This is a genomic window from Pseudoalteromonas sp. OANN1 (assembly GCF_024124685.1).
Classification (GTDB): domain Bacteria; phylum Pseudomonadota; class Gammaproteobacteria; order Enterobacterales; family Alteromonadaceae; genus Pseudoalteromonas; species Pseudoalteromonas piscicida.
Window position 1 is genome coordinate 1 of record NZ_JAMXSE010000029.1, and the last position, 57,671, is coordinate 57,671.

General features: G+C 42.8%; 41 protein-coding genes and 1 pseudogene. 18 read left to right on the forward strand and 24 right to left on the reverse strand.

Going from position 1 to position 57,671, the window contains the following annotated elements; translation table 11 throughout:
• Positions 1 to 213: 213 nt before the first annotated feature.
• Complete coding sequence (locus NH462_RS19775) at positions 214 to 1,587, reverse strand: hypothetical protein (RefSeq protein ID WP_253107424.1); 1,374 nt, start codon at positions 1,585 to 1,587, stop codon at positions 214 to 216.
• A 69-nt stretch (positions 1,588 to 1,656) separates the two neighbouring features.
• Entirely contained in the window at positions 1,657 to 2,331 is a 675-nt protein-coding gene (locus tag NH462_RS19780) for a hypothetical protein (protein WP_253107426.1), read from the reverse strand.
• Between the two features lie 320 nt (positions 2,332 to 2,651).
• On the opposite strand from NH462_RS19780, the pseudogene NH462_RS23080 reads away from it, so the two are divergent.
• A pseudogene (locus NH462_RS23080) lies at positions 2,652 to 2,844 on the forward strand (phage integrase N-terminal SAM-like domain-containing protein); the annotation flags it as partial.
• A 154-nt stretch (positions 2,845 to 2,998) separates the two neighbouring features.
• On the opposite strand, the gene NH462_RS19790 reads toward NH462_RS23080, so the two are convergent.
• From NH462_RS19790 to tmk, 12 genes are all read right to left on the reverse strand, one after another.
• Complete coding sequence (locus tag NH462_RS19790; protein WP_017217477.1) at positions 2,999 to 3,256, reverse strand: hypothetical protein; 258 nt, start codon at positions 3,254 to 3,256, stop codon at positions 2,999 to 3,001.
• Positions 3,237 to 4,181 carry an ornithine cyclodeaminase family protein gene (locus tag NH462_RS19795; protein ID WP_253107428.1) on the reverse strand — a complete coding sequence of 315 codons (945 nt, stop codon included), beginning with the start codon at positions 4,179 to 4,181 and terminating at the stop codon, positions 3,237 to 3,239. The genes NH462_RS19790 and NH462_RS19795 overlap by 20 nt, the downstream gene beginning before the upstream one ends.
• Before the next feature lie 9 nt (positions 4,182 to 4,190).
• Positions 4,191 to 5,279: a Xaa-Pro peptidase family protein gene (locus tag NH462_RS19800; protein WP_253107430.1), complete on the reverse strand. Its 1,089-nt coding sequence runs from the start codon at positions 5,277 to 5,279 to the stop codon at positions 4,191 to 4,193.
• The gene (locus NH462_RS19805; RefSeq protein ID WP_253107438.1) at positions 5,276 to 6,274 is read right to left on the reverse strand and encodes a proline racemase family protein; all 999 of its coding nucleotides are present in this window, start codon (positions 6,272 to 6,274) and stop codon (positions 5,276 to 5,278) included. Before NH462_RS19805 ends, NH462_RS19800 begins: the two co-directional genes overlap by 4 nt.
• 95 nt (positions 6,275 to 6,369) lie before the next feature.
• Positions 6,370 to 9,354 carry a TonB-dependent receptor gene (locus NH462_RS19810; RefSeq protein WP_253107440.1) on the reverse strand — a complete coding sequence of 995 codons (2,985 nt, stop codon included), beginning with the start codon at positions 9,352 to 9,354 and terminating at the stop codon, positions 6,370 to 6,372.
• 316 nt (positions 9,355 to 9,670) lie between these two features.
• Positions 9,671 to 10,180 carry a YgjV family protein gene (locus NH462_RS19815; protein WP_253107442.1) on the reverse strand — a complete coding sequence of 170 codons (510 nt, stop codon included), beginning with the start codon at positions 10,178 to 10,180 and terminating at the stop codon, positions 9,671 to 9,673.
• Positions 10,181 to 10,238: 58 nt separating this feature from the next.
• The gene (locus tag NH462_RS19820; RefSeq protein WP_253107444.1) at positions 10,239 to 13,931 is read right to left on the reverse strand and encodes an ATP-binding protein; all 3,693 of its coding nucleotides are present in this window, start codon (positions 13,929 to 13,931) and stop codon (positions 10,239 to 10,241) included.
• A gap of 152 nt (positions 13,932 to 14,083) precedes the next feature.
• Complete coding sequence (locus tag NH462_RS19825) at positions 14,084 to 15,922, reverse strand: alkaline phosphatase D family protein (RefSeq protein WP_253107447.1); 1,839 nt, start codon at positions 15,920 to 15,922, stop codon at positions 14,084 to 14,086.
• Complete coding sequence (locus tag NH462_RS19830; RefSeq protein ID WP_253107456.1) at positions 15,906 to 16,700, reverse strand: YchF/TatD family DNA exonuclease; 795 nt, start codon at positions 16,698 to 16,700, stop codon at positions 15,906 to 15,908. The genes NH462_RS19825 and NH462_RS19830 overlap by 17 nt, the downstream gene beginning before the upstream one ends.
• A 7-nt stretch (positions 16,701 to 16,707) precedes the next feature.
• Positions 16,708 to 17,031: a PilZ domain-containing protein gene (locus NH462_RS19835; protein WP_017217485.1), complete on the reverse strand. Its 324-nt coding sequence runs from the start codon at positions 17,029 to 17,031 to the stop codon at positions 16,708 to 16,710.
• Positions 17,032 to 17,042: 11 nt separating this feature from the next.
• On the reverse strand, positions 17,043 to 17,951 hold the full coding sequence (gene holB, locus NH462_RS19840) for a DNA polymerase III subunit delta' (protein ID WP_253107458.1): 909 nt from the start codon (positions 17,949 to 17,951) through the stop codon (positions 17,043 to 17,045).
• Positions 17,944 to 18,597, reverse strand: coding sequence for a dTMP kinase (gene tmk, locus NH462_RS19845; protein ID WP_253107460.1), 654 nt, complete (start codon positions 18,595 to 18,597; stop codon positions 17,944 to 17,946). Before tmk ends, holB begins: the two co-directional genes overlap by 8 nt.
• A gap of 237 nt (positions 18,598 to 18,834) precedes the next feature.
• Here tmk and NH462_RS19850 point away from each other — a divergent pair, with 237 nt between their 5' ends.
• From NH462_RS19850 to NH462_RS19860, 3 genes are all read left to right on the forward strand, one after another.
• On the forward strand, positions 18,835 to 20,022 hold the full coding sequence (locus NH462_RS19850) for an extracellular solute-binding protein (protein ID WP_253107462.1): 1,188 nt from the start codon (positions 18,835 to 18,837) through the stop codon (positions 20,020 to 20,022).
• Positions 19,997 to 22,147: an ATP-binding protein gene (locus tag NH462_RS19855; protein WP_253107464.1), complete on the forward strand. Its 2,151-nt coding sequence runs from the start codon at positions 19,997 to 19,999 to the stop codon at positions 22,145 to 22,147. Before NH462_RS19850 ends, NH462_RS19855 begins: the two co-directional genes overlap by 26 nt.
• Before the next feature lie 244 nt (positions 22,148 to 22,391).
• Entirely contained in the window at positions 22,392 to 22,835 is a 444-nt protein-coding gene (locus NH462_RS19860) for a hypothetical protein (protein WP_253107466.1), read from the forward strand.
• Positions 22,836 to 23,075: 240 nt separating this feature from the next.
• Here the strand turns inward: NH462_RS19860 and NH462_RS19865 are convergent, their stop codons facing one another.
• A complete protein-coding gene (locus NH462_RS19865; RefSeq protein WP_010372530.1) occupies positions 23,076 to 23,504 on the reverse strand; it encodes an organic hydroperoxide resistance protein in 429 nt (142 codons plus the stop codon).
• Between the two features lie 188 nt (positions 23,505 to 23,692).
• Between NH462_RS19865 and NH462_RS19870 the strand changes: the two genes are divergently transcribed.
• Entirely contained in the window at positions 23,693 to 24,124 is a 432-nt protein-coding gene (locus tag NH462_RS19870; protein WP_253107477.1) for a MarR family transcriptional regulator, read from the forward strand.
• A 19-nt stretch (positions 24,125 to 24,143) separates the two neighbouring features.
• Here NH462_RS19870 and NH462_RS19875 read toward each other — a convergent pair whose 3' ends face one another.
• Entirely contained in the window at positions 24,144 to 25,034 is an 891-nt protein-coding gene (locus NH462_RS19875; RefSeq protein WP_253107479.1) for a LysR family transcriptional regulator, read from the reverse strand.
• A gap of 107 nt (positions 25,035 to 25,141) precedes the next feature.
• Here NH462_RS19875 and NH462_RS19880 point away from each other — a divergent pair, with 107 nt between their 5' ends.
• Both NH462_RS19880 and sbcB read left to right on the forward strand, forming a co-directional pair.
• Positions 25,142 to 26,344 (forward strand): MFS transporter, encoded by a 1,203-nt coding sequence (locus NH462_RS19880; RefSeq protein WP_253107487.1) that lies wholly within the window; start codon positions 25,142 to 25,144, stop codon positions 26,342 to 26,344.
• A gap of 305 nt (positions 26,345 to 26,649) precedes the next feature.
• The gene (sbcB, locus tag NH462_RS19885) at positions 26,650 to 28,119 is read left to right on the forward strand and encodes an exodeoxyribonuclease I (protein ID WP_253107489.1); all 1,470 of its coding nucleotides are present in this window, start codon (positions 26,650 to 26,652) and stop codon (positions 28,117 to 28,119) included.
• Positions 28,120 to 28,324: 205 nt separating this feature from the next.
• On the opposite strand, the gene NH462_RS19890 is transcribed toward sbcB, so the two are convergent.
• The 4 genes from NH462_RS19890 to NH462_RS19905 form a co-directional block, all read right to left on the reverse strand.
• Entirely contained in the window at positions 28,325 to 29,554 is a 1,230-nt protein-coding gene (locus tag NH462_RS19890) for a lipoprotein-releasing ABC transporter permease subunit (RefSeq protein WP_010372518.1), read from the reverse strand.
• The gene (gene lolD, locus NH462_RS19895; protein WP_253107492.1) at positions 29,547 to 30,236 is read right to left on the reverse strand and encodes a lipoprotein-releasing ABC transporter ATP-binding protein LolD; all 690 of its coding nucleotides are present in this window, start codon (positions 30,234 to 30,236) and stop codon (positions 29,547 to 29,549) included. The genes NH462_RS19890 and lolD overlap by 8 nt, the downstream gene beginning before the upstream one ends.
• Entirely contained in the window at positions 30,229 to 31,428 is a 1,200-nt protein-coding gene (locus NH462_RS19900; protein WP_253107497.1) for a lipoprotein-releasing ABC transporter permease subunit, read from the reverse strand. Before NH462_RS19900 ends, lolD begins: the two co-directional genes overlap by 8 nt.
• 158 nt (positions 31,429 to 31,586) lie before the next feature.
• Positions 31,587 to 32,066 carry an Lrp/AsnC family transcriptional regulator gene (locus NH462_RS19905; RefSeq protein ID WP_253107500.1) on the reverse strand — a complete coding sequence of 160 codons (480 nt, stop codon included), beginning with the start codon at positions 32,064 to 32,066 and terminating at the stop codon, positions 31,587 to 31,589.
• 114 nt (positions 32,067 to 32,180) lie between these two features.
• On the opposite strand from NH462_RS19905, the gene NH462_RS19910 reads away from it, so the two are divergent.
• Complete coding sequence (locus NH462_RS19910) at positions 32,181 to 33,098, forward strand: DMT family transporter (RefSeq protein WP_253107502.1); 918 nt, start codon at positions 32,181 to 32,183, stop codon at positions 33,096 to 33,098.
• 292 nt (positions 33,099 to 33,390) lie between these two features.
• Here the strand turns inward: NH462_RS19910 and NH462_RS19915 are convergent, their stop codons facing one another.
• Positions 33,391 to 33,705, reverse strand: coding sequence for a hypothetical protein (locus NH462_RS19915; protein ID WP_253107503.1), 315 nt, complete (start codon positions 33,703 to 33,705; stop codon positions 33,391 to 33,393).
• Between the two features lie 730 nt (positions 33,706 to 34,435).
• Between NH462_RS19915 and dapE the strand changes: the two genes are divergently transcribed.
• The 8 genes from dapE to NH462_RS19955 all read left to right on the forward strand — a co-directional run bounded on the left by dapE (position 34,436) and on the right by NH462_RS19955 (position 52,239).
• Positions 34,436 to 35,740 (forward strand): succinyl-diaminopimelate desuccinylase, encoded by a 1,305-nt coding sequence (gene dapE, locus NH462_RS19920; RefSeq protein ID WP_253107504.1) that lies wholly within the window; start codon positions 34,436 to 34,438, stop codon positions 35,738 to 35,740.
• A 34-nt stretch (positions 35,741 to 35,774) separates the two neighbouring features.
• Positions 35,775 to 45,116 (forward strand): hybrid non-ribosomal peptide synthetase/type I polyketide synthase, encoded by a 9,342-nt coding sequence (locus NH462_RS19925; protein ID WP_253107507.1) that lies wholly within the window; start codon positions 35,775 to 35,777, stop codon positions 45,114 to 45,116.
• Between the two features lie 56 nt (positions 45,117 to 45,172).
• The gene (locus NH462_RS19930) at positions 45,173 to 46,828 is read left to right on the forward strand and encodes an NAD(P)/FAD-dependent oxidoreductase (RefSeq protein WP_253107508.1); all 1,656 of its coding nucleotides are present in this window, start codon (positions 45,173 to 45,175) and stop codon (positions 46,826 to 46,828) included.
• Between the two features lie 24 nt (positions 46,829 to 46,852).
• Positions 46,853 to 47,389 carry a flavodoxin FldB gene (gene fldB / locus NH462_RS19935; RefSeq protein WP_010372491.1) on the forward strand — a complete coding sequence of 179 codons (537 nt, stop codon included), beginning with the start codon at positions 46,853 to 46,855 and terminating at the stop codon, positions 47,387 to 47,389.
• 70 nt (positions 47,390 to 47,459) lie between these two features.
• Entirely contained in the window at positions 47,460 to 49,124 is a 1,665-nt protein-coding gene (locus NH462_RS19940; RefSeq protein WP_253107509.1) for an NAD(P)/FAD-dependent oxidoreductase, read from the forward strand.
• On the forward strand, positions 49,117 to 50,073 hold the full coding sequence (locus NH462_RS19945) for a sterol desaturase family protein (protein ID WP_253107510.1): 957 nt from the start codon (positions 49,117 to 49,119) through the stop codon (positions 50,071 to 50,073). The genes NH462_RS19940 and NH462_RS19945 overlap by 8 nt, the downstream gene beginning before the upstream one ends.
• A 4-nt stretch (positions 50,074 to 50,077) precedes the next feature.
• Positions 50,078 to 51,451 carry an MATE family efflux transporter gene (locus NH462_RS19950; protein ID WP_253107511.1) on the forward strand — a complete coding sequence of 458 codons (1,374 nt, stop codon included), beginning with the start codon at positions 50,078 to 50,080 and terminating at the stop codon, positions 51,449 to 51,451.
• On the forward strand, positions 51,448 to 52,239 hold the full coding sequence (locus tag NH462_RS19955) for a thioesterase domain-containing protein (RefSeq protein WP_017217507.1): 792 nt from the start codon (positions 51,448 to 51,450) through the stop codon (positions 52,237 to 52,239). The genes NH462_RS19950 and NH462_RS19955 overlap by 4 nt, the downstream gene beginning before the upstream one ends.
• Here NH462_RS19955 and NH462_RS19960 read toward each other — a convergent pair.
• A complete protein-coding gene (locus NH462_RS19960) occupies positions 52,234 to 53,538 on the reverse strand; it encodes a hemolysin family protein (RefSeq protein WP_010372478.1) in 1,305 nt (434 codons plus the stop codon). The genes NH462_RS19955 and NH462_RS19960 overlap by 6 nt on opposite strands.
• A gap of 160 nt (positions 53,539 to 53,698) precedes the next feature.
• Between NH462_RS19960 and NH462_RS19965 the strand changes: the two genes are divergently transcribed.
• Together NH462_RS19965 and NH462_RS19970 are read left to right on the forward strand one after the other, a co-directional pair.
• Positions 53,699 to 54,307: a hypothetical protein gene (locus NH462_RS19965; RefSeq protein ID WP_253107513.1), complete on the forward strand. Its 609-nt coding sequence runs from the start codon at positions 53,699 to 53,701 to the stop codon at positions 54,305 to 54,307.
• A gap of 100 nt (positions 54,308 to 54,407) precedes the next feature.
• Positions 54,408 to 54,962 carry a hypothetical protein gene (locus tag NH462_RS19970; RefSeq protein ID WP_010372471.1) on the forward strand — a complete coding sequence of 185 codons (555 nt, stop codon included), beginning with the start codon at positions 54,408 to 54,410 and terminating at the stop codon, positions 54,960 to 54,962.
• A gap of 178 nt (positions 54,963 to 55,140) precedes the next feature.
• Here the strand turns inward: NH462_RS19970 and NH462_RS19975 are convergent, their stop codons facing one another.
• Both NH462_RS19975 and msrA read right to left on the reverse strand, forming a co-directional pair.
• Positions 55,141 to 56,097, reverse strand: a complete 957-nt coding sequence (locus NH462_RS19975) for an MBL fold metallo-hydrolase (protein WP_010372467.1) — start codon at positions 56,095 to 56,097, stop codon at positions 55,141 to 55,143.
• Positions 56,098 to 56,358: 261 nt separating this feature from the next.
• Positions 56,359 to 57,612: a peptide-methionine (S)-S-oxide reductase MsrA gene (gene msrA / locus NH462_RS19980; protein WP_253107535.1), complete on the reverse strand. Its 1,254-nt coding sequence runs from the start codon at positions 57,610 to 57,612 to the stop codon at positions 56,359 to 56,361.
• Positions 57,613 to 57,671: the final 59 nt, after the last annotated feature.

Genomic DNA, 57,671 nt, shown 5'->3' on the forward strand with positions numbered 1-57,671 from the left:
TAACAGATTACCGTGGGTGAATAATATCTATTAGATCACAGTAACCAACTCGATTCAAGGTTAAGAAACAGTCAATCCAAAACCAAGAATCCAGTACCTGAAAAGAGTAATTCTACAGCCTCAACGCTTGCCTAACAGGCGTAAAATAGCAGGCAAAAATCAGCGACGAAGGAGCGCAAGCCTGCTGATTTGCGTCCTTGGTTTAGGCACTTGTTATACCTCGCCGTTTTCTTCTTCGACCTTTTCTTCGACTTCTTCTTCAATTTTATCCACGGGTAAATTTGTAAATATTGAAAAATCAAAATCATCATCAAGTATTACTTTTGCGGCTTTCAAAATTTTCAAAGATTCTGTTCTCGCTTTATTTCGCCAGTAACACTGATTATTCCTATTCGTTCCATCTAAAAGTATTTTAAATTCTTCTTTATCGTACTTGTCGAGATTAGGAGCTATGTCTCGCTCAAAATATAAGTCAGCTCGTTCAAAATCAGCACTGTTGATGAAACATGCAATACCAAACCCTCTATAATCTTTTTCTAAACCAAACTCTTTACTAACCTCTTGTAATTTGGCTAGGTGTTTTTGATTTAGGAAATGACCATTATCGCCATATTTTTTATAATAATTATCTGAAATCCACTTAGTAAGAGCCTTTAAGTGTTCCTCTGGAGTTTCGTACATAAAAAAAGCTACGCCAAAGTATGATAAGTTTTTGAGGAGAACAGGTTTAATTAGCTCTTTGGCAGAGTCATCTAACGCGAGGTATAAATCTCGTTCTAAAGACATGAACTCTACCAACGCTTTAATTGTTTCCTGCTCCTCCGAGATACTCGAGTAATACTTGGTTTCATGTTTTACTGCTTCAATTATTGAGTTTCGCTCTTTATCGAAAATTAGCTTCAATGCTCTTAAGTTAATTTCCCTATTTTCTTTAGGCTTCTCATCTTCAGACTTGAAACAAAATTTCCAAAGTCCTCTGAAAATCTTTACTTTCACATCATTAGTAAGTGAGTTTAGGTATTTTGCATTGAGATATTTGGCAAATGCCACATCACTAGGAAACAGGTCTTTTATTTTCTCTAAGTCTACCAAAATGGTGGCCAGTATTTTTTGGGTTAAAAATGGCGGTTTGCTTAATACCGTCTCAATACTGTTACGAATATCACTTCTCACCATCTCCTCAGTAGGCTCAAATAATGTGTCTTCATCACTTATTACAGGGTGGGCTGACAAATGACGATGATCTTGAATCATCATTATTTTATGGTTTGAAGCAGTATCTAATAATTGAGTTCTTTCAAAAACTAACTTAATGAGCTCTTTTTCCCATTTTGGCGAGTAAGGATCAGCTTGTTGTAATTTTTCTATTTCTAAAAGAATCTTTTCTGCACTTGAATCTGAGTAGAGGTCTCTTAGCTCTTGTAACTTGAAAATAATATCGCAAACAACAACAGACCAAAGCATTACTGTAGCTGAACGATAACAGCCTGACGCATATGATTTATATACTTCATCAAAGTACTTTCTTGTTCTTCTGTCATAGATCTTGCTTTTTTGAGCATCTAAAGAGAACACCCTAACGTCCATATAATCTCCCAGAGGTATAACGCCGCTAGCAGAGGCGCGAGCTTGCGAGCGTCCTGCTGCCTGTTTTTGTTAGGCCATTTCAGCCATGTACTTTTCGGTGAGTATATTGTTGCTAACCCAACCACAAGATAGTTTTATTAAGACCTTAAGATCACTAATATCTTTGTTCTCCCACTTCCTTACGTAGTGGGTCTCGTCATTGCCAAGCCAAGCAGCCCGCTTGGCGCATGCTTTCAAATTTGTATCATCTACAAACTTATCAATTACCACGCCCAAAAATGATGATTTTATCGAATCCGTTTCATCAGGGTTCTTATGGATACAGTAGTCCTTGATTAAAAACTCTAAAGCCTTTCGGTAACCGACACCTGCAATTTCGTCTAATCCTGACGATTCAGCCGAGTTTGCTTGAGAATATATAGCCTCAAAGGATGGGGAAATATCTTTTACCTCTTGCTGTATTTCTGGAGGCCGAAAATTTAACGGTACAGATTTCTGAAACTTGAAATCTTTGACCATTTTATCGCCTTGTACAGTAGTTCGCTGGTATATCCCGATAAATAACCTTGAGCAATCATGGAGCGTACATTTAAACGCGACATCTATATATGTGCCTCGCGCATATTGATCACCACTTAACGTAGCGTTAACGAAACGAGGAGATACTGCATGATGACAATGTGGGCAGGTATCTGCATATTTATCTATTGGCAGACTTCCCATATCTGTAGTTATACTTGGCATGAGCTCTCCTTTGTGGCCTAACATTTTATTCGTGCGCATGCGCGTTTACCTCATTGGACCAGTGAAAACGCGCGCAGTTAACTATCAGTATGTAAAGAACTTATCAGCATTCTGCTAAATATACCATCTGGAAAAATGCGCATGCGCGTTTCCCAAACCTATTATCTCAAATCGCAGATAAATAACCTTTTGATAAACAATAATATTTTTAATTTATTCATGCGTAAACGCGCAAAAATTTTTTTCATTATTTCCCTTGATATCCGAGAATCTCAAATAACACTGTATACATATACAGCACCATAAAATAAGGAGTTATCATGAGTCTAAAAAGCCCATTTCTGAAAGGTCTTCAGGAGGAAATGCGTATGCGTGGTTACAGCATTAGAACAGAAAAAAACCTACCTATATTGGATTAAGGCATTCATTAACTTTCACCTCAAGCGTCACCCTGAAACAATGGGAACGGAAGAGGTTACACAATTTTTAACCTTCCTTGCCAACCAACGAAATTGGACAGAAACATGTTAGTACCGCAGCCCGCACCTGACCAATAGCTGAAATGTCAGAATTTATAGCGTTCTATATTTGTACTCTGTCAGGTCAAAAATTAGCGCTTATTCACTTAATTGTGTTCAATTGTGTTCACTTACTTGAATAAGTCACTTTACTCACTTGGATGATAATGGCGAATACCATTGTCATCCACCATGACGTAACAGCTATCGTGGTTTTGAAACGCTTTGTAAAACACCTCGTCATATAGGAGCTTTTCACTTTTCGTTTCGCCACCAACTCCTTGATAACTAACCAACATATGACATTCGTGACAAATAAGCGGATTCACCAAGCGCTTATCAGCAGCTTTGACTACTGCGGTTACTTCATACACTTTACCGTGCTCTTTATTTTTGAACCAAGTCATACACTAATTTCGCTCCAATTAAATCACTCAGTGCTGTTCCTACAGACTTAAACAAAGTAATTTCATTCTCGTTACTTCGACCTAGGTTATTTTTAGTCATTTCGCTAAGCTCTGCAACCACCTTATCTGGGCTAAATTTACCTTCACTGATCGGTAACAACAATTCGCCCGCCTCGTTCAATACATTGGCGCGACTATCTACAAAAACGCGACTCTTAGTTACCGTTGTGGTATCAATTTCTCGACAATCTTTATGGTGATTGCCAATGCAATCTATATGCGTACCATCGCTCAACCACTCTCCATTGAACAAAGGCGTATGACTGCCTGTTGCACAGCTGATCACATCTGCTGAAGCAATAACAGACGCGGTTGCCTCCTGATACAATGAAAATTCCACTCCCTGATGCTGCGAGGACAATAGATCCAGCAAAAGGCGTCCTTTTTCAGAATTACGTGCAACTATTGAAATTTTACTATAATTTCTAACACTTAAATGCGCATTAATCATGTAACTAGCTAAATTACCTGAGCCAAAGAAAACCAAATGTTTGGCATGCTTAGGTGCTAAATACTCCGCGGCTAACGCTGACACAGCAGAGGTTCTCCACAACGTTACTTCGGTGCCGTCCACAAGCGCGAGCGGCTCACCGAACTGCCTAGAAAACAGCATGATTTTTGAGTAAAGGCTGGCTTTATCGTGCTGGTTGTTATCAGGGAAATAGGTAAACGCCTTTACGCCAATCACATCGGCATTCCAAGCAGGTAAAACAGCAAAAGCGTCATGATTGCTGTGACTATTATCTAGCTCAAAAACTTGCCGTGTTGGTGTACCTGCTGGTTGCGCAAAACCCTGTTTAAGCGCCTGAATTAAGCTTGGGTAGTTGAGGCTATCCGCGACTTCTTGGCGAGTAATAATTTGCATCATCATTCCTTAGTTCGTAAGCTGAAATACTTGTGGTGCGTGGGTTAAGCATTCAAAACCATTTTCAGTCACCAGTACATCTTCTTCCAAGCGCACACCACCATAATTTGGAATGTAAATACCCGGCTCTATGGTTATGATATTGCCAGCTTCTAATTGGTGATCGACCCCAGGTTTAATAAACGGCTGCTCGTGTAGAAATAGCCCCACCCCGTGGCCAAGTCCCTCACCTGCGTATTGTGAAAAGTCACTATGACTCAACACATCGTGTGATGCGTTATTTAAATCTATGCAGTTAACGCCTGCTTTTATTAGCGCCAACGCAGCTCGCTGCGCATGTTGGACCGTGTCATAAATGGATTGTTGTTGCTTCGTCGGCTCCCCTAACACGTAACTTCGCGTCATATCAGAGCGATAGCCGCTTATCACCGCACCAAAGTCGATAAGTACTAAATCGCCTAGGTTAAGTTTTGTCTGTCCTGGGTTTCCATGCGGTAAGGAAGAACGTGCACCAAATAATAGGATTGTGTCAAAAGAGAGTCCTTCGGAGCCTAGCTTTTGCATCTGATACTCAAGCTCAATTGCCGCTTCTCGCTCAGTGATCCCTACTTTTAACAAAGGCAGTGTATGGGCAAGCGCCGAGTCAGCTATCTCGGCGGCGCGTTTAATACAGTTAATTTCATCACTATCTTTAACTTGTCTTAGTGATTCCACCCAAAGCGGCGCGGCAATAAGTGTGGTATTTTTTGCACTGATGTTTAATGAGACATAATCTGCGTGACTAATTTGATGCGCTTCAAATGCAAGCTGTCGCGGCCCATCCAATAATCTAAAAATACAATCAGGTAGCGTTTCTTTATCACGATTTCTTAAAATGACTTCGACTCCCACCGCTTCATTGCTAGCACGCTCAAAGTAACGATAATCAGTAATGAGTCGGTGTCGCCCATTTGAAGACATCAACAATGTTGCTGCATGACCGGTGAAGCCAGTTAAATATACAATATTCTCGTAGCCATAAATAATGATAGCGTCACTTTGGTGTTGTTGTAATTTATTGACTAAGCGTTGCTGTCTGGCTGCGTAATCTACATTCATCGTAGTAAAAATCCTCTTACTAATGGATCGTGGTCGTCTAAAATAAATTGGTGTCGGCCTGTAATATAGGCCGTGCCCGAAACTATTGGGATCAACGATTTACTGTCATCACTAAGTTGATAACAAACATCTAAGCCCAAGCCTAATATACCTTCAATAAAGATACGTTGGTTTGCGGCGAGCTCATCTCTGGCGGCAAGAATTGCAGCTCTACCACTGACCCCTGTCCCTGTTGGACTGCGATCTAATTCGCCATCGGCAAAAATGCACACATGCTTACTGTGAGCAGAGTCCGATTTTTGAGAATTGGAATAAAAAATCACACCATATAAAAATGCGAGGCGCGCATCGTCATACACTAAGCTAATCTGTGTTGCAATTTCTTGTTTAAGCGTTAAACCTAACTGCTGAATGTAAGCTGCATTTTCTGACGTAAGAGCTAAATCGATTTTATCAGCGTCAATATAGGCATAAAACGCACCACCAAATGCGATATCCACTGAGATTAAACCAAATTCAGATGTCTTCACTTGCTTATCAAGTGTCACCACCTCTGCTGGTACATTAGCAAATTCAGCTTGGCCGTCTCTTAGCCATGCAGTAATTAGCCCTGCAGGCGTATCTATCAACAACTGTTTCTTTGCGGGATTGTGCTGTAAAAATAGTGTAGCTAAAGCAATAATCGCATGACCACACATTGTTGAGTATCCTTCATTATGAAGAAATAACACGCCAAAATCGCTTTCTGGTAACTGCTTTTCAACGATAAGCGCACCATACATATCAGCATGACCCCTAGGCTCATACATCAGCGCGGTGCGATAGTGATCAAGATTTTCTACGCAGTACTGCCGTTTATCTAAAATAGTGTTGCCTTGAGGTTCAGGGAAACCATCGACAATCACCCGCAAAGGCTCTCCGGCGGTATGCATGTCAACCGTCTCTATTACTCTCGTGTGGCTCAGTATCTGTTCCAAATCTATTGTGAACGTCATCATACTCTCCGTTATGTGAAATAAGCCAAACACTTGGCTTGGCTTAAACCAAGAACTAGGTGCATAGCACCCAGTCTTGGCTATCACCAGGGAAACTAGAATGTAAACCTTGCAACCAACGACGCGTAACGCTCAGTTTGTCGTAACGTTGTAATGCCGTAGTCAGGGTTAACGATTAAGCCATTTGCACCATCTAAAGATCGCTGTTCATTGATCCCAAGCGCTTTATCACTGTTTAGTAAATTATAAATGGTGCCCTTGAGTAACAAGTCATGTCCCATGATATCGGTAGAGTAACTGAGTGATAAGTCTACCGTGGTTGCCCAAGGAAGATTATCAACGCTGCCGCGAGGAGCTGGATTGCCGTTTTCGTCATAATGCGAAACATGGCCGTAATATTTACTCACGCAAGCATCCCAAGGGTTACCAGGCGCACAGCTATCTACACCGACAGGGTGTTTTGAGAAATAGTTAGTCGGGCGACCTGATGACGTTCTTGCAACCAGCCCCAGAGTTAACTCATCTGTGATATCGTAAGAACCTGATACTTTTATTGAATGGCGATGGTCGTTCGGCAAATTACCATAGCCGTGATCCATCAGATCCGCGTAATCATAGGAAGTTGTCCAACCTGGATCGGCCTGATCGTTATCGGTTTTCACTAAACCTTCTGTATTACCATAGCTATGTGACCAAGTATAAGAAGAATTAATCCGTAACTTGTCGGTAATATTGCCTTCTAAGGTAAATTCAAGTGCCAGATATTTACGCACTGCTTGTTGCAGGGCAAGCTCTTCTGCACTAAGTGTCACTTCATCGACTTGGCCATCGCCATCAAAGTCATAACTCATGGTGATCGCTTCACCCGGGTTATTTAGCACATAGTAAGAACCCTGACCGACATTGTCTTGGATACCGAGTTCGGCCAATTTCTTCGCAAGCACTGGGCCTACATCTGTATCTTCAACACTGCGTCCAAGATCTCGATAAATCGCCCTAACTCCAAATGCCATATCGTCAAAAACGGTGGTCTGATACCCTAAGGTTAATTCATCAGAATACATCGGCTTAAGGGTGGACGAAGCTATCAAACCGGGCTCTGTAATTCCGCGTTGGCGCCAGCGTCTATCTCGAAGCATTTCCCCTCGACTTGGTGAACCATCACTCAATAAAACAGGATAACCATCACTGTCTACTTGATCTAGGTCGAAATACTCAAACCACTCTACTGAAGCCGAGCCTTGAGTGATGTTCATGTTGGCAGACACAGGTTGAAAGTATCGTCCGTAAGTAAAGAAAACTTTGGATTCGCCATCACCATTTAGGTCATAAATCGCTTGAAATCTAGGCGCAAGTTGGTTATCCATATCAACAAATGCTCTGCCGTCGGTAACGGTGTTTTCAAACTGACTATAACGCAGGCCCAGATTTAACACGAGTTGGTCGGTGACTTGCCAAGAATCATTCACGTAGAAAGCAAGCGAGTTAACCTCAGAGTCAACCGTCCGAGTCCTCACTCGGCGTTCAATATAATCTTGACCAAGTGCAGCACCGGAAATACTCCCTTCACCAGCGGTTTTAATTGTCCACCAACCTTCAGCATCACCAAGACCATTTTGACCTTCAAAATAATCTACTGTCACTTTGGTATAATCGACACCGAACAGAATGGAGTGGTAGTCCAAATCGATATTAAAATCTATTCTCGCTTGGTCACGGATAAATTCTTGCTCAGAAACACCGCTTGCCGTGTGGCTTGATAACGTTACCGTCCCTTCTCTTTCATCCCAAACTCCCGGTACGGTCGATGCGACAATGTTTTCTACATTTTCTGTGACTCGGCCAACTACCGCAGACACCGAGAAGAAGTCAGAAAAGTAGCCATTATAGTTGATGCTGTAAACCTTACCGCCATCTTCACCTGGAGCCGCTACACCTTGTTTATCACCAATCGCATCGCTTTCCCAATCATAGGCATAGGTTTGTCTCGTCCATTCTCTTTTGTTATTCATGGCTGAAAAACCGATTGAGTGGTCTTCATTGATGAACCAATCTAGTTTTGCAAACCAGCGGTCTTCATCTCGGCTTCTGTCATTGAAGGTCGTTTGTCCAGCCCAGCGATTAACCTCTCGTCGAGGCGCATACAGGCCATAGTAAAATAAGCTGTCTTCAATGAGTGCGCCACTCGCCCAGATTTGCAGTTCTTTGAACGAGTCATAATCTTGCTCAGTATTTATATTGATGGTGCCGTTATCTAAATAATTAGAGTCGTGATAACTATGGCTTGATGAAGGATCGACCCTCAATTCTGCGCCGAGGTTAAACTCGTTATCACCAGATTTAGAAATTGCATTAACGATCCCCCCTAGTGCACCACCAAATTCAGGGCTAATTCCCCCCGTTTTAATTTGGGTTTGCGAAATAGCTTCCCAAGGCAAGCGAATTGAGCCTAAACCCGTTTGAATACTCGTGACATTTAGGCCATTAAAGTAATAGCCATTTTCTGCTGACGAAGAACCGCCAAAGCTTGATGCACCACGAAACGAACTACCACCAGGTTCAGCGGTACCCGGTGCGAGTAACGCGATACTTTCAAAGCCGGTGTTTACTGGCATAACTTTAAGCTCTGCGTCTGTAAAGGTTACGCCAGCCGTTGACGAGGCCATATCAACACGTCGGATAGCCGTACCAGTGACCGCTATCCGCTCAATATCCTGTCCTTGTTGTAATAGTTGAGCGTCTAAAATCAGCGCCTGTCCAATATTAAGCTCAACATCCTCTTCAATAACGGTTTCAAATCCTGCTTTATTAATTGACACGCTGTAACGACCAACAGGCAGATTACGTAAAATGTATTCGCCCATGCCATTAGTTTGTACAGCAAACTTCAGCCCCTTAGTTTTATGTGTAAAGGTCAATTGAGCCTGCGATAACTCAAGACCTTGACCATTAACAATGCTCCCTTTCACAGTACTATTGCCATCTGCAGCAAATGCAGTAGTAGTCCCCAATGCTAAAGCAAGTGCTGATGCTGTGAGTGATTTACACAGTGTTTGCGCTGTTTTTTTGTTATTACGCATATTGTTGTCCTTTTGTTCCCATTGATTTGAGTGTTTTTTTGGTAACGAACAAACAATACACAATAGATATATTGTATACAATATTATTTATGCAATTATTACACAAATAGATATTAACATTATGATTTATATAAAGATTATTTATTATTTTTTTATTTCAGCGCGTTTTCGATACCACTTGTACTCAATGCGAATGGTTTGAAAAGTAGGTAGAGCCTCATCTAACCCAATGAATTATTTTATATATTTCTAATTTTATTAGTGTCTATACCAGTAAAATTGGATCCACTTCAACTCGGCTGCTAGCCAGAGCGTTTTACTCAGCCTTCAACTTACTCGTTTTACGTTTCATATAAATTCGCCCTAGCCCAATCAAATTACTCACCAAAAAAGTACTTTCTAGCACAATCGCCATGGGTGAGCCGACATAGCAATTATGTATCAGCCAGCACACTGTACCTAACATCATCACACACCGAAATGCCACCTGCTCGCGAATAAATGCGCCAAATGTCAATAAGACACTACCAAAAGCAGCATAAAGTTCGTAACTTGCATTTAAATGTACTAAAGGTGGCACTGTATTGAGTAGTAGAAACCCGATAAGCAAGCGCTTTGACTGTGACTTGATAAACACCAGATATCTGAGGCTCGCAACCGCCATAAGCAAAGCACCAGCCATAGCATCAAGTAGATAGAAGTGAATTGCAGTAAGTGCAGTCGACAAGCTTAGTGCCAATAACACCTGCTGGCGTTTCATAAATTGAAATGAGGCGAGATCGAGTAAAACAGCAACGGTAACCAAAACTTGAGATAATAAGAACATGACAAACTCCTAAAAGAAGCATTGTCACAGGCCGTTAGCTTGCAGTAATTCACCTAAGTTAATTTTCAGCCATTATTTTCTTGAAAGGTACTTTTATTGTAATTTCGACACCTTGTAATTTCGCCGTTTTACAGCGGATCTCCCCTTTTAAAAGTTGCGTTACCAAATTATAAACAATATGCATGCCTAATCCGCATCCGCCTTGATTACGTTTTGTGGTTACAAATGGCTCAAACAAGGTCTTTTGCATTGCTTCGTCCATGCCGACACCATTGTCGCGGTATACAATAGTCCAGTGGCTATCTGTCGCCTCAACTAACACGCTGACTGTGCCAGAGGCACTCCCCTCAAAGCCATGGATAACGGAATTGTTAAATAGGTTTGCCATTATTTGATAAACCGCGCCTGGATAGGTGGAAAGATTTACACCAGCATTCCCATCTATAGACAAATATACTTCTTTATTTTTAGCCAATGGTTTGAGTGAATCGAATACATCATTGATATATTCAAGCAGGTTAATATCACGCTCCGTCTCACTGGATTGATCGACTGCGACTTGCTTAAAGTTACTAATAAGGCTTTCTGCTCTTTGCAGATTGCGACTGATCAGCAGATAGCCTTCTTGCTGTGCATCGATGGAGGTGACCAAATCTTTTTGCTTAAGAGTTTTATTCTCAAGCTTTTCTACCAGCTCAGATAAACAGTCTTCATTATGCGAAAGTGCGGTGATAGCTATACCTAACGGGGTGTTGATTTCATGCGCAACACCCGCAACCACAACACCCAAAGAAGCCATTTTTTCACTTTCAATCAAGTCTTCTTGCGTTTGCTTTAACTCAAACATTGCTTGCTCAAGTTTCTGATTCTTTTTATATAGCTCATCGGTGCGCATCGCGACTTTTATCTCAAGTTGCTCGTTTAACGACTGCAAGGCTTGTTGATGTGCTTTCAAATCAGCAATATCTTTCAGTGCCCCCGCTATCCGCGTTGCTCTACCATTGTCATCTCGGGCCACCACCTTTCCTCTATCTAATACCCAGATCCACTCTCCTTGTTGATCTTTGACTCGAATAGACAGTTCATACACGTCTTCTCGTCCGTCGACACAGGATTGCAGACGCTCCTCAAGTAACACACAATCCTTTGGGTGTACAAACTGGTCAAGCTCATTGAGAATAAGTTTATCTTGGAGTTCACTAAAGTCGATCCTTGGATTCACGCTGTAGCGATAAATTTTACCCGACTCAACATGCCAGTCCCAAAGTTCGTCACCACTCGCCCACAACGACAACTCCAACCGCTCTTGTAGCGCAGACATTTTCTGATTATCCCGCACTACTTGTTGATAGCGCCGCTGTCTCGCTCGAACAAATGCAGCGATGATCAGCACAATGACTAAGGTGTAAAGGGTTTTCGAGTAGGCATTCCACCAAATTGGCGCGGCGATATAAATACTAAATTCATGAACGGGCGACTGCATATTAAAGCGATTTACGGTATAGGTTTCTACTCGATAGGTGCCGGGCTCAAGCTGGAGTAAGTTTATTTGCCGCGCTCCATTTGCAAGTTTTAACCATTTGTCGCTTAATCCTTTAATACGGTAATAAAAGTTCAGCTTCTCAGAACCAAAATCCAAGCTTGAATATTGTAGCGATATAATATTTTGGTCATAACGTAGCCGCAATGAACCCGCAAGCTCCGGTGCGACCGTGAGGATCCCATCGAGACTTGGCTTTAATGGCTCGCCTAGTAATTCGATTGTGGAGACCAAAATAGGTCGCGCGGTATTTGAAATTGATACATTCTGAGGAAAAAATTGATTAAAGCCTTTGGCTCCGCCCATAAAAATTCGGCCATCAGGGGCTTTCCACGCGGCATTGTAGTTAAACTCATGTGCCTGTACTCCATCAATGGGTAAAAAGTTATCAATGGCAAAATCCATTACATTGACGCGCGACAGCCCACCACTGGTGCCAAGCCACATGTATTCGTAGTCATCGTAAACCAGACCCCACACGGCTTGGTTTCCTAGTCCCTCTTGCTCACCAATAGTACGGACAACTTTCATTTGTTTATCAACTAAACTAATACCCGCTTCACTTGCAACCCAGATACGTTGCCATGGATCTTCATCTATCATAAAGACCAAATTCGACTTTAAGCCATCCTGTGTGGTGAGGTTATGAAGCTGACCTTTGTTAAACCTAAACAACCCCTCACCAATAGAACCAAACCATAGGTCCTGTCCGACCACTTTAAACGACGACACGTGTGAAGGCGCATCTGAACGATTTTCAAAAAACTGCACTAAGGTTTTCGACTCTTCGTCGTACCTCATAAGACCTAGCGTCCTTGAACTCACTAAGATCTGAGATTGATACTCAATGACATCATTAAAACTGAGTTCTGGGCCATTATCAGAGTCTGGCATCAAATGGCTGTATTCTCCTTGTGTTAAAGCGTATCTAACAACGCCATCTCCCCTTGTTGTTACCCACAAGGTGTCATCATAAATCTTTACTTGGGTGATAAAGCTTCCTTTGATTGCAGATAAACTCGGGAAAATTCGATGCGCTTCGATAAAGCTCGATTTTTGATAAATATATAAACCGGATGACGTACCTATCCAAAAACGCTCACTACTGTCTAATGCGAAATTCCTAACATCTGGATGTCCCAAAGGCGCGTGCGGAAAGTTTTGTTCACCAACATGGCCAAACGACTCGCTTAGTTGACTAAAAAAGTGCAGCCCTTGTGATTCCGTGCCAATCCACAAATCACCATTTCTATCTCGTTGAACACTCAGAACATTGTTGTCTTGTAGTCCGTCATATTGCTCTGCACGACGATACCAATGACGTTTGGTATTACCTTGCAGGTCTAAAATAAACACACCTGTATTGGAAGCGACGAGTATTTCATTCGCTCTGACTTTAATTTGATGAATGCTGAGGTTTACTTTCGCGCTGACCGACTTTTGCCATTGCACTTTATTGAACTGAGTGTCGAAACTAATGATTTTATCATCCGCGTCAACAACGAATATCCGTCCGTGGGAAAGCGACAGTGTTTTAAACTCACCTTCCAACAGAATATTGGCTCCGACTTTGTCTTTAGGCTGACTAACTAGGCCATCTGCGTTGAGGTAAACAAATGCATCCCTTGTTTCTTGGACTTCACGAACAAATTTACCGGTTAAATAGAGCTTTTCAGGCGTTAAAGTTTGATAGTTAACCCGGTAAGCGTCGCCTTCTTCTGTTGATACAGTGACTGATTCACCATAACAGGCCACTTTTTTCACTCTATCTGAGCTAACCGCCTCATTCTGCGCCGCTAAGATAGAGCGAAAGGTCCCCGCTTCAGTATCGTAAATGCTAAGCCCTGTACTTGTTCCAACCCAGATATATTTACCACTGTGGCATAGTGAGGTAATAAAGCCACCAGAGAGATGATGTTTGGAGTTCTGTTTTACTTCAAATTGAACAAAATCATGACCATCAAAACGATTTAGGCCTGACTGTGTGCCAACCCAAATGTACCCGAGTTGATCTTGCGTAATGGCAGTTATCGTGACCTGACTGAGGCCAGAATTATAGTCATAGCGTCGCATAACCTGCGCCGTATCGCTAAATTCGGGAAAACTGGCAGCACAAGGAAAGCTCGGTAATAACAATAGCGGCACCACACAAAACCATTTCAGTGTGCTGTATGGTACAACGAACAAATACATGCGCTTGAGTAGAGTCATATAGTCGAGATGTTAGCCCGCGTTATATTAACTATAGCAAAAGCGAAAAAGAGCATGTGTTTTTTGATGGGTTTAGCGCATCATGCAAGCATACATGCGCTACCGAGCTAAGCTACAAATAGCTAAAAACGGTGTATTCAGCCTTCGAGGATTTATAACTCAAAATGACTGTGGATCCCCGTGCCGTGTAGTAGCTCATACTTTTCTAGCAAGCCGTTTTCAAGCGTTACTAAGCTAATCGCAGAGTCTGACACCAAATAGCCATGTTTTTTTAGTGAAGAAGGATGCTTACTTACAGATAGCTGCCAACGTTTCGTAAAGAGATTCAGAGGACTATATTTGGCATACAAAATCGTGTCCATCTTATCTAAAATATTGATAAGCGGCTTTGGAAATTCATTTTTTATTCCTGATGCAGTTAACTGCCAAATGCGGTTATCATGACGACCAAAACGTGCCTGAACCGAAAAGCAAAATGAATAATGTACATCGCCGGAGAGTATAATTGTTTCTTTTGGTGTATCTGGACGCTTAAAAATTTCAATGAGCTTTTTCGCAGCCCCTTCATGTGCCATCCAATTTTCCACATCCACCATCAGTGGCTCACCACAGGTGTTAAATACAGCTTGTATGGTTTCGATTGCCTTTACCCCAAATACTGGCGCTGGGCTTACCATCAATACTGCACTGTGGTCGATAAGTGTGTCTTGCAGCTCCATCAACATTTCCCAGTCGAGTAAACCACTTGGTTCATTGAAATCCTGTTCATTACGCCAGCGATGTGTGCGAGTATCTAGCACCACCACTTTTGGAAACGTATCTAAACAATAGTGCCAGTGTGTGAATCGACGAACTAGTTTGTCAAACGCCGAAAAGTGCCATTCGTTGTCAATCAGGCTTGAATTAAAACCTGATGTCAGCGCCCCGCTATACTCAAACGCGTCATTGCCAATGCCTTGAAACAGCCAATAGCTAATGATGCCATTACTGATTATACGGCGACTCACTTTATGGTTTGCAATTGCCTGTTCCCATTTAGCCGTCAAGTTCCAATCATCGGTCACATCATGATCATCAAACATCATCAGAACGGGCACGTTCGCACACAACCGCTCAGCGCTAGGCAACGTTTCAACAAAGCCTTTGAGGGCGTCAAGTTCGGACTCAAATATTCGCCTAACTTTGTCGTTGCCACCATCATAATGAAGCGCATCAAAGTTAACCAACTGCCAAGCAAGATGAGAGAAGTTTAACAGGTAACAGGCGACAAACTCTTCGAAGAAAATTAGGTGATTAAAGGCCTTAACACTAGAAAAGTGCGGTTCATCCTTTCGAAACCAGTAGCCCGGTGAAAACTTTGAGCGCTCCTGCCATGGCGTCTTCGGTAGATATAAGTGACGATGGTAAAGCTGGGCTTGTTGATCAGCAGGTAAGTGCATTGGCAATTTGGTTTCTTTAAACAAACCTAGCCTTGCTATAAGTTGATGAATAGCCAACAACATGGCGCCGGCAACATCATCTGCATAGATCTGATCGCCAGAAAAAATACACAAGTCAGCACCTAACTCACCAAGCTCGCGCTGCTGCTCCTGCCACTGATCCGCAGTATGTAGACTGTCTTTAGCGTGATGATGCGGGTTACGGCATGAGCCATGTAATATTTGATTCAGTTTAGCAGGTATCGCAAAGCTAAGCTCTTCTCCGTAACGCAGGTAATCTGGCTTATACGCAGCGCCGTTAATGAGCACTTGATACTCAAGCAGCTGCGCTGTTGGCAGTGCCTCCTCGCTACATATCATCAAAAAATGCAAAAAGCAGGCTGCACCGAGCTGAAATGTCTCAACCTCACATCGACTTTGATGGGCCAATAGCGAAGCCGAGATGTCCACGGTTTCACAAGTAACAATCTGAATACAAATTTTATTCTGCTCAGCTCGGCGAACCAGCGGGCCCATCAACACCTGAGGTAGCTGATTAAGTTGTGCTACCATCTTGGCGTTTCACCAAATTAAATAAAGAGTAAAAGTTATTCGTGGTTTGCTCTGCAAGCGCTTTGTAGCTCACTCCTTTTAAGTCAGCAATATAATATGCAACGTCTTGTACATACGCAGGCTGGTTAGTTTTGCCACGATGCGGTACAGGCGCAAGATAAGGTGAGTCGGTTTCAATCAGCAATCGGTCCATAGGGATTTGCTTAACGACTTCTTGAAGCGCGGTCGCATTTTTAAACGTCACAATACCTGAGATTGAAATGTAAAAACCAAGGTCTAGTGCCTGCTTTGCCATCGGCCAATCTTCAGTAAAACAGTGCAGCACGCCACCGCAATTTTGCGCATTGTGGGCACGCATGATGTCTATCGTGTCCGCTTTTGCATCGCGAGTATGAATGATCAGTGGTTTTTGTAGCTGATTAGCCACATCTATGTGTCCAGCAAAGCTTTCTTGCTGTACCTGATGCGTATCTTTTGAATAATAATAATCTAATCCAGTTTCACCAATAGCAACGACTTTATCATTACTCGCCAGTTGTATTAGCCTTTCAACATCCAATTTATCTTTTTGATCCAGTGGATGTACCCCACAAGATGCAGAAACATCATCAAAATGGGCTATTTTTTCTAACATGGATGGAAATTGGTCTAGCGTCACGCTAACGCATAAAAAGTGTTCTACTTGTTTTTGTCTCGCGTTGCTGAGTACTTCTTCAAGGCTTAGGCCTAACTTTTCAAAATCGAGTCTATCTAAATGACAGTGAGAGTCTACAATCATACTGGCTCTACATGGTGTAAGTTGGTTTATCTGAATGCAAAGTTGCACCCAAAAGCTTATTTATTTTATCGTTAAGAGCTGGCGCGTCAACAAACGCAACGCCAACCCCAGGTGGATTAGAATTTTGCGCGCCTTGCGGTGTTAACCAAGCAACGACCACGTCAACTTCGTCCGCTTCTAAGGCGTCAGGCAAGGTAACTCTGAGCTTTAATTCTTGCCCCATATCAAAATGGGCGTTGGACTTGATAAATATGCCACCGGATTTCAGAAATGGCATATAACAACGATATAGCTCATCTAAATCTTCAAAATCCGCAAGTAACTCTTGCATGCACCACCTCTTTATAGCTGTTTTTGTAAGGCAAAAAGTAAATTAGAAATGCTAAGGTTTTGATTTAACCCTAACACATTTTTCTGTTCGTACATAAACCGATGTACTAAGCTCACTAAGTCTTGATACTGGGTAAAACTCAAACCACTCCCTTGTGTCATCACCCCTTTTAGACGGTTGAGCAAAAAACGGGCGAATACATCGCCCATTGCGCTGTGCTTTAATAAAATCTTTTCAACCGTTTGCGCACTCTCTACTGTTAATTGATTCGCCGCGTGATAAAGCGCAGTCACATCATCAAGTGCACCTTCATGTTGCCACGCTTCGATAATAAATGGCTGTAGAGAAAATTCATCAAACCAAGGGAAATCACAAGCGACATTTTTAGCAGCCAGCCACTGCGCAGCCTCTGCTTGATTGGGCGAGTGAATCGACACTTTATTACAACGGCTCAAAATAGTGGCTGGTAATTTACTGTCATCATCGCTGGTAACGACCAAATAACGATTAGCATTTGGCTCTTCAAGTGTTTTTAACAGCGCATTAGCGGCTGAATGGGTCATCAAATGCGCGTGTTCAATCAACGCGACTTTATTGCCACCTTGCTGCGCTGAATGGTTCAAGAAATGCGTAATCTCTCGAATTTCGTCCACCCCGATTGATTTTCCCTCAGGTACTACACTCAGTCTATCTGGGTGATTACCAGCTAAATTCAAGTTACACGGCTTACATTGCCCACAGGCAGTGAGATTTTGTGGATGTGAGCATAAAAGTGCATCTGCCAAGTGCGCCGCAAGCAGAGACTTTCCTACGCCTTTTTTACCCGATAACAACTGAGCATGGTGCAAACGACCATTTTGCTGTGCCCGAGCAAGATAACTCAAAGCGCCGCTGTGCCAACTTGGAAGCAAATTATTCATTGCCATCCACTGTAAGGTGTTTGGCTATCAAGCTATCAAGCAGTTCAATACTTTGCTCAAGTACTTGTGCTTTAGTTTGACTGGCATCAATCACAGTAAATCGTTCAGGGTCATTCTTCGCTTGAACGAGATAACCCTCACGTGCGCGCTGCAAAAATTGTTGCTTTTCATCCTCGAGTCTATCTAGCCCCTCACCTCGCGATTTGACTCGCTTTAAGCCCTCTTCAGGGTCCAAGTCCAAAATCAAATTCATGTCTGGACGAAAACCGCCGAGCGCAAGCTGATTAATGGTCGTGATGGTGGCAAGATCTAGCCCTCTTGCATAATGTTGAAAACTAAATGTTGCAGCGTCAAATCGATCGGAAATAACTACTTTGCCTTGCTCAAGTGCTGGAATAATTTTTTCACGAACGTGCTGAGCACGCGCGGCCCCAAACAACATAAGCTCCGTCATGTCTGCCATTTCGGGGGTTGAGGGATCTAGAATGATTTCTCTGATCTTCTCTGAGATCTCTGTTCCACCGGGTTCACGAGTCATCACAACTTCAATACCGCGTTGTTTTAAATGCGCTTCCAATCCGGCAATAACCGTCGTTTTTCCAGCGCCATTGCTGCCATCGCAGACCAGCATAAACCCTTTTTTCATAGCAAGGACGTACTCATCATTCTTATTTAGCTATTATTTTATCGTGTTTTCGTGAATTATTCACGACTGAAATAGAATTGAGTTGTCTAGTAAATTGAATTTGTCATTCTGAAAAGAATTTAAAACAGAAAAATTTGGTCTACAATAACAAGCACATCCGATTAGTTTTATGTAAGAAATGCCTAATGCCGAGCAACATTAACATGCCTTTTAGGCCCGTAAAGGAAGCGTATTGATATGTTGGGTAAAATGCTTTGCTTGGTGTTCATGTTACTTCTTCTGGTTTATAGCCCAGTCAATGCACGCGCAAGTGAACCGCCAGAGATAGATGTCGCGGTAGGACTTGAAAACTTTGATTTTCAGCCATTATTTGAAGAGTTCACTGAAAAAACGGGTATTAAAGTTAACATTCTTGCCTTTAACAACAATCAGTTGAAAAGTGAGTTATTGTTGTATGCAGATGCCCTGCAGTTACCAGATGCCGTGATTATTCCCAGCGATTATATGGGATTGACTGAACTGCAATTTTCTCAGGTGCCAAAGTCTTGGTTAAGCAAAAAGCTCACACAAAAAGTCATCGAGAACAGTAAGGTCAATGGTGAGCTTAAGGGCGTACCAATTATGTACGGTAACCATCTTGTACTCTACTTTAACCGTGCACTTGCGCCACACCCTATTACCGACTTACAAACCTACGCACAGCAAGCGGTAGCAGACAAACCTACGCTCGGCTGGAATTTTTATGAAATGTATTGGTTTGTGACCTTTGCAAACGCCCTTCAGCCTAATCTCATTCAGGCCGGCGCGCCACAGCTTGACACCAAAGCGATGCGCCTCGCAATTTCCAATTATCAATCACTACTCAACAGCGGGATCATAGACGCTGACTGTGTATACCAATGCTTAATGAATCGCTTTAAGACCGGCAAGCTTGATTATTTTGTGAATGGAATTTGGGCATATCGTCAACTTAAAGACAAGCTTAAAGACGACCTAGCCATCGCGCCTTTACCAAGGTGGGGTAATCATCAGCTGATGTCTCTAGCATCGTCTCATGTACTGGCTTTTCCTGCCAATGGCATAGAATCGAAAAAAGGTCCGCATTTAAAGCAGCTTGTTGACTTTATGCAAAGCCAGAAGGTACAAGATAAACTATGGGATGAGCTCAATGCGCTGCCAGCAAACGGCGATAGCTTAGCTGAACTTACAAAACGCGGCGACAAAGCACTGTCTCAACTGATTGCCTCTTTGCAAGAAACCTATCCACAACCGAATGAACCTATTATGGCCTATATTTGGGAAGCCATGTTAAAGGGACTAACACGCTATCTAGGTGGTGTGTATAGTGTCGAAGAAACGACGCAATATATGCAATTTATCGTCACAAAGTCGGGACAGAATGAAAGCAAATCGCAGCATCGTTGATGAAATAAAAAGAAAAATTACGGCATTATTCTCTCTCTTCCTCGTTGTACTGGTTGCGATGGTTGGCTTTTCCCTGATGCAACAAAAAGCAACCTTAGAGCAAGAAGACGTTAAACGCACTGGCGCAAGCCTTATCAGCGATTTTAAAGCGCAAGTCAATGAGCTTATCTATCAAGTTGCACCATTAAGTGAAGACCATATTTTATCTACCTTACCGAGTGATTTACTGTTTACTCAATACGCGGTTAAGGCGCTAACTAACTTAGTCGACAATACCGACATGGTAAAATCTGCGTTTATCAACGATGGCTCCGTCTTTACCGTAGAGGGATATCCGTTTGACACCCTACGTTGGGACAATTCGGTATTTAGCGAGCATGCTCACAAGGTCCTCTCGCAACAGCGGCGCACTTTAAAAATCGACAAACTTGTTGTCCCCGTTGAAAGCATTGAAAAAAAACCGTCTGATCAGGCCAAGTTGTTTCTCGCCATTCCCCTTAGACAAAAATTATCATCGTTAATGCGTCCCTATAAATATACAGGTGTACTTTTCCTCGAAGTCGATCTTGAACCATTTTTAGATTCCAATCAGGGAAAAGGTTCTATCTGGCTCACCAGTCGAGACCTTGTGCTTGAGGGAACACATTACTCAAATGCTACTGAAGGTGTGTACCGCAGCCCTATTTATTCACTAAAAGACGATTTTGTAGAACTTGATTTACAGCTACAACGAGAAGCCGAAGTATACAGTAACGACATTTTACGCGCGGTGTTATACATAGTGCTTATTGGGTTGATGCTAGTGGTATTACTCACTTGGTATTTACGCCGATTAGCAAAACGGTTGACCAATCCGATGCAAGCACTTGAACGCCATTGTGAACGACTGAAACGAGGACATTACGTTTCTGCGAAAAGCGAATTTGAATTTAGAGAATTAAGAACACTTCAAGTGACCCTTAACCAACTTGCGAAACAAATCAAAGAGCAGATTAGCTCTCTTGAAAGTGAAAAAGTGAAAGCACAGAGTTCAGAGCGAGCAAAAAGTCACTTTTTGGCGAACATGAGCCATGAATTAAGAACGCCACTTAACGGTATTTATGGTGTATTTCAGTTAATGAAGCACCATAGAAATGCAGCAGACTCCAAAGAACTCATTGCACAAGGCATGACATCCACAGAAACATTACTTAGCTTACTCAATGATTTACTTGATTTCTCTAAAATTGAAGCTGGTGAATTAAAGATGGAATCAGCAGCGGTGGATATCAAAAGTATTGTCACTGAAGTAAAACAAGAGTTTGTCCATACTGCCAGTGCTAAGCAAATCGACCTGATTATTCATACTGAGGAACTCGCTAACCCCTATCGACTTGGTGATTCGCTGCGTTTAAAGCAGATACTGAGAAATTTGATATCCAATGCCGTTAAATTTACCAGTGACGGCTCTGTAACCGTTATACTCCAAGATGGCGGTAAACATCTCTCCATCCGTGTAATAGATACGGGCGCCGGTATTTCCGAAGTCGCGCTCAAGAAGCTATTTAATCGTTTTCAACAGGCGGACTCATCTACCACCAGAAAGTATGGAGGAACCGGTCTTGGACTCGCAATTGTAAAACAACTTGCTGAGTTAATGGACGGCCGTGTTACGGTGACGAGTCAAGAAGGTATCGGCAGTGAGTTTACAGTTGAACTCGTACTCGATATTTGCGACGCACCAGAACAATCAATCATGCAAGACTTGCAGGCTATACCTGCCTTGAAGGATAAAAACCTGCTGCTTGCTGAAGATAACCCACTTAATCAAAAAATATTTAGTGCCATGATTAAACCAACTGAAGCGAATCTTGTCATAGCTCAGGATGGTGAAGAAGCGATTGCGCTTTATCACGAATTGAAACCTGATATCTTTTTTGTAGATATTCAGATGCCAAAAAAAGATGGCCTAAAAGTGTGTTTAGAAGTCAGAGAACAAGATAAAACAACCCCGCTTGTTGCCGTCACAGCCAACGTGATGTCAGGTGATTTAGAAAATTATCAGCAACTTGGGTTTGATAATTGCGTCGCAAAACCGATAGATATGAAAAAACTTTATGAAGTGATAAATACGATTGTGAGTTAACGGTCAATTTCGTCCCATTTTATGTGGCTAGATGTAATAAGCTAAATTGAAGAAAGTTCACTTAAGTTACAATTGAATAACATAGTGAAATTCTTATAATCTTAGCCTGAAAGCAGACATTCACCTCAGGTAAACTTCTTCTCGTGCAACATTCAATTAGCATTCAAGCCTTTATACCATCAGCATTTTTACCTGCACTCGTTGCATAGTTTCATCGAGTGTAATTTCAAAGGAGTCAAAAGGAATGACAACCATTGTCTATAACGCAAAAACAGCAGAAATAGCCTGTGATAGTAGAACCACTACCGACAAGATCATCGTTACCGATAACGCCCAAAAGTGGTTTGATTATCATGGTTGGAGAGTGTTTTGCACCGGGCAAACATGCGATATATACAATTTGCAGCACAACTTTTCAAATAATCAGTTTGATACAATTGAGAGTTTGGAATTCATAAAATACCACCCCAAAAAAGGCGTTTGGTATGGTTGTGTAAAAAGGGGAACCTATAAATCTGAACCCTTAGCGCAATCTTATGCCATCGGCTCAGGCCAACAAGCGGCAATGTTTGGTTTACTCAATGGCTATAATACGGTGGAAATCGTTGAGCAAGTTAAACGTGTTGATTTTAGAACGGGTGGTGATATTCACTGCTTTAAAGTTACCGACCCGTTAGAACACACATAAGCCAGCGTCACAATACGCTGGCTTTGGGTCGCTTGAGTGAGTTAACCTGAGCTTCGGATAATTAATGCCTTTCTAGCAGCCAGTTTTAACGCTAACTGCGTTGAATTCACTTCCAATAGCTAGCTATTGGTACGTAAATTCGCCTTGTTATCCTCAAAACTCACTGGCTAGGTAAGAAGATAGTTTAAGGTGATTAAAAAACAGTTAGTTAGTTCATTCCTTATCCAAACCTCAGGTTAGTTAAATAACTGAAAGCTCAACCGCGATATTGCCACGAGTAGCATTTGAATATGGGCAAACTTCGTGAGCTTTCTCAACGAGTGACTGCGCCGTGTCTTTGTCCAAGTCGCCAACCGATACCGCCAATTTCACCGCAATCCCGAAGCCACCTTCAATTGGCCCAATAGACACTTCAGAGTTAATATGTGTATCTTCTGGCAACTTCACCTTTGCTTTGCCTGCCACCAATTTTAATGCGCCAATAAAACACGCCGCATAACCTGCTGCAAACAATTGCTCTGGATTCGTCCCTTGCCCGTCATCACCACCTAAGCCTTTTGGTGTCGAAAGTGCAACATCAAGACGACCATCATCAGACTTTGCCATACCTTCTCGGCCACCTGTGGCAGTTGCTTTCGCCGTATATGCAATACTTTGTAGTTCTTTCATTTCGTTCTCCTAAGTTTGTGCTTGTAGAGTACTCACCTACACCCTAACGCAGCGAGGCTTTACTCTAGATGAAGTAAAATCAATTAAACATTTATTTTGCACACAAAATAATAAGATCAAATTTTTAGAATTGCAAATACTTTGTGTACAAATTAAAATATAGCTTAGCTACTTTGCAGGAATATGTGATGAACTACCCACAACTAAAACTAGACGCTCAAATCTGCCACCGCCTCTACATGGCTTCCAATGGTATTGCCCGTACTTACCGAGCATCTTTACAAAAGCTCGACTTAACCTACCCTCAATATGTGGTGATGATGGCACTTTGGGAGAAAGATGAAATCAGCATTGCTGAGTTACTAGAGAAAACCGCCATCGATGGCGGTGCTATGACGCAAATCTTAAAGAAAATGACTGACAAAGCCCTGCTCTCAATCGTTAAAGACGAAAAAGATAAGCGCAAACGAGTGGTAAAACTACAAAGTAAGGGGCATGATCTGCAACATCAAGCTGCCACAATTCCCGAGCAGATCCGCTGTAAGTTTCCAAGTATCGACGAGCAAAAAGCACAAGCACTTATTGAATTACTAGATTCGATCAATGGTGATTTGGATTAAAGTAGAAATCAATAGATGGTCATTGTAGCGCGCGTTCTAAATGTGCCAAAAACGCTGATATTTTTTTGGCCAGATGTTTACGCCCAGCATAGAACGCATAAAGCACAAGATCTTCCGGTTGCTGCTCCAACGTGATTGGTATCAGCGCGCCTGACTCAATTTCTGCCTTACAGGAGTTCAGTGGCAAGATTGCAAACCCAACCCCAGATAGCGCGGCAGACTTAGCTATAAACCCACTGTTGACTCTGAAGTTTGATTTTACATTCACCGTCGTTAATCTTCCTTCCTTGGTGGTAAATATCCAAGGCGTACCGTTTACGGCGGTAAGGGTTGAAATACAAGGAAGAGACTGTAAATCAGCTAATCTATACGGCGAAGTATGCTTTTCTAGCAAGCTAGGAGCTGCCACCACGACGCTTGGTAATCGAGCCAGCTCTTTGACCACCCAATTGCTATCCTCAAGCTTGCCACGATGAAAGTAGAGCACGACATCAAAGCCATCTAAGAGGTTTTCTCTTGGACTTAGGCTGGTATCACAACTTATTGAAATTAATGGATGTTCAGCGCAAAAGGTTACTACCGCTTGGCCAAGTATGGGGATATCGGGCATCATTATACGCAAATGACCCATTGGCGTAGAGGCATGTTTACTCACCTCTCGCAACGCATCCGACAGTGAATCGATTAACGGTTTGGTACTCACATAAAGCTGCTCACCCGCCTCTGTCACTGAGATCCGTCTTGTCGTTCGTTCCAACAATCTTGCATCAAGCTTTTCTTCAAGTAGTGCGACGTGACGACTTACGTTGGAGGTCGGGATATCCAGAAACTCTGCCGCTTGTTTGAAGCTTAAGCATTCATAAACACAGTGGAAACTGTTAAGCCACTGAGGGTCAATCTGATCAATCATTTTATTAGCCCAAAATATGGGTTTATCAATTCAATAATGGACACTTTATTACCTAATAAAGGCTAATACAATCAAGACTTCTTTGTTTATATCTATTAAGGATGTCCATGTTTTCAGCTTCAATGACCACCTTAGCAAGCCCAAAAGCGAAATTTGGGTTATGTTTTGTCATCCACTTTTTAATCGCATTAGATGCATTAATCATCGTGCCCTTTAGTGCAGAAATGGCGCTAAGTTCAAACACCAGCCCATCAAATTCAGGACTACTGGTTTCAGCTTATGCAATTGCCGCTGCTTTCACTTGTTTATGGGTGCGTGGTTCAGGCAACCTCTCAAAGGAGAAATACAAGGTCTTTATTTTTCTGTCAGCAACCACATTGTTAACCTTGCTTACTTCAGCACTCGAGAGTTTTTATACCCTGCTTTTCGTACGTGCATTAACTGGCATCTGTGGTGGCGCACTGGTAGTACTCAATCTCAACTTGGTGATCCAGCTAAGCCATGAAAACGACAAGAAAAAAGACACCGCGATACTGCTGAGTGCTTTTCCACTCGCCTTGGCAATTGGGATCCCTGCTCTATTATTTATCACAGCAAATCAAGGCTGGCAGTTGGGGTTCATGATACTAGGAAGTGGCTTAGCCATTACAGCGCTATTATTTACATTTATATTCCTCTCAAACATAAAGCAAGCTTCGCAAAGCAGCGATAGCAACCCAATGCCAAGCTACACATTTAACCCGACCAAAACCCTTAAATACGCTCTGTTCATCGCATTTTTTGTGGTGCTAAGTACATTTGCAATTTCAACTCAATTTCCGGTGATGCTAATTACCAACTTTAACATCTCAAGCCCAATGCTAAGCGCATGCTATTTGTTAAGTGGTGTGTGTTCGTTTATTGCAGTTCAGCTATACGCTCGACGTAAGCTAAACAATCACACAACCTCATACTTAATTTACTTTCTTAGTGGCTTGATGATATTGGCGGCATTGTTTGGCTTTACGATAAGTTCAGTTATTTTTGCAGCAGGACTTTTTACCCTGTTTGTGATTGCAAGCGCTACCCGCTCTATGATCTTAGTGACAGAACTTATAACCTCACTTCACGCAGAAGAGCGCAGTACCTTTATTAGTTTGCAAAATGCGATACAGCACTTTGCGATAGCCTCTGGCGGCACCATTGCAAGTTTGCTAGTCACGCCCCGCGAAAACCACACACTTAATTTTAATGTCTTGATTGTTGTCTCAACCCTATTGATAGTTATAACGGTTGTTATGTGGAAAAACTTTCAAAGAAAGCGCTTTTAATCGCGATTTAGTGATTGCTCAATAGATAATTGGACAGCTTGATAAAGCAATAAGTGATGTCACTTCCCCAATTATCGCTTTGATCTGCTTTAATAACACAATCCGCCATGGTTACGCCTTACTCTAAGCGCGCCTCTATGCGATAATGCCTATCTATCGTTAGTCATATGTATCCGCATAGCGGCAAACAGCTTAGTTATCACGATATACACACTGGTGTGAACTGATATACACAGTCGTCATAACATCACGACAAATATGATTAACCAAAACAAACAAAAACAGTAGAATAACTTTTTGATTTTATGACAAATACAAACCAATCAGATACACCAAATAATGCCCAGAACATCCCGACTATCTATTGGCACGACTACGAGAGTTGGGGTGCGACGCCGCAAAAAGACAGGCCAAGCCAGTTTGCTGGGATCAGAACGGATCTGGATCTCAATATTATTGGTGAGCCACTGATTGAGTATTGTCAACCAGCGCCCGACTATCTCCCGCACCCTCAAGCCTGTTTGGTCACAGGGATCACACCACAGTTAGCACTAAAAAAAGGCCTGACCGAGGCCGAGTTTATGGCAAAAATCCACGCGGAATTTGCCAAACCGCAAACCTGCGTTGCTGGATATAACAGTATTCGGTTTGATGACGAGCTGACCCGTTATAGCCTCTATCGTAATTTTTATGACCCCTATGAACGTGAATGGCAAAATGGCAATAGCCGTTGGGACATTATTGATCTAGCTAGAGCCTGCTATGCGCTTCGCCCTGAAGGCATTGAATGGCCAACCCGTGAAGACGGTAACCCTAGTTTTAAACTCGAACACTTAACCGTCGCCAATGGCATTGAGCATGGTGCAGCCCACGATGCCCTAAGTGACGTTACCGCAACGATTGCGCTGGCTAAACTGATTAAAACCAAACAGCCAAAACTGTATGAGTTCTACTTTAATCACAGACATAAAAAAGCGGTGTCGAGCCTAATCGACGTTTTCAATATGCAGCCTTTAGTACACGTTTCTTCTATGTTTCCGGCACAACAAGGTTGCACAACTTGGATTGCGCCGATGAGCTTTCACCCAATCAATAGTAATGCCGTGATCTGCTTTGATTTAACACAGTCGCCAGAGGTGTTGAATGACCTTGACGTTGAGGCACTCAAACAACGGCTTTATACAAAACGCAGTGAATTGGGTGAAGATGAGCTACCGGTCGGATTAAAACTAGTACATATCAATAAATGCCCGCTGGTAGCACCGGCTAAGACCCTCTTGCCCGAAAACGCAGCAAGGCTTGGAATTGACCGCGAGCAATGCCTGGAAAACTTAAAGTATCTTAAAGCACGTCCAGAGCTAAGAGATAAGGTTGCAGAAGTCTTTAGCGATGAAAAGGGATTCGAGAAACCAAGTAACCCGGATTATCAACTCTACGATGGTTTCACTAGCAAAGCCGATAAAGCCAAGTTTGCAATCATTCGCAATGCATCGCCTGAAGAGTTGGCAACCATTGAACTGGATTTTGAAGACGGTAAATTTAACACTTTGCTGTTTCGCTATCGGGCAAGAAATTGGCCACAGTCGCTCTCACCTGTAGAACTTGATAAATGGCGTAAATACTGCCAAAACAAGTTGATGCATAATGAAGATAACCCTTCAATTTCAGCCGAAGATTTTATGCTGGAGCTTGAAAATTTAGTCGCAGAAAATGAAGGTAATGAGCGCAATATGCAAATCTTAAAAGCGCTTTATCATTACGCTCAAAGCTTGTAAGAGGCTGGTTATCGGTCTAAAGATGTCGGCCCATTAGATGTCGGCCTAAAGATGTCGACCTAAAGGCCGACCTACGGTGCGTGTGTCATGGCAAATGAGATAAGGCCATGCAATGATGAATGGGCGTATCGGCCTGTAGATATGTCAGGCCATAGATGTCGGCCCATTAGATGTCGGCCTAAAGGCCGACCTACGGTTTTAGGTGTTACCCATTTCCCAGTACTTTGGCAGGATCCGTTTTGGTGGCTTGCCAAGCGGGATATAAGCTTGCAACGACTGCCATAACAAAAGTCGTGACCAAACTGATATAAATGTCTGTCCAAATAATTTTGCTCGGTAAGTATTCAATAAAGTAGACGCCTTCAAGCGGATTGCTATCACTCATATTGATCCAGGCTTTAAAAATATCTGGAATATTAATAGCAATAAAAATGCCTATCCCAGTGCCTAGCAATGCACCTATCCCTGCATACGTCACACCTTGTAGCGCAAAAGTCGAAAAAATCGTACTGTCCTGTGCACCCATGGTTTTCAAAATGGCAATATCCGCCCGCTTTTCTTTTACTTCCATCACCATAGAAGAGACGATATTAAAGCTCGCTACAGCGATGATCAAAAATACCACGAGATAGACGATAGTGCGCACCATCTGAATATCTTGATACAGTCCGCCTTGCGTTCGAAACCAAGACGATACGTACACTAAATCGGGTAATGCCCTACCCGCTGATGTCGCAATTTGCTGTGCCTGAAACACATCACTCACCTTGGCACGCAAGTCCGTTACTTGGTCTTCTCTAAAATCCATCGCCTCTTGCAGTGCGTTAAGTGGCACTAAGGCTAATGTTTGGTCAAGTGGCCCGCCCATATCGATAAGCCCCACCACCGTCGCCGTTAATCGCTTTGGCGCAGCGAGTGGATTATCCGAATGTTTGTTAGCAACCAAGAGCTGGATATTATCGCCAGCCACGACGCCAAGCTTGTCAGCTATCCCTTTGCCGATGATCACTTCACCCGGTTTTAGTGCTTTTAATTCCGCGCCTTTTATAAAATCACCTATGCTCGACACCGTATGGTGCCTATTCGGTGCGATCCCTTTTAACTGCGCCGCTTTTAAGGTGCCTTTGTATTGCAGCATGGCTGTTAAGTTAATTTCAGCCGTTGCGCTTACGACGCCACGCTGACTCTCCAAGAGCTCTACTTTTTGCTGCCACGCTTGAATAGGGTCGTAAGGTGCTTGATAACTCACTTGCGGCACCACCGACAACAGCCGCTGCTCTAATTGTTCTTCAAAACCATTAATCACAGAAAGTGCAACTATCAATACTGCCATACCCAGCATTACACCAAGCGTAGAAGCACGGGTTAAAAAACCAATAAAACCAAGCTGACGTTTAGACTCTCTAAAGCGTTTGCTTAAAAAATAACTAAGCATGCTGATACACACCTACTTTGCCATCGTCCAGTTGCACTGCACGACCAAGCTTATCTGCCAACTCTAAGTCGTGTGTTACAACAACAAAGCTGGTTTTTAGCTGCTGATTGAGTTCGGCCAGCAAGTCATAAATTCTCAGAGCATTATGCTTATCAAGATTGCCAGTTGGTTCATCAGCTAGCACCAGATCAGGTTCTGTCACTAGTGCTCTTGCTATCGCAACACGCTGTCTCTCCCCCCCAGAAAGCTCTGAAGACTTATGATCAGCACGATGACTCAAGCCCACTTTATCGAGCATATGTAATGCTTTTTCACGGGCTTGTTTTGCTTTATTACCGGCAATTAATAAGGGCATCGCCACGTTTTCAACCGCACTAAACTCCATCAACAAATGATGAAACTGATAGATAAAACCCAAATGCTTATTTCTAAATTCCGCCTGCTTTTTACGCGACAGCTTGCCAACTTCCACACCTTTGATTCTTACACTGCCGGTGGATGCTTTATCCAAGGTACCTAGAATATGCAGTAAAGTACTTTTACCTGATCCTGAGCTACCTACAATCGCAAGCATTTCACCTTGGGTTACAGATAAATCAACGCCTTTTAATACCGTTACTTCGGCTTTACCATCTTGGTAGCTTTTGACCAAATTTTGGCAGTCAATGACTAAATCACTCATATCTTAATACCTCTGCTGGCAGCACACTCGACGCGCGTTTAGCTGGATACAAGGTTGCTAAAAAGCTTAGCAATATGCTGCCCACTGCCATAATCGTTAAATCTGTTAGTTCTATTTTGACCGGAAGTTCAGCGCCACCAAGCAACTGGAGGCCTGCGAGGTGGAGCACCTCATTAATATTGTTCGACAGCAATAATCCACCAGCAACACCAATGAGTGTGCCAAAAACGCCGTTATACATCCCTTGCGCCATAAACACTTTTGCTATCATTTGTGGTGTAAAGCCAAGCGTTTGCAAAATAGCCACTTCCCCTTGCTTTTCACTCACCATCATAGATAGCGCTGAAATGATATTAAATACAGCCACTATCACAATAAGGCCAAGTAATAGCGACATAATGCGCTTTTCCATTGCAACCGCCGCAAACAATGTGCCTTGCTGAGTTTGCCAATCCTGTGTCTCGAGCCCTTGTAACAAGCTGTTCGCTTGCTGATAAAAATCTGGCAGGCTAAAAGCATCATATAAATGAATGTTAAGGTCGTATTGCTCTGGCTTATTGCGCATTAACCGCTGTAAACTCTTCCCGTCGGCAAATGCCAAATAAGTGTCAGCTTCGCTCTGGCCATCATATATAGCGGCAACGGTGAATAAGCGCTGCGTCGGTGTGCGGCCAAGCGGTGTGTATGTGGTGAATTCAGGCATGATCACGCGGAGTTGTTGACCAACGCTTACGCCAAGTTTATTGGCTAAATAGCGACTCAGGGCCACTTGGTATTTTTGCTCGTACAATCGAGTTAAACTGCCGGCACGTATGGCGTCATCCAACGCAGTTTCATACCCTTGAAATAGCCCTTGAAGTTGCACACCCACCAAATCTTGATTGGTTTGTAGAATTACGTCACTTGCAACATATGGCGAAACTTGCTTAACCAATGGATGATTTTCAATGGCTTGTAATTTATTTTGATCAAGTTGCTCATTTTCCTTAATTTGCACATGCGGGATCAAATCAAGCATGGCGGCTTTTAAGGTTTGCTCAAAGCCATTCATCACTGAGCTGACGGTGATCAAACTCATTAAGCCAAGGGCGATACCCGCAATTGAGAAAAATGAGATAAACGATATAAATGCATTGCCTTTCGCAGCACGGCTATATCTTAACCCAACAAAGAGGCTAACTGGTTGAAACATAATCTATCTCGTAAAAAACTGCTGCACGGATACTAACATACTCAAAACCAGATTGATGGCAGGATTGCTATAAAAAGTGTGACAAACTATAAATTTGTTGACGTTTAGCTGCGCCTTGCTGATCCCGTCAAAACTTTACTGCTCGCCATGCTTAGCGATTACCTTTTGCGGATCTGATATGGCACGTTTCTGCGTTTGACTATTGTTGATTTCACCACCGATGTGTGGGTATCACCCAGCGTCGAGACTTTATCCAGAATTTCGTCTAGCTTAGGCATACTCTCAAAACACAGCCTCACATAAAAACAATCCTCTCCCGTCACTTTGTCACATTCAATCACTTCAGGAATGTTTTGGATCATCGTTTCAAGTTGTTTTAGTTTACCGGGATGTTGACGAATACGCACAATCGCCGTCAGCGGGTAATCAAAGCTTTCTGGGTCTAATTCAATACTGTATTTACTAATTACCCCATACTCTTCCATACGTTTCATGCGCTCATTCACACTCGGTGAAGACATATTCACAGCACGAGCCATTTCAGCAACGGACACTCGGCTGTTGTTTTCTAACAGCTTTATAAGCTTGCTATCTATCGCATCAAGCGACCATTTTTCATTATTAATTAGTTTTCGCATTTTTGCCTTTCATTTTTAGGAAATTAGAAAAATTAGCCTTTTATTGTCTATTAGTAATACGGCAAACCCTAAGTAATATGCAAGTATAGAATTGAATATATCAAGGTGTGAACAATGTTTGGCTCAGATAAAGAGAAAGGTTCAATAGAGATGATAATAGCTATGGTGCTATCTGGCACCATAGGATACTTTGTCGTCAGTGCAGAACAATCCTATTGGAACGTGGTATTTTTACGTTGTGTTATTGGCGCGTTATGCCTTCTCGGATACGTGCTCGTGACAAAGCAACTGACAAAAGAGGTATTTAAAGGTCCCGTGTTTATGACCATCTTGCTCGGCGGTATCGCGCTGGTCGGAAACTGGGTGCTGTTATTCGCCTCGTTCGACTATATTCCTTTTTCAATTTCAATTATCGCATATCATCTACAACCTTTAATGTTGGTATTATTAAGTGCGGTGCTTTATCGTCAGTATCCAAGTAAAGCAACCCTTTTATGGTTGGCCATCGCCGTGCTGGGGTTATGGTTGGTTGTTGGGATCCCTTATCAAGAAATAGTCGCGGTTATTTTTGCACAAGAGAGCAATCAAGCCGTTTTTGGTCTGCTACTGGCGCTCGGAGCAGCGTTTCTGTATACCATTACAACGCTGATGACGAAAAAGGTAAGCCAAGTGCCATCCGGTGTGGTTGCTGTGATCCAAATCTTTTTTGGTGGCTTATTTTTGTTGCCTTGGGTTGACTTTGCACACTTCTCAGAGACTTCATCGAGCTGGGGTAATATCTTATTCTTAGGCGTCGTCAACACAGGGTTTATGTATGTGATCATGTATGACGCGTTCCAACGCCTAAGCACCACATTAATTGCTATTCTTTCTTTTATTTATCCGGTCGTGGCGCTGTTTGTAGATTTTATTGCATTCGAGCACACGATTTCGATACTACAAACGCTTGGGATTGTTTTAATCTTAACGGCAGTCAGCGCTGTAAAGTTCGATTGGAAGTTAGGTAAGTTATTTAACCTGAGGTTTGGATAAGGAGTGTTCCAACTCATTGTTGCTTAAGCACAACTTAGTTTTTCCTTGTCTAGCCAGAGAGTTTTAGGGAAAACAAGGCGAATTTACGCACCAATAGCTGGCTATTGGAAGTGAATTCAACGCAGTTAGCGCTAAAACTGGCTGCTAGAAAGGCATTAATTATCCGCAGCTCAGGTTATTTAGCACACCGAAGCAAAAAGTCAGTTAATTTAGCTAATCTGAACTTAAAGGAAACAGCAGTGATAAAAGCAGAGTAAAGTGCAAGTACTTTGCTCTGCCGCTGTTGACTAGATTACTGCTCTAGGTAACAAATAACCGCAGCTTGCTTAGGGTTGCTTTGCGTATCTTCAATTAGATAGCTCGCTTTTTTACTGTTTTGGCATAAACACATGTCGTAATGACTGATCATGTAAGCATTACCAACAGCATCCTCATCCGTTTTTTGGATGCTACAGGTAGGCTCTCTCCAAATTGGATCCCAGCCGCTTTGGCCAATAGCAACAATTTTAATGTTTTGTTGAGTAACGAGGGCTTTCGCCTCTTCTACTTCTTGAGCAGATACACACAATGCAGTCAATGCAACGAGTGCGGTGATTAGCTTTTTCATTTTTCATCCTTAATTTAAGTCAGCGCTATAGATAAAAAACAGCAAGACACTGTAACAGTAATCAAAATATTGAATAAAAACTCTATAGCGTTTGCTATTTTATTCATTAAATATGACAACTCAAGAATAAATTCATTAAATTTATAAAAACAACTTCAACCTTAAAGCATCATCACAAAAAAATCTTGCCCACTTACGTAAATACACACCTTTTGGATCTCTCATTAATTAGAATAAATTGACATATAAAACATCACAACGATAACAAAGAGAGATAAGAAAGGTTAATTCCATTTATCTTAATAGCTTGCTTTACACAATAAACTCGCACCATTTAAAAATTCACAATTTCATTATCCTAAACACCATAACTTTTTTAATTCCGAATAACACAAGACATAGCTAAAGCAATAAAAACCCACTACTGATTATTAAGAGGAATTATTTTTCAGACATTCAGAATATTAGTACATAGAGCATTTACACCAAACTTAATTCAATAAAACTCAAATATAAAAACCAGATAAAAAGCACTGTAAATAACAAAAATAATTAGTCCATAAAAAACAACAATGAAATTATTTAGGTTAATTTAGTCAAAATAAAATCATTAGCATCTAAAGAATTTCGATGTTTGAATACGCAACTTGTGAACACAGTGTAATTAAAATGTGCACAAACGAGCTTTTAATTGCCTATTTATCATACTTCTGCATTAAGGTTTTTTGAGATGAATGACTTTTCTTCAAACACTTGTTACGAACTTGTCTCTGAAGCGCTAGAGGATATCGAGGCTCTACATGAGGAGTTTCAAGGTGTTGAAGAGGATGAACATGCCAGCCACCGCGTTGTTGACATTGCACGGCAGTTAGTCGCATTCAAATCAATCACGCCGGATGATGTTGGGTGTCAACTGTGGTTAGCACAAGAGTTACGGGCTTTGGGCTTTTCAATCAAGCACTTGCCTGTTCGTGATGTGAGTAACTTAGTAGCAAGTATAGGTAACAATAGTGACGCTAGGTTTGCTTTTCTTGGTCATACCGATGTAGTACCGGCAGGAAGTGCACAAGATTGGCAGTTTAACCCTTTTAAGCTGACAGAACACAATGGCTGTCTCTTCGCCAGAGGTATTGTTGATATGAAAGGCGCTATTGCCGCCTTTTTCTGTGCAATTGAGGCTTTAGTGACAGAATTTGGAGTACCGGAAAAAGAGCTTTGGTTGCTACTCACCAGCGACGAGGAAGGCGAAGCGGAACACGGAACCAAGCGGATCGCTCATTTTTTAAAACAGCAGCGTATTGCATTTGATTTTGCCTTGGTCGGAGAGCCAAGCTCAGAAGCGTATGTAGCAGACACACTGAAAGTCGGTCGTCGTGGCGCTTTGTCTTTTACCGTCAATTTACATGGTAAAAGTGGACATGTGGCTTACCCTCAAAAAGCGACCAATGCCATCCATTTGGCGCAAAATATTATGCAAGCACTATTGTCGCAGGATTGGCCAAAGCACTGTGATAACTTTGACTCGACCACGCTGCAATTCACCCATGTAAATTCAGGAAATTTTGTCGACAACATCATTCCAAGCCAATGTCAGCTAAATTTTAATATCCGTTATACACCCGCATACGACGAATATGAATTGGTCGAGCTGGTAAGAGAGGCCATCGAAGAACATACGCTCAATTATGCATTAACGACCAGCAACCCCTGCCAACCCTATTACTGCGTAAATAATGATGAGATCTCTTCTCCATCCCTCGCTATCGTCTGCGATGAAATCAACAGTCAATGTCATTTCACACCAAAACTATCGACCGCAGGGGGAACGTCGGATGGCCGCTTTATTGCTGAAATATCGACCTCAGTACTAGAACTCGGACTGGTGAACAAAACCATTCATCAAATAGATGAACACACAACAACATCCGACTTAATCCAGCTTCAACAGCTTTACTACGGCATCTATAAACGCCTGCTCTACCCTACGCTTCATGTTCACTCAACCGCTCAAGATGAACTGCTGCAACTTCGCTAATTAATAGAAAATAGATAACTTCAAGGAATGCATTATGGCAATCGAAAATGAACGCTCTGTTCACCCCGAAAACGACACGCTACCGATAGCAATTATTGGCATGGGTTGTCGTTTCCCAGGTCACGCGAATAGTCCTGAATTGTTTTGGGAAAATATTAAACATGGTGTCGATTGCATCATAGAAACCCCAGAATCGAGATGGAATATCGATACTCATTATTCGTCTGTAAAAGCGAATAAAGGCAAGTTGAGCTCAAAATGGGGTGGCTATATCGATGATATCGATAAGTTTGATCCAGCATTTTTTGGGATCACGCCTCGTGAAGCCGAGTTTATGGACCCTCAACAACGTAAACTGCTGGAGGTAACTTGGGAAGCGTTGGAAGATGGTGGGCAAAAGCCATCTGAACTCGCAGGAGAGTCGGTCGGTGTTTTTATGGGTGGGTTTACGCTTGATTATAAAATTATGCAATTCACTAACCCAGATTTTGATAACATTGATGCTCACACTGCGACGGGTGTCATGATGACGATGCTTTCTAATCGCATCTCTCATACTTTTGACTTTAATGGCCCCAGCATGTCAATCGATACTGCTTGTAGCTCCTCCATTGTCGCGTTAGATATGGCCTGTAAAAGTCTACAAACCGGGGCCAGTAATATGGCGCTCGCAGGTGGTGTGCTATTACATTTGGCACCACAATATACTGTATCCGAGTCTAAAGGCGGTTTCTTATCTCCGACTGGTTTTTCTCATGCTTTTGACGACTCCGCCAACGGCTATGTCCGTGCTGAAGGCGCTGGCGTCGTTGTGCTCAAGCGCTTAGATGATGCGATTAAGGATGGCGACCCAATTCATGCGGTGATCTTAGCCACCGGTGTAAATCAAGACGGTAAAACACAAGGGATCACGGTACCAAACGGCGATGCCCAATTGCGCTTGATGAAAGAAACCTATGCCAAAGCGAATATTGACCCCGGTAAAGTGCAGTACATTGAAATGCACGGCACAGGCACGCCTGTTGGCGACCCTATTGAAGCAAAGTCAGTTGGAACACTCCTTGGGATCAACCGTAATCAAGACGATAAATGCTACATTGGCTCAGTAAAAACCAATATTGGCCATACCGAGGCAGCCGCAGGCATGGCTGGTTTGTTCAAAGCGGTCAAAGCCATTCAAAACAAACAGATCCCACCGCATTTACACTTAAAATCAATTAATCCTAAGATTGATTACGCCAACGCGCCGTATGAGATCCCCACTAAACTTACACCTTGGCCTAAGCATGAAGGTTTAGCCGTTGCGGGGGTAAACTCCTTTGGTTTCGGTGGAACCAATTCCCACGCGGTTATTCAAGAATTTGTTGCGCCAGAAGTGCCATCAATACCTCCAGCAAATGAGAATGGCCTAAAACTTTATCCATTGAGTGCAAGAGATCAACACGGGATTCATCGCTTTGCCAAAGCGCATAATGAATTTTTGCAAGACAGCGATGCATCACTCAATGATATTATCTACACATTGGGTGAGCGCCGTGAACACCATCAATATCGTCATGCAATTTGTTTCAAAAATGCAGAAGATCTGCAACAACAACTGCAAACATTAAGTCATGATGCTGAATTTGCTGCGGCCAGTACATTGCGCACACTGAAAAAAGATGAGCAAAAAATCGTGTGGGTTTTCACCGGCATGGGGCCGCAATGGTGGGCAATGGGCCGTGAGCTGTACCAATCAGAGCCAACTTTTAAAGCGATGATCGATGAGTGTGATAGCTATATGTCAGCGCTTACAGATTGGTCATTGGTTGATGAAATGCTTGCCGATGAATCAGCGTCAAACATGCAATACACTTGGCTTGCTCAAACGGCAAACTTTGCCGTACAAGTCGCACTTGCAGCAATGTGGCGTCAGCACGGCATTTCGCCTGATGCCATTGTTGGCCACAGTACCGGTGAAGCGGCGGCATTTTATGAAGCTGGGGTCTACTCATTAAAAGATGCTTGCACCATCGTAGTCCATCGTAGCCGTTTACAACATCAATGCCGCAACACAGGTAAAATGATGGCGGTAGGACTTTCTGACAGTGATGTCACGCCTTATCTCAACGACCAAGTTGAAGTTGCAGCGGTAAACAGTCCAAACTCTGTCACCCTCGCAGGTGAAGAAAATGCATTACACAGTATTGAAGCACAACTGAGCGAAGCGGGTGTGTTTTGCAAGTTTCTCCGCGTTGAAGTGCCCTACCACAGCCAGTTTATGGAACCGATAAAGGCCGAATTGCTCGAGTGTTTAGCTGGTATTCAAGCTAACACCGCACATACTCCATTGTATTCAACGGTAACAGGAACACTTGCTGAGGGACCTGAGCTTGATGCTAACTATTGGTGGCTCAACGTCCGTCAAGCCGTGCGCTTTGTTGATGCCACCCGCGCAATATTACAACAAGGTTATCAAGCATTTTTGGAACTAGGTCCACACCCTGTGCTTGGCGCATCTATTGCCGAAACAGCAGAAGAACAAAGTTGCTCAAGTGTTGTCGTCTCGAGTATGCGCCGTAAATCCGACGAACAACACACCTATTACCACGCTGCAGCTCAACTATTTGGTTTAGGCTTTGAATTAAATTGGTCAGCCATAAACGGTCGAGGTAAGTTCACTACTTTGCCAACTTACCCGTTCTTGCAAGAGCGCTTTTGGACCGAGCCTGAGTACTTTAATCAAGTGCGTTTAGGGCAAAGTAACCATGCTTTCTTGGGCCGTAAACGCAGTGAAGCTGAACATGTTTGGAACGCGGTAACCGACACAAATCGCGATAGTTTTTTAAGCTGTCACCAAATCCAAGGGAATACCCTCTTCCCTGCTGCTGGCTTTATTGAAATGGCGTATGCTGCAGCCAAAGAGACTTGGGGCAATGGTAGCTATGCACTCGACCAGTTTGTCATCGATAAAGCGTTATTTTTGAATAATGAACATGCACCCAATGTGCAATTCATTTTGCACCATGATGAACCGAATTTTAAAGTGGTAAGCCTTGAAGATGGCAAGACGACCCGCCATGTTCAAGGGACAATCCGCCGAGTACAAAGCGCAAACCTTGCTGAGCCTATTGATCTCAATGCTATTCGTAGTGCTGCCACCAGCGCACAGCAGCACGATGAGTTTTATGCACACCTAAAAGAGTTTGGTTACGAATATGGTCCATGTTTTAGAGCCATTGAACAGATCTGGGCAACAGACAACGGCGTGCTTGCCAAGATTTCTTGGCCTACTCAACTTGAGCGAACAGCACAATTTACCCTACACCCAAGTCTATTAGATGCATGCTTCCAAACGTTAGTATTTACGGAACTTGCAGGTGCTAATGCTCAGCAATTTTCTATCCGCTTACCTGTGATGCTAGAGCAGATCTTGCTTTGCGAGCAGAACAATACTGACTTTTGGTGTTATACCCAAATCACTCATCGTGACGACGAAAAAACGGTCGGTGATTTATACCTCTGTGATGAATCAGGTCAAGTCTTTGGTGTTATCAAAAACTTTATTGCGCAAAGTGTTGACTCCGCTGCAAGTGGGATCACCACCAGAACCATAGATAGCTGGCTTTACCAAGTTAATTGGCTTGCAGAGCCAGAGCAGGAAATACAAGAAACCGACACATTGGGTCGTTGGGTGCTTCTCGCAGATCAATCAGGAACAGCTGAACAGGTAGCCGACCGTTTAGCAAAGCTTGGCCACTCTAGCTGTATCGTTAAATCTGGAGAATATTTTGATATCGACAGAGACCATTGTCATGCATGGCTAGTTCCCGATTCACGGGATCACCTGTCACAACTTATCGAGACTTTGGGCAAACAAGAAATTCGTGGCGTTGTGCATTGCTTTAGTCTAGATAACAGCGCAATAGAATCACTAACTCTTGCTCAGCTGCAAAGAGAAAAACGTCATTCGCTGCATTCATTGTTGAACCTGGCCAAAACCGTAGTGGAACAAGACTGTAAATTCCCGCTTTACGTGGTAACACGTAACGCTAGCCTCGTTAATAGCGAGCAACTTACCGCGGTGATGTCCGCTTCGTTAACTGGATTTAGCCGAGTGCTCGCACAGCAAGAATTGGTTGATAATTGGGGTGGCCTCATTGATGTTGATGGCCAAAATGATGCCGAACATATCACAGCCAGATTATTAAGTGACCGCCAAGAAGGGGAAGTTGCTTTTAGGGAAAATCAGGCCTATGTTGCTCGTTTAGAGCAGGCAACGTCACTTCAACCCGCCTTCCCAACTCGCGTGCAAAGCCATAAAGCACAATTGATCACGGGTGCATTTGGTTCAATCGGTCAGTTAGTTTGTCAGCTACTCGTCGATAGAGGTGCACGAAACCTCATTTTGCTTGGTAGGAGTCAATTACCTGAGCGTAAGAGTTGGTCAGAACTTACCTCAAGCGACCGTAACTATGATCGCGTTCGGTTTATTCAACACCTTGAGGATCAGGGCGTTAATGTCTCGTTATGGCAGACAGACTTAACTCGAGAGCGTGAACTTCACGCGGCCCTTGAGTCTTATCATCTAAGTGCACAAGCACCGATCAACGGATTATTTTTCTGTGCTGGTATCGTCAATGACACCTTACTTGGCAATATGGATACCAGAGCATTTGACGGTGTGTTTGACACCAAAGCGATTGGTGCGTTGATGCTTCACAAAGCACTCAGTAAAGTTGACCTCGAACATTTTGTACTCTTCTCCTCTGTCGCGGCTCAAGTCACTACCGCAGGACAAACAAACTATGCTTCTGGCAATGCTTTCTTAGATGCCCTCGCCCACTACCGTCGCAATCAGGGTCTTCCGGCGCTGAGTATCAACTGGGGTCCTTGGGCTATTGGTATGATTGAAGAGTTGGGTCTCGCCGAACATTACAAGGACCAAAGGGGCATGAACTGCATCTCACCAAGTGCGGGGATGGCTGTGCTTGAACGTATTCTAGACCAAGATCAACCTCAACTCTTAGTGTGTGACGCCGATTGGTCCAAAGTAACCAATTGGTATGCAGGAAAGCCGAGTTTATTTAGTCACTTGGCTACCCAAGAAAACGACAAGCAAAGCCACCAAGAGCAAGAGTTTGCTCCTTTATACCAGCAAACAGACAGCGCGCTTCGGTTACCGCTTGTTGCCGATCATCTCGCTAATGCTGTCAGCCAAGTATTACGCTGTAAACGAGAGCAAGTGGAATTAGATCTATCGCTCGGTAATCTCGGTATTGACTCTATTATGGCAACAGAGCTGAGAAATAAGATCACCACCCATTTTGGTGAAACCCTAACGATTGTACGCCTTCTAAGTGGTGCATCTATCAACGAATTAAGTATAGAGCTTAATGACAAACTCGTTGAGTCGCTTGGCTTTGAAGTCATAACCACAGAAACATCACAGGTTCAGCCGGTTTCCGAGACCAAGGTTAACTCTATTATCGTATCTGATGCCAATGTGGAAGCTGAATTCCCACTTTCCTATGGACAAAAAGCGATTTGGTTTATCAATCAACTCAACCCAAGTAGCGCTTCCTACAATATCGGCGGCGCGATGCACATTCCTAGTGCCCTGAATATCGACGCGCTGAAAAAAGCCCTTAGTGCTGTAGTTGCTCGCCACCCAATGTTAAGAACAAACTTCTTCTTTAAAGATGGCGAACCCTATCAAAGAGTCTGGACTCATCGCGAGGATGCACTGCAAGTCATTGATGTACATGGTAAGTCTTGGGAAGATATTCAACCTATGATGATTGCAGACAATGAACAGCCTTTCGACCTTGAGCACGACCCGCTGTTTAGACTGTATTTGTATAAGCAGAATGATCAAAGCTACTACTTTGCAGTGACGATTTATCACATCATCTCAGATGCATGGTCAAATTACATGTTTATCGATGAAATGCAGTCACTGTATGCGCATTTTGCAAAAAGTGAACCGTTAGCACTCAGCGAGATAACGTCAAGCTATGAAAAATTTGTCGATTGGGAAACACGCTTTGTTCACTCTCCACGCGGCGCGGCAAACTATAAGTTTTGGCAGAATCACTTACCTGCTGAGATCCCCGTATTAGACCTTGCAACCGACAAACCTAGACCTGCGGTACTCACCAACGTTGGTGATTCATATCATTTTGAGTTGGATAAAGCCCTCACGTCTTCATTGAATACCCTTGCAAAGGCACAAGGGTCCACCATGTTCATGGCGTTGCTTAGCATCTATTACGCAGTCATGCATAAATATACTCAGCAGGATGAGATCATTATTGGCAGTCCCGTGGCCGGTCGTACAAATCCAGAGTTTTCAAACGTCTATGGTTACTTTGTGAATCCCCTACCGCTATGCGCAAGGTTTGATCCTGAAACGCACTTTACTTCGCTTTTAGCGCAGGTGAAAGACATTACCCTCAACGCACTAGATCACCAAGAATATCCGTTTGCGCTGTTAGTGGATAAGCTTGGTATTGAACATGATGCCAGCCGCTCGACGGTATTTCAGGTCATGTTTGTAATGCTCAATCACCGCGTTGAGCAATCGCATATGGATGAAAATAATGTCGCGTACTATAAGGGCTTTCCTATGCAATTCATGGAACTGCCTGAAGAAGAAGGTCAATTTGACATTACGCTTTCGACCTATGAAGAAAATGGCGTGTTCAAAGGCACATTAAAATATAATACCGATCTATTCGAAACCGAAACGATAGCGCAGCTGGCTCGGGACTATATCGCACTGACGCGAATGGTCGTTGATAGTCCAAATCGGCCACTTTCGGAGCTTGCCTTAACAAGTCCAGACGCAATAGATGCCTTGGCGACATTTGCTGAAAGTCAACAAAACGCACCTGCATTACCGACTTTGGTCAGCCAAATAGAAAATGCGGCGCAACATAGTCCTGAGCTTCCTGCCCTTAGCATTGCCTGTGAAGCAAATGCTGGAGAACTGGCTGCTACTTTGAGCTATTGCGAACTGAACGGTCAGGCAAATCAGTTGGCGCGACTAATTAATTCGCAGCTAGATAACCAACCTAGTCAAACGATTGCCTTACATTTTGAAAAATCTATCGCATTAGTTGTTGCTTGTATCGCTACGTTAAAAGCAGGTCATCATTTTGTGGTAATTGACCCGCAGCAACCCAATGAACGCAAGCAACTGTTGCTTGAGCAAAGTCGCTGCGCGTTTCTACTTTGCGAAGAAGCGCTAACATCAGATCACCCTACACTACTTTGGGAAAGCTTCCAAAGCCAACGAGATGAAATCAGCGAGCACAATTTGGCGTTAAATCATCAGCCAAATGACATCGCGTATATTGTCTTTACTTCTGGCTCTACGGGTACGCCAAAAGCTGTCCAGGTCAGCCATCAAAACTGGGCTACGATCGCTGTGGACTGGTTAGCCCAATTTGATTTAGCACCCACCTCTCATCATTTACAATTGGCCAGCCCAACCTTTGATGTGTTTTGTGGCGATCTCGCGCGCGCATTTTACAATGCGAAGCACTTAGTGTTGTGTCCTAAAAATATGATGCTGAACATGCCGGTGTTGTATGACCTCATTGAGACACAGCAGATTGATACGGTTGAGTTTGTGCCCTCTGTGGTTCGTAATCTCATCTTATTCGCAAAGCAAAGTCAGGTTGGATTCACCAGCTTACGTAGAGTGATTGTTGGCTCTGAGCAATGGCAAATCGCTGAATACCGCGCACTCAAAGGATTGCTACAAGAAGATGCTCGACTATTTAGCTCCTACGGCACATCTGAAGCAACCATAGACAGTAGCTTCTTTGAGGAATCAGAGCAGTACTTAGAAACCAGTACGACAGTGCCAATCGGCAAGCCTTTCAATGCAACGCAACTTATCTTGCTCGATAAGCAAAACCGATTGGTATCGAGTAACGCAGTCGGCGAAATTGCAATTGCAGGGCAAGGCGTAAGCCTTGGCTACCTCAATAATCCAGAGAAAAATGCCAGTCAATTTATTCAACTTCCCGTATCAGAAAATAGCACCATACGGGTGTATAAAACGGGTGATTTAGGTAAGTGGGACAAACACGGAAACCTACATATTCTGCAACGTATCGACAACCAAGTAAAAATACGAGGTCACCGCGTTGAGCTAGGAGAAATTGAGTCTAGCATCAACCAGATCCCAGGAATTAAGCGAAGCTATGTAAAAGGAATAGAAGTACATGGGCAAACCCAATTAATTGCCTACTTTGAGTCGGAGCTTGCGGTCGGTACTGAATTTGTCCTCGAACAGTTAGAGAACCAGCTACCAAGCTATATGGTACCTAGTAAGCTAGTTGCCATTGATCAATTTCCATTACTGAGTAACGGTAAAATCGATGCGGCGGCATTGCCACAGGTTGAAGTCGCTGAGTTGGTAAGAGCATTCGTAGCGCCTGCCACCTTATTTGAGCAGCAGCTCGCTGAGATTTGGTCCAATATGCTAGGGCAAAAATCCATTAGTCTTCATGATGACTTTTTTGCCCTCGGCGGTAACTCTTTATATTTGATTGAGCTAATGGTCAGGATCCAATCAGCCTTCAGCATCAAAATGGAAGTTAATCAGCTATTTAGATTTACAACCTTACATGGCATGGCGAGTGCAATTGAAGATGTAGTAACAGGAAAAGAAACGGGCGCGTCCCCTTACCTTATCTTCAATGCGGGTCAATCTAGTCGTTTATTTGCACTGCCGCCAGCGGGTGGTTACAGCATCGTCTACAAGGCATTTGCCGACGCATTGCCTAACACTGAAGTGATCTCTTTTAACTACCTCGAAAGTGGCACTAAGGTTAGCGACTATGCCGACCAAATTATGCAAATTCAACCTCATGGTCCCTATACCCTATTTGGATACTCCCTTGGCGGTAATTTAGCCTTTGAGATTGCTAAGGAGCTGGAAAGCCGAGGTCAACGTGTCGGGGATGTAGTGATCTTAGACTCATTCAGGATCACCGAAACAATCAAAATGCGGGAACAAGACTTCGCGCACTTTGAGCAAGAGTTAAAAGCACATTTCGCCCGCCACACCGGCTCAAATACGGTACACGAGCATACACTGGCACAAGCGAGAGACTATATCGATTGGTGTTATGAAGTGAAAAATCTAGGTCAGGTTCACGCAAAACTGCACTTTATCGTCGAGCAAAATGCACATGCAGAAGCTGCTCGTCTAACCAGTTGGGATGCAGCATCAGACGCCGAGGTCATTACCTATCAGGGAGTTGGTAAACATGAGGAAATGTTGATGCCAGATATGATGCAGGCAGGCAACGGCGCAATTATGCAAAGTATTCTGCAAGATACCCAAAGCCAAGCGGTAATAGCAACAAACGTGGAGTAACAGCTTGCCCCAAAGCCTTCGCTTTGGGGCTTTCTAACGACTTTAAGGACAGAATTATGACCACACAAAGACAATCTATGATCATCATAGGTGCCGGCATGGGTGGACTCTCAACCGGTAGCTATGCACAAATGAACGGCTACAAGAGCGTGATCTTAGAACTGCACGATATTCCAGGCGGCTGCTGCACATCGTGGGAACGCAGAGATTATATTTTTGATTGGTGTATTAGCTGGCTACTGGGTAGTGGCACAGGCAACGGCATGAATCAAATCTGGCAAGAGTTAGGTGCGCTGGATGATAAAGAAATTAGAGACTTTGAAATCTTCAATTCAGTTATTGATGAAGAGTTAGGAGAAGTACATTTCTACGCAGATCCAGATAAACTTGAAGCCCACCTCTTGAGCATTTCTCCCGCTGACAAGAAACTCATCAAACAATTTTGCGATGGCATTCGCGAATTCGTCAAAATGATAGACGCTTATCCTTTTCTGGTGCCAGTTGGCATTATGTCACGCTGGCAAAAGCTAAAAATGATGTGGCCGTTTATCAAAAAATTTAATTTAATCCGCAAATCCATGGCGACATTGATGTCGGACTTTGCCGCTAAGTTTTCACACCCGCTGCTGCAAAAGGCATTTAACGTTATCTTTTATGAGCAACATCCTAGTTTCCCGCTATTACCTTTCTACTTTAATTTGGCCTGCGCGGCGAAAAAAAATGCAGGTGTGCCCGAAGGTGGCTCCTTAGGCCTCGCACAATCGATGGAAGCAAGATATAAAAAGTTGGGGGGTGACATCATATACAACACCCGAGTACACAAGATCTTGATCGAAGACAACAAAGCCATCGGTGTCGAGCTCAGCGATGGCCAAAAAATGTATGCTGATATCGTGATCTCAGCATGTGACGGTACGGATGTGGTAAAAAACATGCTTGAGGGCCAGTATTCCAGCTCTGTGTTAGACAAGCTATACGACGAGTTAAGGGAGACCGATGGTCAAATGTTCCCAGGATACGTCTCTGTATTTTTGGGAGTAAACAAGGACTATACCCATCAACCTCATTGCCGCACCCACTTGTTAGACCAACAAGATCTGGTCCACTGCCCTGGTATGACGCACCCGGGGATCAATGTGCAGGTGCGCAATGTGTACTACCCGCATATCGCCCCAGAAGGCAAATCCGTGCTTTATATCACTTACTTCTCAACTTATGAGCCATGGGCTGAATTAAATAATTTCCAAGAAACAACGGCGACTAAACGCCATCACACTAGGGTCAAGCGTAGCGTTCAATATCGCCTCGCTAAAAAGACCTTAGGTGAATTTATAATCGATAAGCTCTCCACTCATTTTGAGGGACTAAAAGAGCATATCGAATATATCGACATCGCGACCCCTTTGACCCAAGTTCGCTATACCCGCAACAGCAAAGGAACGGTATTGGCGTGGCAGCCATTTTTGGAAAGTGGTGAAAGTTTAGAAGACGAAATAAATGCCAACGGGACAACGGGACTGCCAGGCCTTAGCAACTTTTATATGGCTGGTCACTGGGTGACAACCGGCGGGTTGATCCGTGCAGCAGCTACAGGCAGACATGTTCTGCACTTTGTATGCCGTGATGATGACAAGCCGTTTCAGGCTTGGATCGGTGAAAACTCACTACACCAACCTCAATCTTATAGCGAACAAAAGCAGCATGTTGCTTAACCAAGAGAATTAAAAGGAAATATTATGAGTACTCGTATTGGCCTATTTTATGGCAGCACAACAGGTAACACTGAAGCCGCAGCAGAATTAATAAAAGCAAACCTAAACCAGTTTACCATCGACCTCTTTGATATAGCAGACACCGAATTAACCTTAACCGAGAACTATGAATTTTTGATTTTTGGGATTTCAACGTGGGAATACGGTGGTTTACAGGATGATTGGGAATCACGTTGGGAGAGCCTAGCACAACAGGATTTCAGCGGAAAAATCGTGGCTATCTTCGGTCAGGGCGATCAAGTTGGTTATGACGAGTGGTTTCAAGACGGTATCGGCATCTTACACGATAAACTAACCGAACAAGGCGCCACAGCAATTGGTTACTGGCCAAATTCAGGTTACCACTTCACCAAGTCGAAAGGGCTAAATGAAGACGGCAGCGAGTTTCTCGGCTTGTCGCTTGATGATGATAACCAACCAGAACTCACCGAGCAGCGCATCAACGACTGGTGCCAAGAGATTGCCGCCGTGCTTCAAGAGCTTGCCTGCGAAACAGCTTAAGGCCATCAAGATAACTATTCGGCGATGCTTAACTGTATTACATGCACGCCGAATATGACAAGGAATAACAATGTCAAAAAATACAAAATCAGTCATTATTATCGGAGCTGGCATGTCAGGTCTAAGCACCGCAGCATACAGCCAGATGAATGGTTACGAAACGACAATATTTGAGCTACATGAAACTCCCGGAGGATGCTGTACTTCTTGGCAGCGAAAGGACTTTACTTTTGATTGGTGTTTGAGTTGGTTAAAAGGCACAGGCCACAAAGATGAGATGTCTTTAATTTGGAATGAACTAGGTTGCCTCGATGACGTTTCAATCTACCATATTAACACATTCAACACCGTAATTTTTCCAGATGGACAAAAAGTTACTTTCCACGCAGATCCCGATAAGCTCGAGTTAAGTTTAATCGAACAGTTTCCTGAAGATACCAAGCATATTAAAGAGTTTTGCGGCTATATTAGAAAACTAGCTGGTTGTAGTCCCCACTTTCCATTTCTAAAAAATACTGGACTCATGACATGGTGGGAAAAAGCTAAAATGATGTGGAAGTTGCTTCCCTACATGAAAACATTGATGAACACAATGTCTATCAGTATAGAAGACTACTCAAAACGCTTTAATAATCCTATTTTAGCTGAATCTCTTAACTGGATAATTTATGACAGACTTGGGAATTTTCCAGTTATGCCCTTCGCTTTTAATATTGCTAATGCCGCGGATAAAACGATAGGAGTTCCGGATGTCGGCTCATTAGGATTGGCTAAAAAGTTGGCTAGCAGAGTGAAAAAACTAGGTGGAAAAATCCACTATAAAGCGAAAGTCGACCAAATTTTGGTTGAGAACAATAAAGCTATTGGGATCCGACTAAGCAACGGACAAGAACACTTTGCAGATTACGTGATCAGCGCAAGCGATAGTTACAACACAACACAACACTTATTAAAGGGTGCCTACCCTCACCCTGTAATGGATAAAATGTATAGCCATCTGCATAGCGATCCAAAGGGCATCATTTTTCCTAGCTTAGTTGCCGTATTTATTGCCGTTAATAAGGATTACACTGATCATGATCCTTATTCAACCTATCTAATAGACGATAAACTGAAATCAGAGTTGATAGGTATTAACCACGGCGGAATAGCTGTACAAGTTAGAAGCACTCTATTACCAAAGCAGGCTCCTGAAGGTAAGTCAGTGCTCTACATTACTTACCTTACTGACAGTCAACCATGGCAAAATTTAAACGCAAACAGTGTTCAATCCGAACATATCAGTATTGGACGAAATAGTCACACCCGTCGAAGACGCTCTGTAGAATATAAAGTCGCCAAGAAAGATGTTGGCTCTAAGATACTACAATTTCTTTCTCAGCACTTTGAGGAATTAGAGAACAACGTTGAGTTTATAGATGTTGTCACACCGCTTACTTGTGAACGATATACCAAAAACTACAATGGCACAGTATTAGGTTGGGACCCATTCTCTCCTTACTCAGAAGAGTTTGAAAAATACATCAACAGACATGGGCCCACTTTACCTCACTTGGATAATTTCTATTTTTCGGGTCACTGGGGAACATCAAATGGTGTAGCTCAGGCCGTGGCTAGCGGCAGACATATAGCCCAATATCTTTGTCTACAAGATAGCAAACGGTTTCGAGTTACGCCTTTTTTAAGCAATGCCAACACTGCGACGCAACCAAAAGAGAATGAACAATATGCATAACTTAGCTACAAAAAATAGGGCCGCTAAAGCTATGAGTATACTCTGCTACCCAGTCATTTTCTTAATAGTTAGTGCAATTAGTTTGCTTGCGATTACAGAAAAACTTGAACTTGGTATCACTACTTTTTTCACCGTTTTATTCGTTATTTTTTTCTTCGTTGTGATGGAAAGAATAAATCCTTTTCGGCACAGCTGGCATCCAAGCAAAAAGGAATGGCAAAGAGATGGACGTTATTTCATTTTAGTGATGATTTATGGCGCGATTGGCGCGGGCATCATTCGCACCATCTCCATTTATTTGGCACCTCAGGAAAATGCACTAACACTGTCACAAAATGTGTTACTAGCAATTCTCGTTAGTTCATTTACGGGGTATTGGCTTCATAGATTGCAGCACAAGTACCTATCTTTGTGGAGCTTTCATGGTATTCACCATACTCCGAACAAGGTAACAACAAGTAATAATGTTGTTGTACATCTATTTGAAGTAATTATAAGCGCAGTTACTATTCAACTTATCTTTCTATTATTAGGCTTTTCTGCCGAAAGCGTATTTATTGCCGGTCAATTTACGGTATTGCAAGGGTACTTCATACACGCCAATATCAATGTCAAAATGGGATGGCTAAATCACCTTATTGCAACCCCCGAGTTGCACCGGTTTCACCACAGTACCAACTTACAAGAAGCAGGAAACTACGGCTCTGAACTAAGTATTTGGGATAAAGCCTTTAACAGTTTCCAGTACCACCCAGAGCGCTCACCTCAGGAAATTGGTGTTACTAAACCACATTTGTTCCCTGCCCCTTCGGCCATTGGACTTGGTATTTTGCACCCTTTTAAGTGGTTTATAAGTTCAAAAGGCAAACGTCCAAATTACAGCAATATTGATAAACGCACGGCAAATAGGCCGAAAAAAGTGCCATCAACAACCCATGATATTGGATGATAGTGTGAAAGATTTAACTCAAGGCTCAATTCCAAAACATATCATATCAATGGCCTTGCCATTGGCTATCGGTATGCTTGTCCATACACTTTATATGTTTACCGACCTCTATTTTGTATCTCAGCTAGGTGATGCAGAAACGACGGCACTCATCTTAGTTGGCAATGTACTCTTTTTTATTTTTGCGATTAGCCAGATTTTAAACGTTGGAACCGCTACATTAATTGCGAACTCCGTGGGCAAGAAAAACCAAGCTGAATCAAACTCAATCTTCAATCAAGCGATTTTATTGTCCTGCATATTAGGATTGGTGGTGCTATCTTTTGGGCTATTTGTAATCCAATTTTACCTTCAACATACCACTACAGACTTGGCAGTTCGAGAAGCGGCTATGATTTACACTAAATGGTTTATTCCTTGTCTCGCAATGCAATTTTTATTTATTACTTTGGGAGCAGCGATGCGAGGTATAGGAATAGTTAAACCTATGATGTTTGCTCAGCTCGGATCTCTCCTTCTCAATATCTTGCTATCCCCTTTACTTATAACCGGTTGGGGCTCCATCCCTTCCATGGGGATCTCGGGGGCTGGACTTGCAAGTTCAATTTCCATTATATTAGCTATTGTCGTTACCCTTTTATATTTCAGAAAAGCAGATGGTTATCTAAGAATTGATCTAAAAGCATGGAAAATTGATCATTCCACCATCAAAAAACTACTCGTTATCGGCGGACCCGTTGGGCTCGAGTTAACGCTAACCTTTTGCTACATTTCGCTGACGTTTTGGGCAATCAAAGATCTCACAACGGATGTCCAAGCAGCACTCAGTATCGGTTCAAAGATAATTCAAGGACTTTCTCTACCCATGATGGCTGTTGTCTTTTCGCTTCCTGCAGTTGCAGGGCAAAACTTTGGTGCAAATAACTTAGCACGATTTAGATATGCTTTTTTTTGGGTAATGTGCTGTGTGTCAATCATTATGTTGCTCATGTCTGTTATCGCAATAAACTGCGGCCACCTGCTTGCCACTCCTTTCTCAAATGATGCAAATGTCATCGAACAAACGCAGTACTTTTTGGAGATTGTTGCATTTAACTTCATCGCCACAGGTATCGTTTATAGTTGCTCGGGAATATTTCAGGCTACAGGTAATACTTTCCCCTCTCTTATAAGCAATGCTTCCAGACTATTCACTTTTGTTTTACCTGTTATCTGGCTCGTACTTACACAACGAGTTTCCGTAGAGTTACTATGGCATCTGTCTGTGATAACTGTGGTTATTCAAGCGGCTTTAAGCTTGTATTTAGCTAGAAATCATTTAGGGCTCATTGCTAGCAAAATAAGTGCTACCGATTACTCCGTGAAGGAGGTATCGTGATTACCCATAAAATAGAAGAGCGCATAAACCACCAGCTTTCTACTTCTAAATGGTTTTCCTTACTCAATAAGCCTAACACCATTCGCAAACAACTCATTTGCTTTCCTTTTGCTGGCGCAGATGCAGCTGTTTACCAAAACTGGGTAGGAAAACTGCCAGAAGATGTCGCTTTATATGCTCTCCAAGCACCCGGGCGAAAGGAGCGAAGTCATGAAGCTGCCATTGATAATATTCATACCTTGGTCGAAGCAATAGCACCTATTTTGAGCGAGGCAACACCACTACCCAGCGTTTTTTACGGTCATAGCAATGGCGCTTATATTGCGTATGAGCTTGCTTTAGCACTTCAACATAGCGGTTGTAATATCGTTAAACACCTGTTTATTGCAGCTAGGAAGGCACCGCAATATGCAATAAGAAAGTCCCCCTACCATACTCTTGACGATAAGAAGTTCATTGCGGCGGTAAATTTAATGGGCGGATTACCACCGGCTTTGCTCAACGATATCGAGCTGCAACAACTGATGCTGCCAACGTTAAAAGCAGACTTTAAGCTGGGAGAGACCTATCAATACGAGTCGGCTTGTAAACTCGACGTCCCTGCAACCGTGTTATATGGTACTCGGGATAAAGCAGCAACAGGGGCGGATATGCACCATTGGGAAACTTGCTTTAAACAAGGTATCACGCCTAAAGCGATACCCGGTCGGCACTTTTTTATGCAGGATTCCTCGGCTTTGGTGCTAAAAGAGATCAACGCGGTGTTGGAAACACTGAGCCCCTTATAGTTGGGGCTCTTTGGTTACTTCAATTTGCCTAATGGCCAATCCTTGAATTTCTATTACTTTGAACTTAAAACCATCCACTTCTAACGACTCTCCTTCGGCAGGAAAATGCTTTAACCTGTGGATCACAAAACCGGCTAAGGTTTCTATGGCTTCAATCGGTTCAAACTCGTACTCAATCACCGAAGCTTGAAAGTCCTTAATCGACATATCACCCTGCACTAGCCATCGGGTGTTATCCTTTTGTCGAAATTGGGCTTCTATTGCTTGGTCGTCTTTCAGTGCAATTAAATTCAAGATGCTGGATAAGGTTACCATCCCAACCACAGTTGAGAATTCATTGATCACCACTGCACAGTTGCTTTCATGACTTTTCAGCCCATCTAGCGCATCGGAAAGACTTAGGGTATCAAGTAAAATGACCGGCTTATGGAATTCTTGTTGTTGACCATCCAGTAACGGCTTTTTAGCCAAAATATTGCTAAGTAGTTGTTTGGCTTCAGGTGCAGCAATGACTTTATCGAGCGAGCCATCACACAGCAGATACTGTTGAAAGCTGTGCGCTTGAATTAACGTGCTCAGGTTTTCTTCTGATTCTTGAATGTCTAACCACACGATTGCATCGCGGTTGATCATCGCTTGGGTAATATTAGTCTGGTTAAGGTCGAGCACATTGCCAATGATATTGTACTCATGCTCGCACAGTTCCCCCTGCTCAGCACTTTGATCAACCACCGCATAAATATCATCACGCGTGACTTGTTCGTCACGTTCATTTGGTAAATTGAATAGCTTTATTATCCAATCAGCAAACACGTTAAATAGCCAAATAATGGGCTTAAAAATCCATACACTGGCGAGCATAAGATGGATAAATCGCATCGCGATAGTTTCTGGAATGACCATGGCTATTCGTTTTGGCAATAAATCAGCAAACAATACAAATAACGATGTGATCAGTAAAAACGACACCACTGTGGATATTTGCAATAACATCGAGGCATGAGCCGCAACATCGGCAAACATAAAACTTGCAACCCAGTTTAGTAGTTGCAATACATAAGGGGTAAACACCGACTCACCTATCATACCCGCAACAATTGCCAAGGCATTGAGTACCACCTGTACCGCAGCAAAAAACTGATGCGCATTGGCTTGCAAATATAATACTTTCTTGGCTCTAACGTCACCAAGATCAAATAAGGTTTGTAATTTAACTTTGCGTGCCGCTGCCAATGATATTTCACACAGCGCGAAAACTGCACTCAAGCTAATGAGTAACAACACCCAAAAAAAGTCCACAGATACACCTAAAAAAGAAAGCGAGAATTCGACGCGATGTATACGCCTATTTTATGACTTTAGCAATGTAATTCGCGTCAAATAATTAAATTTTTGTTGCCAATCTAGTACCGATTATCGTACTGTTCGCGACGAATAAAAAATACGTCAAGGAAGGAAAATGACAAAACTGATACACACCCTCAAATTAGCCCTACTCACAACGATATTGCTCTGCTTTTCAACAGCATGTTCAACCTATCATGAGATCACTAAAACCACGTCTTATCAAGATGAAATCTCGACCTTTTTAAAAACTGAAGACGGTAAACATCTCATCTTTGTTGGAAAAGAGCATCATTACATACTGCGTACTGATCCCACCTTAGCCAAGCTACTCGATAGCCCGTTTTTGGCATTTATCTCTCTTGAAAGAAATGACTTTCACATCAGTTCAATGCGAAGCGTAGAAGGAAAGGTTGATATTCTATTAAGTCCTAATACACCGAACGAGATAAAAGCAAAAGCCCAAGACTATGGTTTTAAGTCTGGTCGTGTTTCTGTCAAACTTGTTGGTGATAGATATGATAATCGGGATCTGAACTTTGCTCACTTCAAACAATTTGAGCACCCACTCGTAATCCACTTTAGCGTTGCACAAAGTTTTTCAGAAAAGGCATCAGCAGCGATTACGACACCACTAAGAGATATCGCAGAAGGCGCTATTTTCTTATTAGCTGTCCCTGTCATTGCAATATTATGCATGGGTGAAAAAAGGTGCTTACACTAAACACTTTACGAAGGCTAAATTCAGCCTTCACATTATCCTCATAATTTTGTCGTTTAATGCCCACTTAGATTACCAATACTTTCAAACCTAGAGGTACACTGTGAAACCTTCTGATAAAAACAAACTAAATGTCAAAGGGGTATTTTTTAGTCTCGCGACAATCGCCATTTTTTCTGGGCTATCTACCTCAGCAAGAGCTGAATTTTATGGCACACTACAACTTAATGACAAAGTACAAAAATGTAGTGCAATAAAAAACCAATCTGAAAAATATTTCCATGATAATAATTCAGGTCGAACACATCTACCTCTGTCAGTATCGTACTGCAATATAGGTGGCTACATTACTGATTGGACTAAAGTGACGGTGTGGGAGTTCATTGAGGGTCAAGATGGTGATGGTTGGTGGAACCAAATATATGACGAAAAATTTTCGGGCAATATTGCCGCAGATAAAGGTATTTATTGGCGTGGAAACTTTTTAAACAAAAATACAGACTATAAAGTAAAACTCACTTATAAGATTAAATCAGGCGATAAAAAAGACTGTACACGACAACTGACTAACACGACAAAAGGAATGCTATGGCAAGTTGCCAGCGGTGGAACAACTACAAAATACAATAGATGCCGAACTTTAGAAATTAAACGCTAAATGCGCTGGCGATGCCCTGTTATAAGTCTGATAAATCTTAACTTAATTTATCAGACCTATAACAAAGGTGGGACTTGGAAGCGCCGCGTTAAATACTTAACAATGCGGCTACCAACCTGAATTACTGTACCTTAGCGCCACAGCTGATTTAGGCTGAGCTAATTCATTTAAGCCGAGGTCAACGGGCGATATAGCCAGCCTTTACGCCCTCACTTAAAGTAAAGCTGTCCCCCACAGAGCCCACCACCATTTGCTTACGGTTTGACTTCATCAATTCACGCAGCACGTATAGCGAGTTAATACCAGTACAATGTGCCCCCATCATATTCTTTAAGCCAAACTGCTGTAATTTACCTGCTGTCCATGCCAAATGTTTATCATCCGCATTCATTAAATGGAATCCGCCTATCGCCGTCGTAATATTTGCGGGGTGGATCGTTTTTACTATGTGTTCCATCGTGTTGATGATGCCCGCATGCCCACAACCGGCTATTAATACAAAACCATCTTTGGTATTTATCACCAGTGACATATCTTCTGGAATGTTATCTTCTATATGGCCGTGCTTACCTTCAAGTTTGCTATTTCCACTCCAATTATGTTCGGGGTGAATGCGCTCAACATTGCCTGTTAACCAAACACCTGGGTAAATTTCTTGCGCCTCACTGTATTGTTTGAAAATCACATCTTGTTTTTCAAGCGCGAGCTTCATCGTGTGCATGCGGTTTTCTCTACCTGCACGTTTTGCGAAAATACCGTGACCAACATGAATGCGAGACATTGCTTTTGCATTCTCTTTACTCAGCTCGGTTCTTAACGTTTCTAGTCCGCCAGTGTGGTCGCCATGATTATGGCTTAAAATTACGTCTTCTACATCGGACAAATCGATCCGTAAGTCTCGCGCATTTTGCAGCACCGTTTGCGGCCGATTACCCGTATCAAAAAGAATTTTTCGGCCGTCCACTTCAACTAGTGCTGCATACCCCCACTCGCCAATGCCACGGTCCGCAAGCATGGTCGACAGCGTAGTGATTTTGAGTGCTTTGACTTGGTGAGGAGTTTCATTGGCAGCCGCTGTCGGTACCGTAATGAGCCACCACAAACAAATTAGACACAGAATATGTATACGGTGCATAAGAATTCCTTTTGCGTATTTTGAAGTTAAGTGTTGACGAAACTAACTGGGTATTGAATAAAAATCAACCTGTTACCATATTAGTCTAGAGCCAAATTAGTATAAATGGCCACATGAACGGCAGATCAAATTTTAGGAGGAAGCAGCCAAAGTACCACTTTGAAAAGTTAACAAGTAAACATGTTCCCTTGATACACAAAAGTAACTTCGACTTTGGTTTATGTCTGCCTGCTCAGCAAAAGGTGACTTTAGGCGTAATACCTAAAGCGCCTCCCTTGCTTTAAATTCAAGTACTTGGGCATTGATACAATAGCGGTCTTGACCTTTTGGCCCTTCATTTTTAAAGACATGGCCTAAATGAATGCCACTGCTTTTTGAGCGTATTTCAGTTCTCACCATTCCGTGGCTTAAATCTTTGTGATAGGTCACGCTGTCTTTTACTGGGTGGGTAAACGACAGCCACCCAGTGCCTGAGTTAAATCTATCTCGGGTGTCAAAAAGAACCTTGCCGCTTAATTTATCGATAAATACGCCATCAGGTGTGTTTTTAAAGATATCATACTGCTTGCAAAATGGTCTTTCTGTGCCTTTTTGAAAGGCAATGTCAAAAGCTTCTGAACGACCTAGCTTAAAAGCACCGAGTGCCTTGTAAAACTCTTCTCTCGCCATAAAACCTTGAAAGCCTAGAGACTCAACACCATTTTCAATAAATAAGATCGTTGGCGTCGCCCAAGTCGCGGTTTTTATCATTAGCCCCTCGAGTTGATCTGCATAGCGAAAGTGCAGTGGGATATCACCTTGATAGTCGTTTAATACCTCTTTTTTTAGCTTCTCGCAATAAGGGCAATAGCTTTTAGCATCAACAATCACTATATGCTTACCTTGGGCTAGCATAGTGTTATCTGTTTTATCTTTCGCAACCTTATCAAAGGTCACTCCCGTGCTGTGATCTGGGCAGTATCCCTTGGGATTCTTGGTTAAGTAGTTTTGATGATACTCTTCCGCTGGATAAAATTTTCTAAGCGGCTTAATCTTGGTTTGAATGTCGCCATAGCCTTGCTCAGATAATAAATGTTGATACTGCGCTTTTAATGTGTGGGCCTTGTCACTTTGTTGATCGTCAGTATAGAGAATGATCGAACGATACTGCGTTCCAACGTCATTACCCTGCCGATTTTTTTGGGTTGGATCATGACTTTCAAAGTAGTACTTTAGCAGCGCATCGGTGGTGATAAGATTTGCGTTGTAAGTTACCTTTACCACCTCCGCATAGTTGTCTTCATCAAAGCGTCGGCTCGATTTAATGATTTCTCTATAACTTGGCTTAAACCCTTTACCGTCGGCATAGCCAGATTCAGCATCTATCACGCCCGTCATTTTTTCATAGCGTTTTTCTGGACCCCAGAAACAACCGGAGCCCAACACTAACGTTTTAATATGGTTACTTGCGCCATCAACTTTAGGCTTTGGCATATCTGTCCCCGCGAGCGCCGATACACCCACACCTAACATCATGATAAACCCTATCGATGCGGCCACCTGTAATGTTCTCATCACTACCCTCTCAATGCTGT

Bases quoted from the DNA above. Each gene is read 5' to 3' on its own strand.
- holB (WP_253107458.1), bottom strand. From the start codon at position 17,951: ATGAATAATTTGCTTCCAAGTTGGCACAGCGGCGCTTTGAGTTATCTT.
- fldB (WP_010372491.1), top strand. From the start codon at position 46,853: ATGAGTACTCGTATTGGCCTATTTTATGGCAGCACAACAGGTAACACT.
- dapE (WP_253107504.1), top strand. From the start codon at position 34,436: ATGAATGACTTTTCTTCAAACACTTGTTACGAACTTGTCTCTGAAGCG.
- NH462_RS19775 (WP_253107424.1), bottom strand. From the start codon at position 1,587: ATGGACGTTAGGGTGTTCTCTTTAGATGCTCAAAAAAGCAAGATCTAT.
- NH462_RS19810 (WP_253107440.1), bottom strand. From the start codon at position 9,354: ATGCGTAATAACAAAAAAACAGCGCAAACACTGTGTAAATCACTCACA.
- NH462_RS19940 (WP_253107509.1), top strand. From the start codon at position 47,460: ATGTCAAAAAATACAAAATCAGTCATTATTATCGGAGCTGGCATGTCA.
- NH462_RS19830 (WP_253107456.1), bottom strand. From the start codon at position 16,700: ATGATTGTAGACTCTCACTGTCATTTAGATAGACTCGATTTTGAAAAG.
- NH462_RS19790 (WP_017217477.1), bottom strand. From the start codon at position 3,256: ATGACTTGGTTCAAAAATAAAGAGCACGGTAAAGTGTATGAAGTAACC.
- NH462_RS19930 (WP_253107508.1), top strand. From the start codon at position 45,173: ATGACCACACAAAGACAATCTATGATCATCATAGGTGCCGGCATGGGT.
- NH462_RS19925 (WP_253107507.1), top strand. From the start codon at position 35,775: ATGGCAATCGAAAATGAACGCTCTGTTCACCCCGAAAACGACACGCTA.
- NH462_RS19800 (WP_253107430.1), bottom strand. From the start codon at position 5,279: ATGAATGTAGATTACGCAGCCAGACAGCAACGCTTAGTCAATAAATTA.
- NH462_RS19945 (WP_253107510.1), top strand. From the start codon at position 49,117: ATGCATAACTTAGCTACAAAAAATAGGGCCGCTAAAGCTATGAGTATA.
- NH462_RS19875 (WP_253107479.1), bottom strand. From the start codon at position 25,034: ATGATTGATCAGATTGACCCTCAGTGGCTTAACAGTTTCCACTGTGTT.
- NH462_RS19860 (WP_253107466.1), top strand. From the start codon at position 22,392: ATGACAACCATTGTCTATAACGCAAAAACAGCAGAAATAGCCTGTGAT.
- msrA (WP_253107535.1), bottom strand. From the start codon at position 57,612: ATGATGTTAGGTGTGGGTGTATCGGCGCTCGCGGGGACAGATATGCCA.
- NH462_RS19975 (WP_010372467.1), bottom strand. From the start codon at position 56,097: ATGCACCGTATACATATTCTGTGTCTAATTTGTTTGTGGTGGCTCATT.
- NH462_RS19905 (WP_253107500.1), bottom strand. From the start codon at position 32,066: ATGCGAAAACTAATTAATAATGAAAAATGGTCGCTTGATGCGATAGAT.
- NH462_RS19890 (WP_010372518.1), bottom strand. From the start codon at position 29,554: ATGCTTAGTTATTTTTTAAGCAAACGCTTTAGAGAGTCTAAACGTCAG.
- NH462_RS19850 (WP_253107462.1), top strand. From the start codon at position 18,835: ATGTTGGGTAAAATGCTTTGCTTGGTGTTCATGTTACTTCTTCTGGTT.
- lolD (WP_253107492.1), bottom strand. From the start codon at position 30,236: ATGAGTGATTTAGTCATTGACTGCCAAAATTTGGTCAAAAGCTACCAA.
- NH462_RS19815 (WP_253107442.1), bottom strand. From the start codon at position 10,180: ATGTTCTTATTATCTCAAGTTTTGGTTACCGTTGCTGTTTTACTCGAT.
- NH462_RS19880 (WP_253107487.1), top strand. From the start codon at position 25,142: ATGTTTTCAGCTTCAATGACCACCTTAGCAAGCCCAAAAGCGAAATTT.
- NH462_RS19870 (WP_253107477.1), top strand. From the start codon at position 23,693: ATGAACTACCCACAACTAAAACTAGACGCTCAAATCTGCCACCGCCTC.
- tmk (WP_253107460.1), bottom strand. From the start codon at position 18,597: ATGAAAAAAGGGTTTATGCTGGTCTGCGATGGCAGCAATGGCGCTGGA.
- NH462_RS19915 (WP_253107503.1), bottom strand. From the start codon at position 33,705: ATGAAAAAGCTAATCACCGCACTCGTTGCATTGACTGCATTGTGTGTA.
- NH462_RS19965 (WP_253107513.1), top strand. From the start codon at position 53,699: ATGACAAAACTGATACACACCCTCAAATTAGCCCTACTCACAACGATA.
- NH462_RS19855 (WP_253107464.1), top strand. From the start codon at position 19,997: ATGAAAGCAAATCGCAGCATCGTTGATGAAATAAAAAGAAAAATTACG.
- NH462_RS19835 (WP_017217485.1), bottom strand. From the start codon at position 17,031: ATGCAAGAGTTACTTGCGGATTTTGAAGATTTAGATGAGCTATATCGT.
- NH462_RS19820 (WP_253107444.1), bottom strand. From the start codon at position 13,931: ATGACTCTACTCAAGCGCATGTATTTGTTCGTTGTACCATACAGCACA.
- NH462_RS19805 (WP_253107438.1), bottom strand. From the start codon at position 6,274: ATGACGTTCACAATAGATTTGGAACAGATACTGAGCCACACGAGAGTA.
- NH462_RS19865 (WP_010372530.1), bottom strand. From the start codon at position 23,504: ATGAAAGAACTACAAAGTATTGCATATACGGCGAAAGCAACTGCCACA.
- NH462_RS19780 (WP_253107426.1), bottom strand. From the start codon at position 2,331: ATGCCAAGTATAACTACAGATATGGGAAGTCTGCCAATAGATAAATAT.
- NH462_RS19900 (WP_253107497.1), bottom strand. From the start codon at position 31,428: ATGTTTCAACCAGTTAGCCTCTTTGTTGGGTTAAGATATAGCCGTGCT.
- NH462_RS19795 (WP_253107428.1), bottom strand. From the start codon at position 4,181: ATGCAAATTATTACTCGCCAAGAAGTCGCGGATAGCCTCAACTACCCA.
- sbcB (WP_253107489.1), top strand. From the start codon at position 26,650: ATGACAAATACAAACCAATCAGATACACCAAATAATGCCCAGAACATC.
- NH462_RS19825 (WP_253107447.1), bottom strand. From the start codon at position 15,922: ATGGTAGCACAACTTAATCAGCTACCTCAGGTGTTGATGGGCCCGCTG.
- NH462_RS19910 (WP_253107502.1), top strand. From the start codon at position 32,181: ATGTTTGGCTCAGATAAAGAGAAAGGTTCAATAGAGATGATAATAGCT.